58 protein-coding genes, 1 tRNA gene and 1 pseudogene (1 of these 60 running past the window's edge) are annotated in these 57,671 nt (G+C 30.5%); 26 read left to right on the forward strand and 34 right to left on the reverse strand.

Going from position 1 to position 57,671, the window contains the following annotated elements; genetic code table 11:
• Positions 1-930: 930 nt before the first annotated feature.
• From RSC72_RS09175 to RSC72_RS09195, 5 genes are all read right to left on the reverse strand, one after another.
• Entirely contained in the window at positions 931-1,746 is an 816-nt protein-coding gene (locus RSC72_RS09175; RefSeq protein ID WP_332566438.1) for a hypothetical protein, read from the reverse strand.
• 139 nt (positions 1,747-1,885) lie between these two features.
• Positions 1,886-5,059, reverse strand: a complete 3,174-nt coding sequence (locus RSC72_RS09180) for an efflux RND transporter permease subunit (RefSeq protein ID WP_332578480.1) — start codon at positions 5,057-5,059, stop codon at positions 1,886-1,888.
• Between the two features lie 10 nt (positions 5,060-5,069).
• Positions 5,070-6,140, reverse strand: coding sequence for an efflux RND transporter periplasmic adaptor subunit (locus RSC72_RS09185; RefSeq protein WP_332544337.1), 1,071 nt, complete (start codon positions 6,138-6,140; stop codon positions 5,070-5,072).
• Positions 6,141-6,156: 16 nt separating this feature from the next.
• Positions 6,157-7,497 carry a TolC family protein gene (locus RSC72_RS09190; protein WP_332544336.1) on the reverse strand — a complete coding sequence of 447 codons (1,341 nt, stop codon included), beginning with the start codon at positions 7,495-7,497 and terminating at the stop codon, positions 6,157-6,159.
• Positions 7,498-7,508: 11 nt separating this feature from the next.
• The gene (locus RSC72_RS09195; protein ID WP_332544335.1) at positions 7,509-8,090 is read right to left on the reverse strand and encodes a TetR/AcrR family transcriptional regulator; all 582 of its coding nucleotides are present in this window, start codon (positions 8,088-8,090) and stop codon (positions 7,509-7,511) included.
• Positions 8,091-8,234: 144 nt separating this feature from the next.
• Here RSC72_RS09195 and RSC72_RS09200 point away from each other — a divergent pair, with 144 nt between their 5' ends.
• The 4 genes from RSC72_RS09200 to dinB all read left to right on the forward strand — a co-directional run bounded on the left by RSC72_RS09200 (position 8,235) and on the right by dinB (position 13,461).
• A complete protein-coding gene (locus tag RSC72_RS09200) occupies positions 8,235-9,218 on the forward strand; it encodes a YpdA family putative bacillithiol disulfide reductase (protein ID WP_332544334.1) in 984 nt (327 codons plus the stop codon).
• A gap of 9 nt (positions 9,219-9,227) precedes the next feature.
• Positions 9,228-9,932 (forward strand): class I SAM-dependent methyltransferase, encoded by a 705-nt coding sequence (locus RSC72_RS09205; RefSeq protein WP_332544333.1) that lies wholly within the window; start codon positions 9,228-9,230, stop codon positions 9,930-9,932.
• 166 nt (positions 9,933-10,098) lie between these two features.
• Complete coding sequence (locus tag RSC72_RS09210) at positions 10,099-12,366, forward strand: cation:proton antiporter (RefSeq protein ID WP_332544332.1); 2,268 nt, start codon at positions 10,099-10,101, stop codon at positions 12,364-12,366.
• Positions 12,367-12,384: 18 nt separating this feature from the next.
• Positions 12,385-13,461, forward strand: a complete 1,077-nt coding sequence (gene dinB / locus RSC72_RS09215) for a DNA polymerase IV (protein ID WP_332544331.1) — start codon at positions 12,385-12,387, stop codon at positions 13,459-13,461.
• 350 nt (positions 13,462-13,811) lie between these two features.
• On the opposite strand, the gene RSC72_RS09220 is transcribed toward dinB, so the two are convergent.
• From RSC72_RS09220 to RSC72_RS09240, 5 genes are all read right to left on the reverse strand, one after another.
• The gene (locus RSC72_RS09220) at positions 13,812-14,651 is read right to left on the reverse strand and encodes a hypothetical protein (protein WP_332544330.1); all 840 of its coding nucleotides are present in this window, start codon (positions 14,649-14,651) and stop codon (positions 13,812-13,814) included.
• Positions 14,652-14,719: 68 nt separating this feature from the next.
• Entirely contained in the window at positions 14,720-15,784 is a 1,065-nt protein-coding gene (locus RSC72_RS09225; protein WP_332544329.1) for an agmatine deiminase family protein, read from the reverse strand.
• 2 nt (positions 15,785-15,786) lie between these two features.
• On the reverse strand, positions 15,787-16,494 hold the full coding sequence (gene blaEBR / locus RSC72_RS09230) for an EBR family subclass B1 metallo-beta-lactamase (RefSeq protein ID WP_332544328.1): 708 nt from the start codon (positions 16,492-16,494) through the stop codon (positions 15,787-15,789).
• A complete protein-coding gene (locus tag RSC72_RS09235; protein WP_332544327.1) occupies positions 16,494-17,369 on the reverse strand; it encodes a carbon-nitrogen hydrolase in 876 nt (291 codons plus the stop codon). Before RSC72_RS09235 ends, blaEBR begins: the two co-directional genes overlap by 1 nt.
• A 112-nt stretch (positions 17,370-17,481) precedes the next feature.
• Entirely contained in the window at positions 17,482-18,594 is a 1,113-nt protein-coding gene (locus RSC72_RS09240; RefSeq protein ID WP_332544326.1) for a hypothetical protein, read from the reverse strand.
• A gap of 295 nt (positions 18,595-18,889) precedes the next feature.
• On the opposite strand from RSC72_RS09240, the gene RSC72_RS09245 reads away from it, so the two are divergent.
• The 3 genes from RSC72_RS09245 to RSC72_RS09255 are packed head-to-tail and all read left to right on the forward strand — an operon-like array spanning position 18,890 to position 20,559.
• Positions 18,890-19,534: a DUF5715 family protein gene (locus RSC72_RS09245; RefSeq protein WP_332544325.1), complete on the forward strand. Its 645-nt coding sequence runs from the start codon at positions 18,890-18,892 to the stop codon at positions 19,532-19,534.
• A 43-nt stretch (positions 19,535-19,577) separates the two neighbouring features.
• Positions 19,578-20,159: a DUF5715 family protein gene (locus RSC72_RS09250; RefSeq protein ID WP_332544324.1), complete on the forward strand. Its 582-nt coding sequence runs from the start codon at positions 19,578-19,580 to the stop codon at positions 20,157-20,159.
• Between the two features lie 49 nt (positions 20,160-20,208).
• Entirely contained in the window at positions 20,209-20,559 is a 351-nt protein-coding gene (locus RSC72_RS09255) for an MmcQ/YjbR family DNA-binding protein (RefSeq protein ID WP_332544323.1), read from the forward strand.
• A 107-nt stretch (positions 20,560-20,666) separates the two neighbouring features.
• Here RSC72_RS09255 and RSC72_RS09260 read toward each other — a convergent pair whose 3' ends face one another.
• The 8 genes from RSC72_RS09260 to RSC72_RS09295 form a co-directional block, all read right to left on the reverse strand.
• A complete protein-coding gene (locus RSC72_RS09260) occupies positions 20,667-23,762 on the reverse strand; it encodes an efflux RND transporter permease subunit (RefSeq protein WP_332544322.1) in 3,096 nt (1,031 codons plus the stop codon).
• Positions 23,763-23,766: 4 nt separating this feature from the next.
• Positions 23,767-24,864: an efflux RND transporter periplasmic adaptor subunit gene (locus tag RSC72_RS09265; protein WP_332544321.1), complete on the reverse strand. Its 1,098-nt coding sequence runs from the start codon at positions 24,862-24,864 to the stop codon at positions 23,767-23,769.
• Positions 24,865-24,867: 3 nt separating this feature from the next.
• Positions 24,868-26,118 carry a TolC family protein gene (locus RSC72_RS09270; RefSeq protein ID WP_332544320.1) on the reverse strand — a complete coding sequence of 417 codons (1,251 nt, stop codon included), beginning with the start codon at positions 26,116-26,118 and terminating at the stop codon, positions 24,868-24,870.
• Between the two features lie 111 nt (positions 26,119-26,229).
• Entirely contained in the window at positions 26,230-27,570 is a 1,341-nt protein-coding gene (locus RSC72_RS09275; RefSeq protein ID WP_332544319.1) for a sensor histidine kinase, read from the reverse strand.
• 3 nt (positions 27,571-27,573) lie between these two features.
• Positions 27,574-28,251 (reverse strand): response regulator transcription factor, encoded by a 678-nt coding sequence (locus RSC72_RS09280; protein WP_332544318.1) that lies wholly within the window; start codon positions 28,249-28,251, stop codon positions 27,574-27,576.
• A gap of 112 nt (positions 28,252-28,363) precedes the next feature.
• Positions 28,364-29,002, reverse strand: a complete 639-nt coding sequence (locus RSC72_RS09285) for a 2OG-Fe(II) oxygenase (protein ID WP_332544317.1) — start codon at positions 29,000-29,002, stop codon at positions 28,364-28,366.
• Between the two features lie 125 nt (positions 29,003-29,127).
• A complete protein-coding gene (locus RSC72_RS09290; RefSeq protein WP_332544316.1) occupies positions 29,128-29,658 on the reverse strand; it encodes a GNAT family N-acetyltransferase in 531 nt (176 codons plus the stop codon).
• An 11-nt stretch (positions 29,659-29,669) separates the two neighbouring features.
• Positions 29,670-30,626 carry a hypothetical protein gene (locus RSC72_RS09295; RefSeq protein WP_332544315.1) on the reverse strand — a complete coding sequence of 319 codons (957 nt, stop codon included), beginning with the start codon at positions 30,624-30,626 and terminating at the stop codon, positions 29,670-29,672.
• Between the two features lie 85 nt (positions 30,627-30,711).
• On the opposite strand from RSC72_RS09295, the gene RSC72_RS09300 reads away from it, so the two are divergent.
• From RSC72_RS09300 to RSC72_RS09340, 9 genes are all read left to right on the forward strand, one after another.
• Entirely contained in the window at positions 30,712-31,167 is a 456-nt protein-coding gene (locus RSC72_RS09300; protein ID WP_332544314.1) for a hypothetical protein, read from the forward strand.
• A 187-nt stretch (positions 31,168-31,354) separates the two neighbouring features.
• Positions 31,355-31,945, forward strand: a complete 591-nt coding sequence (gene pnuC / locus RSC72_RS09305; protein ID WP_332544313.1) for a nicotinamide riboside transporter PnuC — start codon at positions 31,355-31,357, stop codon at positions 31,943-31,945.
• Positions 31,938-32,936 carry a hypothetical protein gene (locus RSC72_RS09310; protein WP_332544312.1) on the forward strand — a complete coding sequence of 333 codons (999 nt, stop codon included), beginning with the start codon at positions 31,938-31,940 and terminating at the stop codon, positions 32,934-32,936. Before pnuC ends, RSC72_RS09310 begins: the two co-directional genes overlap by 8 nt.
• 50 nt (positions 32,937-32,986) lie before the next feature.
• A tRNA-Arg gene (locus tag RSC72_RS09315) sits at positions 32,987-33,058 on the forward strand.
• Between the two features lie 344 nt (positions 33,059-33,402).
• Positions 33,403-34,719, forward strand: a complete 1,317-nt coding sequence (locus RSC72_RS09320) for a T9SS type A sorting domain-containing protein (RefSeq protein WP_332544311.1) — start codon at positions 33,403-33,405, stop codon at positions 34,717-34,719.
• A gap of 84 nt (positions 34,720-34,803) precedes the next feature.
• A complete protein-coding gene (locus tag RSC72_RS09325) occupies positions 34,804-35,571 on the forward strand; it encodes a sulfite exporter TauE/SafE family protein (protein WP_332544310.1) in 768 nt (255 codons plus the stop codon).
• The gene (locus RSC72_RS09330; protein WP_332578481.1) at positions 35,572-36,354 is read left to right on the forward strand and encodes a hypothetical protein; all 783 of its coding nucleotides are present in this window, start codon (positions 35,572-35,574) and stop codon (positions 36,352-36,354) included. It abuts the gene before it with no gap.
• A 215-nt stretch (positions 36,355-36,569) separates the two neighbouring features.
• Positions 36,570-37,184, forward strand: coding sequence for a deoxynucleoside kinase (locus RSC72_RS09335; protein WP_332544308.1), 615 nt, complete (start codon positions 36,570-36,572; stop codon positions 37,182-37,184).
• 69 nt (positions 37,185-37,253) lie between these two features.
• Entirely contained in the window at positions 37,254-38,210 is a 957-nt protein-coding gene (locus RSC72_RS09340) for a DMT family transporter (protein WP_332566351.1), read from the forward strand.
• A 46-nt stretch (positions 38,211-38,256) separates the two neighbouring features.
• Here RSC72_RS09340 and RSC72_RS09345 read toward each other — a convergent pair.
• The 5 genes and pseudogenes from RSC72_RS09345 to dnaA form a co-directional block, all read right to left on the reverse strand.
• Positions 38,257-38,448, reverse strand: a pseudogene (locus RSC72_RS09345) (IS3 family transposase).
• A gap of 187 nt (positions 38,449-38,635) precedes the next feature.
• Positions 38,636-38,851: a helix-turn-helix domain-containing protein gene (locus RSC72_RS15845; RefSeq protein ID WP_442878326.1), complete on the reverse strand. Its 216-nt coding sequence runs from the start codon at positions 38,849-38,851 to the stop codon at positions 38,636-38,638.
• 227 nt (positions 38,852-39,078) lie between these two features.
• Complete coding sequence (locus RSC72_RS09350) at positions 39,079-39,825, reverse strand: SAM-dependent methyltransferase (RefSeq protein WP_332546564.1); 747 nt, start codon at positions 39,823-39,825, stop codon at positions 39,079-39,081.
• On the reverse strand, positions 39,797-40,243 hold the full coding sequence (locus RSC72_RS09355) for a low molecular weight protein-tyrosine-phosphatase (protein WP_332546565.1): 447 nt from the start codon (positions 40,241-40,243) through the stop codon (positions 39,797-39,799). Before RSC72_RS09355 ends, RSC72_RS09350 begins: the two co-directional genes overlap by 29 nt.
• A gap of 17 nt (positions 40,244-40,260) precedes the next feature.
• Complete coding sequence (gene dnaA / locus RSC72_RS09360) at positions 40,261-41,688, reverse strand: chromosomal replication initiator protein DnaA (protein ID WP_332546581.1); 1,428 nt, start codon at positions 41,686-41,688, stop codon at positions 40,261-40,263.
• A 256-nt stretch (positions 41,689-41,944) separates the two neighbouring features.
• On the opposite strand from dnaA, the gene RSC72_RS09365 reads away from it, so the two are divergent.
• The 3 genes from RSC72_RS09365 to RSC72_RS09375 all read left to right on the forward strand — a co-directional run bounded on the left by RSC72_RS09365 (position 41,945) and on the right by RSC72_RS09375 (position 43,350).
• Complete coding sequence (locus RSC72_RS09365) at positions 41,945-42,205, forward strand: hypothetical protein (protein ID WP_332546567.1); 261 nt, start codon at positions 41,945-41,947, stop codon at positions 42,203-42,205.
• A gap of 90 nt (positions 42,206-42,295) precedes the next feature.
• Complete coding sequence (locus tag RSC72_RS09370) at positions 42,296-42,724, forward strand: acyl-CoA thioesterase (protein ID WP_332546569.1); 429 nt, start codon at positions 42,296-42,298, stop codon at positions 42,722-42,724.
• Between the two features lie 95 nt (positions 42,725-42,819).
• Positions 42,820-43,350 carry an adenine phosphoribosyltransferase gene (locus tag RSC72_RS09375; RefSeq protein ID WP_332546571.1) on the forward strand — a complete coding sequence of 177 codons (531 nt, stop codon included), beginning with the start codon at positions 42,820-42,822 and terminating at the stop codon, positions 43,348-43,350.
• A 41-nt stretch (positions 43,351-43,391) separates the two neighbouring features.
• Here the strand turns inward: RSC72_RS09375 and RSC72_RS09380 are convergent, their stop codons facing one another.
• A complete protein-coding gene (locus RSC72_RS09380) occupies positions 43,392-44,042 on the reverse strand; it encodes a SanA/YdcF family protein (protein ID WP_332546573.1) in 651 nt (216 codons plus the stop codon).
• A gap of 106 nt (positions 44,043-44,148) precedes the next feature.
• Here RSC72_RS09380 and RSC72_RS09385 point away from each other — a divergent pair, with 106 nt between their 5' ends.
• From RSC72_RS09385 to RSC72_RS09400, 4 genes are all read left to right on the forward strand, one after another.
• The gene (locus tag RSC72_RS09385; RefSeq protein WP_332546574.1) at positions 44,149-44,940 is read left to right on the forward strand and encodes a HipA family kinase; all 792 of its coding nucleotides are present in this window, start codon (positions 44,149-44,151) and stop codon (positions 44,938-44,940) included.
• Positions 44,918-45,301, forward strand: coding sequence for a DUF3037 domain-containing protein (locus RSC72_RS09390; protein ID WP_332546576.1), 384 nt, complete (start codon positions 44,918-44,920; stop codon positions 45,299-45,301). The genes RSC72_RS09385 and RSC72_RS09390 overlap by 23 nt, the downstream gene beginning before the upstream one ends.
• A gap of 78 nt (positions 45,302-45,379) precedes the next feature.
• Entirely contained in the window at positions 45,380-45,706 is a 327-nt protein-coding gene (locus RSC72_RS09395) for a single-stranded DNA-binding protein (RefSeq protein WP_332546578.1), read from the forward strand.
• Positions 45,707-45,780: 74 nt separating this feature from the next.
• Positions 45,781-46,509, forward strand: coding sequence for a GLPGLI family protein (locus tag RSC72_RS09400; protein WP_332546580.1), 729 nt, complete (start codon positions 45,781-45,783; stop codon positions 46,507-46,509).
• A 37-nt stretch (positions 46,510-46,546) separates the two neighbouring features.
• Here RSC72_RS09400 and RSC72_RS09405 read toward each other — a convergent pair whose 3' ends face one another.
• The 9 genes from RSC72_RS09405 to RSC72_RS09445 form a co-directional block, all read right to left on the reverse strand.
• Complete coding sequence (locus RSC72_RS09405; protein WP_332546787.1) at positions 46,547-47,770, reverse strand: aminotransferase class V-fold PLP-dependent enzyme; 1,224 nt, start codon at positions 47,768-47,770, stop codon at positions 46,547-46,549.
• A 102-nt stretch (positions 47,771-47,872) separates the two neighbouring features.
• Positions 47,873-49,192 (reverse strand): Fe-S cluster assembly protein SufD, encoded by a 1,320-nt coding sequence (gene sufD, locus RSC72_RS09410; protein ID WP_332546786.1) that lies wholly within the window; start codon positions 49,190-49,192, stop codon positions 47,873-47,875.
• Positions 49,193-49,313: 121 nt separating this feature from the next.
• The gene (gene sufC, locus RSC72_RS09415) at positions 49,314-50,069 is read right to left on the reverse strand and encodes a Fe-S cluster assembly ATPase SufC (RefSeq protein WP_332546785.1); all 756 of its coding nucleotides are present in this window, start codon (positions 50,067-50,069) and stop codon (positions 49,314-49,316) included.
• Positions 50,070-50,108: 39 nt separating this feature from the next.
• Positions 50,109-50,453, reverse strand: coding sequence for a four helix bundle protein (locus RSC72_RS09420; protein ID WP_332546783.1), 345 nt, complete (start codon positions 50,451-50,453; stop codon positions 50,109-50,111).
• Positions 50,454-50,487: 34 nt separating this feature from the next.
• Positions 50,488-51,945 (reverse strand): Fe-S cluster assembly protein SufB, encoded by a 1,458-nt coding sequence (gene sufB / locus RSC72_RS09425; RefSeq protein ID WP_332546782.1) that lies wholly within the window; start codon positions 51,943-51,945, stop codon positions 50,488-50,490.
• A 4-nt stretch (positions 51,946-51,949) separates the two neighbouring features.
• Positions 51,950-52,804 carry a hypothetical protein gene (locus tag RSC72_RS09430; protein ID WP_332566139.1) on the reverse strand — a complete coding sequence of 285 codons (855 nt, stop codon included), beginning with the start codon at positions 52,802-52,804 and terminating at the stop codon, positions 51,950-51,952.
• Positions 52,805-52,808: 4 nt separating this feature from the next.
• Positions 52,809-53,138, reverse strand: a complete 330-nt coding sequence (locus RSC72_RS09435; protein WP_332566140.1) for a HesB/IscA family protein — start codon at positions 53,136-53,138, stop codon at positions 52,809-52,811.
• 106 nt (positions 53,139-53,244) lie between these two features.
• A complete protein-coding gene (gene trpS / locus RSC72_RS09440; RefSeq protein ID WP_332566141.1) occupies positions 53,245-54,216 on the reverse strand; it encodes a tryptophan--tRNA ligase in 972 nt (323 codons plus the stop codon).
• 111 nt (positions 54,217-54,327) lie between these two features.
• Positions 54,328-54,984, reverse strand: coding sequence for a hypothetical protein (locus tag RSC72_RS09445; protein ID WP_332566142.1), 657 nt, complete (start codon positions 54,982-54,984; stop codon positions 54,328-54,330).
• 120 nt (positions 54,985-55,104) lie between these two features.
• Between RSC72_RS09445 and RSC72_RS09450 the strand changes: the two genes are divergently transcribed.
• The 3 genes from RSC72_RS09450 to RSC72_RS09460 all read left to right on the forward strand — a co-directional run bounded on the left by RSC72_RS09450 (position 55,105) and on the right by RSC72_RS09460 (position 57,391).
• On the forward strand, positions 55,105-56,055 hold the full coding sequence (locus tag RSC72_RS09450; RefSeq protein WP_332546531.1) for an energy transducer TonB: 951 nt from the start codon (positions 55,105-55,107) through the stop codon (positions 56,053-56,055).
• A gap of 207 nt (positions 56,056-56,262) precedes the next feature.
• Positions 56,263-56,457, forward strand: coding sequence for a C4-dicarboxylate ABC transporter (locus tag RSC72_RS09455; RefSeq protein WP_332546529.1), 195 nt, complete (start codon positions 56,263-56,265; stop codon positions 56,455-56,457).
• Positions 56,441-57,391 carry a PstS family phosphate ABC transporter substrate-binding protein gene (locus RSC72_RS09460; protein WP_332546527.1) on the forward strand — a complete coding sequence of 317 codons (951 nt, stop codon included), beginning with the start codon at positions 56,441-56,443 and terminating at the stop codon, positions 57,389-57,391. Before RSC72_RS09455 ends, RSC72_RS09460 begins: the two co-directional genes overlap by 17 nt.
• 58 nt (positions 57,392-57,449) lie before the next feature.
• On the opposite strand, the gene RSC72_RS09465 is transcribed toward RSC72_RS09460, so the two are convergent.
• A protein-coding gene (locus tag RSC72_RS09465; RefSeq protein ID WP_332546525.1) for a hypothetical protein crosses the window boundary here: on the reverse strand, positions 57,450-57,671 show its 3' portion. It continues 201 nt past the right edge of the window; 222 of the gene's 423 nt are visible here — the last part of the coding sequence; the start codon falls outside the window, past its right edge — the gene reads right to left on this strand; its stop codon occupies positions 57,450-57,452.

Raw genomic sequence — 57,671 nt, forward strand, 5'->3', positions numbered from 1 at the left:
ATACAACCCATTATTCCGCTTTTCCAAACAGATTTTACATTTATTTTACAATTAACACTTAACTAGCTGGTATGACGTGAAATATTTTTTAAAACTTTTTCTCGTAGGGAGGGTTTTGAAGGGAAAAAGTAGGAAACTAAGGAAATTTCGAGAGATTTTATCGTGAATAGAGGCGCTAAATTAAATGAAAATCGTTAGATACATTAAGAAAGACAAGAAAACAAAAAGAAAAGGTTTATCAAGATAGTGGAATTTGGTTTGAATAGTTCTTTTCATTTTGCCTTGATGCAAAACGAAACAAAAAATCAAGACCTCTATAAATAGACTAAAACAGCATACATTTTCGCTAAAAGATTTAAAAGCTAATCGCTAAATCTTTTTTAACGCTACAATTTATGTCGTTTTTTAACGTCAATTATTGAAAGGTCTGTTTAAAATCCGATAATTAAAAGGAAATCGTTCTTTATATATAATAAAAAGAGAAGGATTCTTCGACGAGCTCAGAATGACAAAACAAAATTCTTCTTTATATATTAAGGATATAGAATACTAAAAAGAATACACCCCTACAATCCCTCAAGGGAAGAAATTCGTGTGGTAATATTCTACGTTTAAAGATTCTTCGACAAGCGATGAATGACAGAAAGGATATCCTTTTTACTACAATCAATGTTTAGACAGGGATGATTTACGATTTTAAGCAAATTCAGAGCTGGATACTTTGGCGCAAGGAATCGGGAAAAGTTACAGCGTAAGCTGGAAATGTATTCAGAAGGACGTGTTTTATACATTATAATAGATAAGAAGATTCTTCGACGGGCTTAGAATGACAAAATGGATGTACAATATATATAGACAAAAAAGCTCGAAAATGGTTTTCGAGCTTGGAGTATATAATATGTATTGTGGTTATTGTTTGCGACAAGAGAGTTATTCCTCTTCTATTTCTTCAGAAAGGTTATTCTCTAATTCACTTAATGCGATATTTAAAGATAGTTCTGCACAATAAGGAGAACCCAAATCTAAGCCTTTTTGTAAGCTTTGTTCGGCTTTTTCTTTATTTCCTGTAAAATAGTAATACGTATAAAATAGTCCGTAACCGTCTGGATTACCTAGATCAATTACTTTTTGAGCTAATTTTTCTAACTCTTTGTTTGGTTTTATTTTGATATTATCTGCATTTGTTAATGTTTCGAAAAAACCGCCAGATTGCTCAGCAAATTTATACGCAAAAACAATTTTACATGATTCGTCAAAACCTTCGTTGCAAAGTTTTTCGTTTGCTATTTCGTTTTGTTTGATTTTTTGATTCAATGAATTTTCATCTAAATCGAACAGAAAAGTTGCGTTATTCTTAAAATTAAGGTCATAATGTTGTGCTAAAAATTTTGCTCGTTGCGCTAATTTAGCATCTGATTGTTGTGTATTTGAGAAAGATTTAATATCAGATTTATAAACCTTTTTATCTACCCAATCTGAAATTCCTTTTAATTGATTCTTTTCTTTTTTGAAAATAAAAACCGTTTTCTCTACAAATATTACAACCGAATCATTGCGTTCGGTAAATTCGTAACCAACCTCATCAAATTCACCAATTGTTACTCTTCCTTTTCCATCAAATGTAAACGGATTGTACAATTCGTCCTTCACTTTGGTCTTGAAAGCTCCTGAAAGTGTATTGGTAATTTGTTGGGAAAACAGTGAATTTGAAATAAAAATTATGGTTAAAAAAAGTAGTTTCTTCATTTTAATATCTTTTTTGAAATCTTTATCAAAAATAATGATTTTGATTATTTAAAAACTCACTAATAATGGCTAAAATAAAAAAGTCGTTTAGCTAAAAAACTAAACGACTTTTAAAAATTAAATATCTAAATAAAATGGATTATTCTTCCCATTCTTCTTTTATTTGACGTGCTTTATAATCGGCAATCATTTCTGCCTCATAATCTACTTTTTCTCCTTTGGATAAACGTCTCATTATACTATCAAACAGTGAGTAAACCACTGGTACAATAATTAATGTTAGGAATAATGACGACACTAAACCTCCAATAATTACCCAAGCCAAACCGTTGTTCATCTCTGCTCCTGCTCCTTTTGCAATTGCAATCGGAATCATACCAAATACCATGGCGATTGTTGTCATCAAAATTGGACGAAGACGCGCATGATTGGCTTGTATTAATGCGTTATGTGTTGTTTCGCCTGCTTCTTTTCGGTGATTTGTAAAATCGACCAATAAAATGGCATTTTTACAAACTAAACCAATTAACATAATCATTCCGAGAATTGTAAATACATTGATCGAATTATTTGTTAATGCTAAGACTACGAATACTCCTATCAACGATAATGGAATTGAAAATAATACGACAAATGGATAAACAAACGAGTCGTACAATGCAACCATTACCAAATAAACTAAGATAATTGCTGCTATTAATGCATAACCTAATGTACCAAAACCTTCGGCTTGATTTTCTTCATCTCCACCCCAAACATAAGATACTCCTGTTGGTTTTTTATTTTCTATTTTCGCTAAACGTTCTTTAAATTCTGTTACCACATCTCCCGAAGTTCTACCTACGGCTTGTGCCTGAACGGTAACCGATGGTGTTTTGTCGCGACGTTCTAAGAAACTTGGACCAGAACTTTGTGTTACTGAAGCAAACTGATCTAAGCGAATTTGTTGTCCTTGTGGATTTACAAAAATTAAACTACGTACATCGTCAATATTAGATCGATTAAAATCATTGTACTGAATATTAATATCATATTCGTATTCGCCTGCGCGAAATTTACCATCTGTATTTCCAGAAAAAGCCGTTTGCATAGTTAAACCAACCGTTTGAAGATTTAAGCCTAAAGCAGCCATTTTATCACGATCTACTTGTACATTAATTTCAGGATTACCAGCTTCTGTTGTTAATTTAACTTCCGAAGAACCTTTAATTTGCTCTAATTCGCTTTTCGCAATTTCGGCAAATTTCATCGCACTTTCTAAATTTGAACCAGTTACAACTAATGCAATTGGCGCTTCTTCTGCTCCGATTAAACCAACTGGAACAGTTTTTACTTTTACACCAACTAATTCTTGCTCTAATTCGCGTTTGATTTTTGCTGCATAAATAAACGAATTGTCTTCACGTTTTTCTTTGTCAACCAAAATAACATCAATTTCAGATTTATAAGCTGTTGCTTGTGCTGCTCCAAAACCTTGCGAACTTTGACCAACAGTCGTAATCATGGTTACAACTTCTTTTTTATTGCGTAAAAACTTTTCTGCTTTTTGTGTTACAAAGTTAGATTCTTCTATTGTTGCATCTTTTGGCAATTCCATCTGAACTAAAAATTCTCCTTTATCTGTTTTTGGAAAAAATTCTCCTCCAATGTATTTTCCGACAACTAAGATTCCTATCGTTCCGAATAAAAAGATAAATAATCCGAAGAAAACTCCTATTCGTCTTGGTGTTGTTTTTAAACACCATTCTAACATTCCTGTTACGAAATGAGTAAATTTTGTTAATTGTTTTTCAAACCAAAGAATAAATTTTCCAAAAATATTATCTCCTGTAATATGTTCTAATTTACCAAAACGAGAAGATAACCAAGGTACTATTGTAAACGATGATAATAAGGATAATAAAGTTGCTATAACAACTACAACACAGAATTGAGATATAATATTTGCAACCAAACCAGAACTCATGGCAATTGGTAAAAACACAACTACAATAACCAAAGTAATAGCTGTTACTGTAAATCCAATTTCTTTTGCTCCGTCGTACGATGCTCTAATTCTTGATTTACCCATTTCCATGTGACGGTAAATGTTTTCTAAAACTACAATTGCATCATCCACCAAAATACCTACAACTAATGACAAACCAAGTAAAGACATCAAGTTTAGCGTGTAGCCCATTAAATACATTCCGATAAAAGTAGCAATTAACGATGCTGGAATCGAAACCATTACAATAACTGCATTACGTAAACTGTGTAAAAACAATAACATCACGACAGCTACTAAAATAACCGCTAAAACTAAATCAAAAATAACGTGATCTGCCGCAGCCAAAGTAAAGTCTGAAGAATCATTAACAACTTGAATTTTCAGATTCTGTTTTTTATAATCTTCTTGTACTTTCTTTATTGTTGCATGCATTAATTCTGAAACCTCAACAGCATTTGCATCAGATTGTTTTACAACCTGCACAATAATAGCTGAACTTTGATTAACACGTGCTATTTTTTCTACTTCTTTCTGAGAATCTTGTACAAAAGCTACTTCTGACAAACGAACTTGAATTCCGTTGTTTGATGAAATAACCAAATTATTCAATTCTTCTACATTTTTATATTTTCCAGATAATCGAATAATCGTCGAATTTTCGCGTGTTTTTACACTTCCCGTTGGAAAATCTAAATTAGACGTTAAGATTGCTTGTTGAACTTGAGGAACAGACAAGCCGTAACCTTTTAGTTTTATAGGATCAAGGCTAACTTGTATCTCACGCTCTTGTCCACCAATCAAATTAATTTGTGCAACTCCAGTTACACGTGACAAAACGGGTTCTATTTTTTTATCTAATAAATCATACAATTCTTTTTCAGATAAATTAGATGTTACACCAGCCGTTATAATAGGCAAATCACTTAACGAGAATTTTGTTAACGATGGCGGATCTACATCATCTGGCAAATCTTTTTCGATTGCATTAATCTTACGTTGTGCATCATTAAGTGCTAAATCTGCATTTGCATCAGAATTTAGCGTCACCATAACAACCGATAAACTTTCGTACGATTTAGATTCTACTTTTTTTACATTTTCTAATGCTGCAACAGCATCTTCTATCTTTTTTGTTACCGAGTTTTCTACTTCATTTGGCGAAGCACCTGGATAAACAGTAGAAATTGTGACAACATTTGTTTCAAATTTTGGGATCAATTCGTATCCCATTTGCGAATAACTAAACAATCCACCCAAAAGAAGTATCGTGAATAACACGATAATCATCGATGGTCGTTTAATTGATATTTCGGCTATTTTCATAGAAATAATCTTACTTTACAACTTTAACTTTAGTTCCGTTTGTCAAATTAATTTGACCCGTCGTTACCACTTCTGTTCCTTCTTTTATTCCACTAATCACCTCTATATTTGTACCGACAGTTTTACCTACAACAACTTTAGTTAGTTTTGCTGTATTATTTTCGACTACAAAAACTTGATTAGAACTGATTCCGTTTACAAAGGCATTTGCTGGAATAACCAACATATTTTTCCCTGCATCTACATCATCCGAAGTCGAAAAAATTGCCGATCCGTACATTCCTGCTTTAAGACCTGCATTATTAGAAACTTCTATTTCTACAGGAAAATTGAGCGAAGCATCTGCTTTTGGAGCGATAAAAGAAATACGTCCTACAAATTCTTTATCTGGAAAAACACTTGCTGTAACTTTTACATTTTGACCAACTCTCAAATTCACAATTTCATTTTCTGTAACCGTAACTTGTAATTTTAATTTAGATACATTTACAATATCAAACAAAGGCGTTCCTGGCGCAACCACCGAACCTGGCTCTATATGACGTTTGTTTATTACTCCAGAAATTGTCGCTTTCACATTGGTGTCATTTACGCGTAAACCTTGCGCATCAACAGCAGCGCGTGCATTTTTCAGTTGCAAACGAGAATTATCTAATTGTTGTTTTGTAACTCCTCCAGTTTTGAATGCATTTTCGTAACGCTGATTATCAATAATAGCGTTCTGAAGATTATTTTTTGCTTGAGTCAAATCTACCTCAATTGCATCTTTTTTGATAGTTGCAACAGTCTGTCCAACACGAACATAATCTCCTTCATCAACCAAAACACGAACAATTCTACCCGAAATTTCGGACGGAAAACTTAATTCTTGCGAAGGTGCAAAAGTTCCGTTTGAAATATAATCCGAATTTAAAATTGTATATTTTGCTAACGTCGTATTTACAACAACTTCGTTATTTGCTTGATTAACAATTGCGACTTCCTCTTCTTGTTTCGCTTTATTGTTTTTGATGATATAAACTGCACCACCAATTAGACCAGCTGCAATTAATATATAAAGTAAAGTTTTTACTGATTTCATTTTAAAATCGGTTATATTATTGAATTAATGTTTTTAAATCTCCTTTTGCTTTGATTAAAGCAACTTCTGCAATTTTATACTCTAATAATGCATTCGAATAATTATTGCGTGCGTCTGTTAATGCATTCTCCGAATCAATAATTTCTGTCAAAGTTGCTAAACCATGTTGATAATTACTTTGTGTATTAGATAATACTTTTTCTGCTAACGAAACATTTTCTCGTTGTATATCAACACTTTTTAAGGTGTTTTCTATTTGAGATTTCGCATTCTGATATTCTAAATCTAAACCAAGTTTTGTATCATTCATTTGCTCCTCAATATCCAACAAATCAATTTCTGCTTGGTTGATTTTTGCTTTTGTCGATCCTCCTGTAAAAATTGGAACTTTTACGCTTAATCCTATTGATGCTAAGTCTGACCACATATAGTTTTTTGACGTGATAAATTGCTCTCCAAAACCTTGTAAACCATAATTTCCAGATAAACCAACAGTTGGGTATAAATTTGCTTTTTCAGCTTCTTTTGCGAAACCTAATAATTCTTTTTGTTTTTCTAGAACTTTAAATTCAGTTCGCGTCGACGTATTTATTTCATCTTCTAAAATCAATAAATTTGGTTCTATTGTTACCTCTTCCAAATTAATTTCTTGTTTGATTGGATAACCCATGTAAAATTTCAGTGCGTTTTTACTTATTTCTACTGCATTTACCAATTGTTGTCTACTAGACGAAATATTATTTAACTGTACAATAACACGATCTAAATCAATCGGCTTCGCCAATCCATTATCCACCAAACTTTTGATTACATTTTTAACTTTCGTTGTATTCTCTAAACTTTTATCAATTGTTTTTAACTTTTCTTCTTGTACAAAAACCTGGTAATACGCAGTAGCAACACGTTCTATAATTTGTTCGTCTGTTAAATCTGCATTGATTTGATAAAATTCACGTGTTGATTTTGCAGCTTTAAGACCTGTAAAAACACGTTGATCAAAAATAGTTTGGTACACATTTATTCCAACATTAGTGTTCCATGGTTGTCCCATTTTGATAATCGAAGTTTGTTTAACTGGTTCGCCATTTTCATTTTTACCATTTGTTGTCAATGCCATTTCTTGGATAATAGGATTATATTGTAATCCTGCATTTGCACTAACTTGTGGTAAAGCACCTGCTTTTGCTTCGTCAATTTTATATTCGGCTTTTTTTATTGCCAAATCTGCACGTTTTGCATCTGCTTTATTTTCTAATGCAAAAACAACCGCATCTTTAATTGATACAATATTTTGCGCTTTCGAAATGTAGAAAATTCCTACAAAAAAAACAGAAAGCAATAGTTTAAATCTGTTCATAGATTTATTCATTATTTAAAAAGTGTATTTAGAATAATTTCTTTTCTTTCGGAAAGAATTCGTTTATAATCTTTGTCGTTAATATCTAAATTTTGTTGAATAAGTGGACGAACTGTTAATGGAAAATTAATTAATGATATCATGTTTAATAAAAACTGAATTGGCTCCATTTTATTAATTCTACCATTTTCCATTTCTTCTTCCAAACGACTCAAAAAAGCTTTCGTTACTTCTTTCATATCATTACGTTCAAAAACGCAAGCGTCTTGTTTATTCATTTGCGTAACAATATACGTTTCCAAATAGGGATATTGAATTGCGGTGTTTAAAGAATCATCTATAAATTCTGCAATCAGATCTTTGATGTCTTTATCACGATCAAAAATTGCACGTGATTTTTCATGACTAACCATTTTTGCTTCATCAAAAATGATATTAATTAAGTTATTTCTCGATCTAAAATAATAATTAATCAAAGTTCTATTCACCTTTGCTTCATCTGCAATTTCTTGTGTTGTCGCGTGAAATTTACCTTCGGTAAAAAACATTTTTTTGGCTGTTTCTTTGATTAATTCTTCTGTTTGATCTTTCATTTTTGTATCGAATTCTATATTTAACAAATTTGTTAAACAAAAGTATTAATATTTTTTGTTAATACAAATACTTATTTAACTTTTTTGTCAAAATTTGAAGTCAAATATAATTTCCTCTGAAAATTTTCTTCTTAAATTTGTTGCATGAAAGAACAATATGATTTGATTATTGTAGGCGCCGGACCAATTGGGCTAGCTTGTGCAATAGAAGCGAAAAGAAATAATCTTTCTTATTTAATAATAGAAAAAGGTGCATTAACCAATAGTTTGTATAACTATCCGCTTTATATGACTTTTTTTTCGACTGCTGAACGTTTAGAAATCGGAGAAATTCCATTTAGTTGTATTTCTCCAAAACCAGGACGTCAAGAAGCATTAGAATATTACCGAAATATTCATAAATATTTCAATTTTAACTTACATCTATACGAAGAAGTACTTGATATTAATAAAAATGAATCTCATCATTTTGATGTTAAAACCTCTAAAAACAGCTATTCGTCAAAAAATATAGTTATTGCAACTGGCTTTTATGATATTCCGAATTTAATGAATATTGAAGGAGAAGATTTACCAAAAGTCCATCATTATTATAAAGAAGCACATCCGTATTCTTTTCAGAATATAGTTGTTGTTGGTGCTAATAATTCGTCTGTTGATGCAGCATTAGAATGTTACCGAAAAGGCGCAAATGTAACAATGGTAATTAGAGGAAGTGAGTTTACACATCGGTTAAAATATTGGGTTCGTCCTGATATAGAAAATAGAATTAGTGAAGGAAGTATAAAAGCTTATTTCAATTCTAATGTTAAACAAATCGACGAAAATTCAGTTACAATAGAAACACCTAACGAAACAATTTCTATAGAAAATGATACTGTTTTAGCCTTAATTGGTTATCATCCAAATTTTGATTTTTTAGAAAAAGTTGGAATAAAAATAAATGATGACGAGTTAAAAACACCAACATATAATTCCGAAACAATGGAAACAAATGTAGATGGTTTATATTTGGCGGGCGTTGTTTGTGGTGGAATGTCAACCAATCTTTGGTTCATAGAAAATTCACGTGTGCATGCAACACAAATTGTGATAGCTATTTTAGCGAAGCAAAAAAATTCTAATTAAAAAGATTTTATGAAAGATTTATTCGGAAAAGCAATATTAGATTATCAAACTGATAATTCTCCCGAAGATTTATACACAGAAACATCAATTTCCGAATTGGATGTAATGCCTATTGATTATTTGTTTCGTGACTATGACGAAATGCCAATTTTAGAACAAAAAGCGTTAGACTTAACGAAAGAAAAAACGCTTGACGTTGGTTGTGGAGCTGGTTCTCATTCGCTTTTTTTACAAGAAAAAGGACTTCATACAAAAGCAATAGATATTTCTCCAAATGCAGTTGAAGCTTGCAAACTAAGAGGTGTAAAAAATGTAGAAGTTCAGAATTTTCTTGAATTAAATGAAGACGAAAAATATGATACCATTTTGTTTTTAATGAATGGAACTGGAATTTTTCAAAATTTAGTTTTAATCAATGTTTTTATAGATAAAATAAAGAAATTACTTACTCCAACTGGTCAAGTTTTGATCGACGGAACAGACATTATTTATATGTTTGACGAAGATGAAGATGGCGGAAAATGGATACCAAGTACTGGTAAATATTACGGTGAATTAACTTTTACAGTTCATTACAAAGGTGAAATAGAGAATACTATTGAATGGTTATATTTGGACTTTGAAACATTAAAAAATGTTTGTGATTATCATCAATTAACTTGTAAAAAAATTAAAACAGATGGTGATTCTTATCTTGCAAAAATAAGTTTGTAATCTACTTTATATTCACTATTTAGATAAGGCAATATATTGCTTTATCTAAATAATGAAACAATTCTTTTTCATCTATATAAACAGTTATAATTATATAAAATTATTCGATCACTTAACTAATGTTCTTCCTCTAAAATCACTAAATTAGTAGAGATTAAAATAATTTATGGAAGATCATTTACCCAAGCTTATTACTGATTTAGGACTTATTCTCTGTGTAGGAGCTGTGACTACGCTTATCTTCAAACGAATTAATCAACCTCTTGTCTTAGGTTATATCATCGCAGGATTTTTGGTTGGGCCGCATTTCGATTATATTCCATCGGTTGCAGAAGAACACAATGTAGAGATTTGGGCAAAAATTGGTGTTATTTTCCTTCTTTTTAGTCTTGGATTAGAATTTAGCTTCAAAAAATTACTCAATGTTGGTGGTTCCGCCTCCATTACCGCAATTGTAGAAATTATCTGCATAGTTGTTGTTGGATATTTTGTTGGACGATGGATGAACTGGTCTACAATGGACAGTATTTTTCTTGGCGGATTATTAGCAAGTTCCTCTACAACAATTATTATCAGAGCATTTGACGAATTAGGACTAAAACGAAAAAAGTTTGCAAACGTTGTTTTCGGAATTCTAATTGTAGAAGATATTGTGGTCATTTTATTAATGGTTATGCTCTCTACGATGGCGGTTAGCCAGCAATTTAATGGAACAGAAATGTTCAGTTCCTTACTAAAACTTGGTTTCTTTTTAGCCATTTGGTTTATTGGTGGAATTTTTATTATTCCAACATTTTTACGTTCTATCAAAAAATATTTGGACGACGAAACTCTTCTTATTATTTCTATCGGATTATGTTTGGCAATGGTTTATGTCGCTGACAGCGTAGGATTTTCTATAGAATTGGGTGCGTTTGTTATGGGATCTATATTAGCAGAAACCGTTTATGCCGAAAAAATCGAACATAATTTTCAATCCGTAAAAAATCTCTTTGCCACAATTTTCTTTATTTCTATTGGAATGATGATTGATCCAGTTTCTATGTACGAACATAAATGGGCAATATTAATCGTTACTTTTCTTACTATTTTCGGAAAATTAATTTTCACAACTTTAGGTGCAATTATTTCGGGACAACCATTAAAACAATCTATACAAGTCGGAATGAGCATGGCTCAAATTGGCGAATTTGCTTTTATTGTTGCTGGTTTGGGACTTACACTTGGTGTTACAAGCGACTTTCTGTTTCCTGTAGCAGTTGGCGTTTCTGCAATAACTACTTTTACAACACCTTATTTAATCAAATCTTCTGAGCCTGTTTATAATTTTTTAATCAAAATATTACCAACAAAATTTATTGATGGTATAAACAAATATTCATCAGATACACAACATATACAAGATGAAAATAAGTGGAATTCTATTATAAGACAAACCATCACAACCATATTCATTAATGGAATAATTATCATTGCAATAACCATTATTATTCGCAGTTATGTTTTATTTCTATTAACTGATTGGTTTTCTTATTTTGGAGCAAGTTTAGCAAGTTTAATTTTAACGTTTATATTATGTATTCCTTTTATTTGGGCGATAATAGGAAATCGTCCAAAAAGAGATATTATCCGGGAATTTTGGGACGAATCTAACTACAATCGTGCACCAATTATAGCAATTATTACGATTCGTCTTGCTTTAGCTATAGTGGCGGTGGTTTTTATTTATAATCAATTTTTTTCAAGTAAAATCGCTTCTATTATTTTAGCAATTATACTTTTGGCAACAATGTATTTTCTATCAAAATATTTCAATAAATTTTACAATTATATTCAAACAAAATTTATTTATAATTTGAATGAACGCGAAATAATGCGCAAAAAAATAGAAGATAGAAAACGATTAGAACGCTTTCAGTATTCTTGGGACAATACGCATATTTCTGACATGATAATTCCACAAAATGCAAATTTTATTGGCGTTCCATTAGGAGATTTAGATTGGCGAACAAAATTTCAAATCAATATTGCGTATATAAAACGTGGCGATCGTATTTTACAAATGCCAAATTCAGAATCTACCCTCTATCCTTTTGACAAAATTGGAATTATCGGAACTGATGAGCAAATACAACGTTTCGAAAAATATTTGCAAATTATTGGCGAAACTCCTCCAGAAAATAATGAATTGAAAAACACCGATAATATTACGTTGGATAAAGTCGTAATTCCGAAAAATCATTCTCCCTTAAACCAAAAAACAATTGGTTGGGTAAAGGATACATCGAAAGGAATTGTGGTTTCGATAGAGCGTGATGGACAAATTATCAATAATCCTGACCGAAATGTTGCAATAGAATTGGGTGATTATTTAACTATTGTTGCGGATAAGAAAAATTTAAAAACATTTATTCAAGAATATAATCTAAAATAATCGGAGTAATTTTGTACAATGCTTCGTAAAATTATTCACATCGATATGGATGCATTTTTTGCTGCCGTAGAACAGCGCGATTTCCCAGAATTAAGAGGAAAATGCATAGCTGTAGGTGGAAATGAACAACGAGGCGTCATAGCAACTGCAAGTTACGAAGCCAGAAAATATGGTGTTGGCTCGGCAATGTCTTCTGTAATTGCTAAGCGAAGATGTCCACAATTAATTTTTGTAAAACCTCGTTTTGATGTTTACAAAGAAGTTTCTACACAAATCAGAGAAATTTTTCTTGAATATACAGATTTGGTAGAACCTTTGTCTTTGGATGAAGCATTTTTAGATGTAACTGTGAATCACAAAAACATTGAAATTGCAACGGATATTGCCAACGAAATCAAACAAAAAATTAAAGAAAGAACAAATTTAACTGCTTCTGCGGGCGTATCTTTCAATAAGTTTTTAGCGAAAATTGCTTCTGATTACAATAAACCTAATGGACTTTATGTGATTACACCAAAAATGTCCGAAAATTTTATAGAGCAATTGCCTATCAAAAAATTTCATGGAATAGGAAAAGTGACTGCCGAACGTATGCAAATGATGGGTATACATACAGGTGCTGAATTAAAAATGATAGAACTGGAAAAGCTTCGTCGAGAATTCGGAAAATCTGGACAATATTATTACAACATTGCGCGTGGTTTAGATTTTAGAGAAGTTAATCCGACAAGAATTAGAAAATCTTCTGGTTCCGAAAATACTTTTATTGAAGATTTAGAAACAATAACAGAAATGGAATCTGCATTAAATCAATTGATGGAAGACGTTTGGAATTGGTCATTAAAAACCAATATTTACGGACGAACAATTACTGTAAAAATAAAATACAACGACTTCACTGTTTCTACTAAAAGTAAATCGGCATCTTTTGTAATAAAGGATAAAAAAATGTACAATGAAATCTGTTATGATTTATTGAATGACGGATATTCTACTTTAAAACCTGTTCGATTATTAGGTGTTTCAATTTCTAATCTTGACAATGAACAAATCTTCGGAAAACAATTAGAAATTCCATTCAAAGATTTATATTAATTTTTCATTTTTTTTTGAAGGAAAATAAAATTCCTTTTTTACAAAACATAAACACCTGCAAATCAAAAGACAACAATTATTTAAAATAAAAATACATACTCATAATATTGGTTAATTAATTTGAAATTGTAGACACTTAGAGTACTAAAAAATTTCTTATTATGGTAAATAAACAAGATGTTTGTAAAAGTAAATAATCAAATAAAAAGATTGAATAACTTATTTATGAGATTTCAATATTTATTATAGAAATCCATTCGATTAGATTACTAACCAACTACTAAATGACAAAAATTAAAAAAGGATAACTTAAATGTTATCCTTTTTTGCTTCTGTAGGGATTTATTTAATTATTTTGGAATATTAACCTTCACAGATTTTAAATACGTTTCCATATTTTTCAATAAAAGTCGATCGTATTCAAGAATATTATCTGTTTTAATTTGCTCACTATTTACTTGCTTGAAAGCGTGCAACAAATAAGTATAAGCCAATTGTTGATCGTCGAAATCATAAAAATAATTTGTCCACTTTTGCATAGGATCATATTCTTCTAAAACGATTCCGTTCCTATAAAATTGAAATGGCAATTCAACACCAATCGTTTTAACTTTATTATGCAACTTAGACTCTTTCTCGAAATAAATACGTGCATATTCTACTTGTTGAGTTAATCGATCAATAATCGTTTGAGGCTCCTCTTTATCTGTCGGTATTTTACGCCATTTATTATATTGAGGTTGAGTATAATCTAATTCAGTTGTATTATACAAGTCATCAGATACAAAAGTTAAAATAATATCATTCAGAGGATTATCATCTTGATTAAATTCTAACATTAATGGTTTTAGTTTTACACTATTTTTTCGATAATCGATGATTTCATAAACCTTTTTATTGTTTATTTTTAAATATTTATCATCGGCTGTAAACTTTCCTGAAGAATAATTTAATCCTGACAAATTATTTGCATTTCCATCTTCCACCATTAAATAATCTACACCAATCAATGGCATCAGATATTGATCTATTTCACCACTTTTTGATATATTGTAATAACTGTACAATTGACTAATATCTTCTACTTTATACGAATCAAAATTCCATTTTCCTCGCCATTTATCTTCTGGATTTGAAGTACATGAAAATAATATGCTCGAAATAAAAGTTAAAATATAAATTTTCTTCATCTCTCAATAATACAAAAAAAGATTGTTTTGACATAAAAAAACCGACTCAATAGAATCGGTTCATTATTTTAATTAATCTTTGGCTCTTGCTGACTCAAACAATGAAATGAACCTAATCCCCAAATAATATCGGTAGAATCTATACCAACTATTTCACGATCTGGAAAGCATTTCTGAATAATATCTAACGCAATCGCATCTTTTGCACAATTATAAGTTGGTACAATTACCGATTTATTCGCAATATAAAAATTTGCATAAGAAGCCGGTAAACGCTCGCCTTCGCAATAAACTCCATCTGGCATTGGTAACTCTATAATATTAAGAGGACGACCATCTGGCAAACGCATTTCCTGCAATTGACGAAGGTTTACTTGCAGTAATTCATAATTATCGTCGGTTTCATCAACCTCAACAACCGTTAAAACTGTATCTTCATTCACAAAACGAATTGTATCATCAATATGTCCATCTGTATCATCGCCCACAATTCCGTCTTCTACCCAAAGAATTTGCGACACACCGTAATAATTTCTAAGAAATTCTTCGATTTGCTCTTGCGAATATTCAGGATTACGATTCTCATTTAACAAACAAGATTTCGAGGTTAATAACGTGTCTTTTCCGTTAAATTCTACAGAACCACCTTCCATAATAATACCTGGATGAAATACGGGAATATCAAATGCTTCTCCAATTTTTGTAGGAATTACATCATCATTTTCAAAAGGTGGATATTTTCCTCCCCATGCATTAAATCCCCAATCTACAATCACTTTTTGATTGTCAGGATTATTTTTATTCAACAAAAAAGCAGGACCATGATCGCGACACCATGCATCATTTGTTTCGAAAAAATAGAATTCAACTTGTGATAAATCTGCTTCAGTTTTCTCGATATGTGAAAGTGCAAAAGCCTTCATTGCTTCATCTTTTACATTAATTCTTACCTTTTCACCTTTTGTCAATTCAGCAATAAATTGTGCATAAGCTGGATAAATTAATTGTATACGATCTGGCCAAGATTCCTCTTTATGTGGCCAAGAAAGCCAAGTTGCTTCATGCTCTTCCCATTCTGCTGGAAATCTGTATCCTAAATCTTTAGGAAATTTAGTTGTATTTATTGTATTCAATTTTATTTCTTTTCTAAAAGTTTAAACGTATTTTCGATATGTCCTGGAACTTTCCAATCATCATGTCCTGGAATAACTTGCTTGATTTTTGGATGTTTTGTGACTAATTTCTGTATCGTTTTTGGCCATTCAGTAACATTTGCTTCACCAATATAACCTAAATTTACAGCGTCAGCTCCTTTTATTAAACAACCACCATTCAAAACTTTATATTTCGGAAACCAAACCACAACATTATCAGAAGTATGTCCTTCTCCAAAATATTCAACAACAAATTTCTCTTTACCGAATTTGTACGTTTTTCCTAATTCTATCTCAAATTTTGAAGTTGCTTTTCCTTCTTTTTTCAATTTAGAATTTGTTAAAGCAGATGCATACGTTGGAATATTCAAGTCATTATAAAAACTCAAATCTCCTGCTCTATCATCATGCGAATGTGTTACAAACACAGCAATAACTGGTAAATTATACTTTTCTTGTAACAGATCATTTAATTCTTGATACTGCGATTTTTGCCAAGGAACATCAAACAAAATAATTCCTTTATCAGTAACCAAATACATTGAGTTTGCATTATACTCAACACCACTAAACGAATTGAATGTTTGATAAACAAATAAATTATTATTAATCGGATCTATTTGAATTGGTTTTATTTGACCAAATGCAAAACTTCCAAATAATACAATAAGTGAAAATAATTTCTTCATTAATCCTCGTCAATAAAACGTTTTGTAATTGGCTGATACGAATCTATTCTACGATCGCGCATAAAAGGCCAATGTTTACGGAAAAAATCTGTTTCGTTAAGTTCTAATTCTACAACTTCAGTTTCTTCGTTCTCATGCGAAGCTAAATACAACAATTTCCCTTGTGCATTTGTAGCGAAAGATCCTCCCCAGAATTTCATTGCACCATCTTGCTCAAAACCAACACGATTTACAGAAATTACGGGCAATCCGTTTGCTACTGCATGCGAACGCTGTATAGTTTGCCACGCATTGTACTGATCTGCATTCGTCTCTTCATCTTGATCTGTTGCCCAACCAATAGCTGTAGGATAAAATAACATATCGGCACCCATTAAAGCTGTAATACGAGAGGCTTCTGGATACCATTGATCCCAACAGATTAATACACCAATTTTACCAAATTTAGTTTCAAAAACTTTGTAACCTAAATCGCCTGGCGTAAAGTAAAATTTCTCATAAAATCCTGGATCATCAGGAATATGCATTTTGCGATATTTACCTAAATATTGTCCATCAGCATCTAAAATTGCTGTTGTATTGTGATATAATCCTTGTGCACGTTTCTCAAATAATGATGCGATTATAACAACTCCTAATTCTTTTGCAACAGCAGATAATGTGTCTGTTGATGGTCCAGGAATTGCTTCTGCTAAATCAAAATTATCATAATCTTCTACATCACAAAAATATAATGAAGTAAATAATTCTTGTAAACATACGATTTGAGCTCCTTTTGCAGCTGCAATTTTTACTTGCTCTATCGCTTTATTTAAATTTTCTTGTTTGTTATTAGTACAAGTCATTTGTACCATTCCAACTTTAACTTTTGCCATTCTATAAATAGTCTAAAAAATAAAAATGAATAATTAATGCAAAAATAAGGAAATTAGAATGATAAAAAATTTATGTTTTGGTTTTTAAGATTAAATTATATGTGAAATATTGTTAATTATTCAGTTTCACCCAACCTGTAGATTTACAACCATGGAAATGATCCTCAACAAATATTATTTTCCCAAGATTGTCTGAATTACAGATATTGGTTGCTAAAGTTATATTTTCAGCAGCAACTTTAACTCCTCCATTTATTTGAACTTTGGCGTCACTCTTAGTCGTTTCAAAATTATCAATTCCTACAGCTAGTTTACCATTTCTTAATAAAGTTAAAGCATCTGAGTTTATTGGTAAACTTCCTACTCCTTTTCCGTTACCTACAGTAAGAATTCTATCTGTATTTATAGGAATTGTCATATCATTAACTAAATTATTTGTTACATTATCTTGTGGAATATAAACTGTATTGTTAAAACCTAAAACTGTCTCCAAAGCTCCACTTGCTATTGTGTTATAACCTAAAGCGGTAGATAAATGTCCATTTGCTTTTGTTCTCCATCCCCAAGCTGTAGAAGCATTACCTGAAGCCGTATTACTTGTTAAACTTGTTTGAGAACCATTCCATGACATTGAATTTGATCCACTCGATGTATTAAATGCTCCCATAACAACAGAAAATTTACCAGAAGCTATATTTTGTGTTCCGATTGCAAAACTATTTTCTCCAGAAGCTCCATAAGAGCTAGCAGTTCCAGTATAAGCATAACTAAAATCTACTGCTTTATTTCCTAATCGCGCATAATAAGAAGCATAAATTGGTGATTTCACATGCTTTGCTAATCTAATACCTGTTTCAAATTCATCATTAGATGATAAAAAATTGTTTGTGGTAGAAAGTAAAGGAGAAGAAAGCAATTCCCATGTACTATTATTCCAATAATAAAATCCTGTATAATATACATTCCTCATTTTTTGAGTTCTTTTTAATGCTATCGACCCAACTACATCTTTGATATAAATAATCATAGTATTTTGATCATTCGTCAAAACCATATCATTCGCCTGTACAAAAGTTAAATTTGGTATAATTATACCTTTTATAGGATTCGAATCATTCTCTGATACATGTAAGGTTGCTTTTGGCGTGTCAATACCAATACCTACTTGCGCATTTGTTGATAAAATAAACATTAAAAAGACTAAAAAAGACAACTTTTTTCTCATATTATTTTTAGGTGTTATTATAAAGTTCAAAAATAAATATATTATTTAATAATGTACTTAAAAAGTAAATATACTATACCCGTAGCGCATTTTGATTTAAAATTCATCAATTTGAGAATTTTTTAGAAACAGAGCCAATAAAAATTATTAATATAAAATAATCAAACACTTTATTTTATACTAATAATTTAGAATTTTAAGAAAACTTTAAACAATATTTACCTAAATATTATAATTATTGAAAAGTCTTTATTAAATTGTTACTTCTAATTTTGCAGCGTAATAATATTGAAAAATGAAAAAATTAATTGCACTTTCTTGTCTTTTCGGCGGAATATTTGGTTCAGCACAAAGTCAAGAAAGTTACACTTTAGCAGAAAACACTGCGAAATCTTCTTTTTCTATCGTAACAAAAAAAGTAACATACGATGATCATTTAATGGCAGCACAATCATTTAATATGTCAGCTATAGAAAGCTTTAATGATATTGATGGTTATGTTATTTTAAAAAAATTAGTCGCAATTCCTGAAGAAGGAAGTGGCTACACGATAGAAAAACTTACTCATAGTAAAGCCTTTTTAAATCCAAGAGCAAAAACCATTTTAGAAAAAATTGCAAATAAATTTCTCGAAGAAAATAGTGCGACGATTACAGTAACTTCGTTAACACGATCAGAAGAAAGTCAAGCAAGTTTACGTCGTGTAAATAGCAATGCAGCCAAAGGCGAAAGTTCGCATAATTATGGTGCTTCTTTCGATTTGTCTTACACAAAATTTAACAACAAATATTCGTATAGTAAAACGCATCGTGATAATTTGGAAGAAATTCTGAAGCAACTGCAAGAAGATGGTAAAATTTATTATATAAAAGAGTATAAACAACATTGTTTTCACGTAACTGTTCGTAATCCAGAACAATTTAAGTCAACAACGATGTAAATTCGGAACTTCTTTTCTATTTTTGCTGAGAAGAAATTCAAACATGAGAAATTTACTAATCATATTGTTATTTTGTAATTCTTTACATGGTTTTGCTCAGAAAAGAGTGATTATAGAACCATCTAAAGAATATATTCAGCATTTGAATTCTGCAAAATCGCATAATCTCGAATTGATTAAAAATGATAAGCATTTAAATAAATACATCAATCAAGGTAGTTTAGTAAAAATAAAACAGCGTGGTTATGGTTGGCGAATTGGCGATTTATCGCACAGTCATTCCTATTTAGTTCCAAAAGGACGTGATATTTTAAGGAGCATTGCAAATGATTTTGTAAAGGAAACTGGGCAGAATTTTTTTGTTGTAACCTCATTAACGCGAACATTAAGCGATCAGAATAGATTGCGAGGAGTTAACAGTAATGCGTCTTCTAATGATAGTTCGCATAATTATGGCGCCGCATTTGATATTTCTTATGTTAGATTTAATCAAAAAATTAGACCAGATTCTAAATTAGAAAATAAGTTAGAAACTATCTTAAAATCTTATGTACAATCGGGCAAGATTTATTTTGTAAAAGAAGCTAAAATAAAATGTTTTCATATTATAGTTCGGAATTATTGATTCCGAACTTTTTTTATTTCTATATTTAATCAAATAAAAATAATAAAGAATGCATATCGAAGAATTACGCGATTATTGTCTATCATTGCCTTTGGTGGAAGAAAAATTTCCTTTTGATGAAGTTACTTTGGTTTTTTATATTGCTGGTAAAATGTTTTGTTTGACAAATATCAATCAATTTAATTCTGTAAATGTAAAATGTGATCCTGATAATGCGCTCGAATTACGTGCAACTTACAATGCCGTAAATGCAGGTTATCACATGAACAAAAAGCATTGGAACACAGTTACAGTAAACGATGATGCAAAAGATGACTTGATTAAAACTTGGATAAAAGATTCGTATAATCTCGTTATTTTGACTTTACCAAAATCTAAACGTCCTGAGTTATTGGAATAACTATTTTGTGATGAATAAAAAAGTCGGAAGATTTCTCTTCCGACCATAGATATCTACTTGTTTATTTATTATTTCAGGAATAAAATAAAACGAGTTAGATAAAAATTTTACCTTTCATATTCTTTTTTATGAACCAAGTAAAAAACAATAGGTAAAATTGTAAATGATAAGATTAAACAAATAATCAATCCACCAACAATCATAATAGCTAATGGTTTTTGAATTTCAGAACCCATTCCGGTAGATAATGCTGCGGGCAATAATCCCATAGATCCCATTAATGCAATCATTACAACTGGACGAATTCTACTACGTATTCCGCTTTCGATTGCTTTTTTCAAATTCATTTTATATTTTAAATTGTCACGTATCACACCAATTAATACAATACCGTCAATAGTTGCCACGCCAAACAAAATAATGAAACCAATTCCTGCCGAAATACCAAAAATAGTACCTGTAACCCATAGCGAAATAAAACCACCAACAAAAGCGAAAGCTAGTGTTAATGCACCAATTGCTGTATCTTTCATGTTTCCAAAATTAAAATACAACAACAACAAAATTAGAACTAAAGAAATAGGAACAACCATTGCTAATTGTTGCGCTGCACGTTCTTTACTTTCAAATTCGCCTGCCCATTCCATGTAATTATCTTTTGGTAATTTTATTTCTTTTTCCACTACTTTTTTTGCCTCAGCAATGGTACTTCCCAAATCCCGACCTTCTATACTAAAACCAACACCAATATAACGGCTGTTTCCTTCGCGGTAAATAAACGCTGGACCTGTTTGATAACCTATAGTCGTAATTTCTTGTAATGGAATATTTTGTCCGTTACTGGTCGGAATTAATATATTTCCAATTTTTTCTGGTGTATCACGATAAGCTTCTTGAAAACGAAGAATAACATCAAATTGACGATCGTTTTCGTAAAATTTTGTCGCTGTTTGTCCACCAATTGTCATTTCTATAACTGCTTGTACATCGGCTGTATTAATACCATATTTTGCCATTTTATTGTCATGTAACTGAATTTTCAGCTCTGGTAAACCAATATTTTTATACACATTAACATCTGTAATTCCATTTACTTTATTGATAGATTGGGCTATTTTGTTGGCGTATTTTTCTAAATCGTATAAATCATCTCCAAAAATTTTTATCACTAACGAACTTTTTACACCCGCCACATATTCTTCTACATTATCTTGAATTGGTTGACTAAATCCGAAGTTAATTCCAGGATAATGGTTTAATTTTGTTCTCATTTCTTGAATAATTTCTTCTTTTGAGACCTTTCTATTCCATTCTTTTTCATCTTTTAATTGAATATTAAATTCTATATTAAAAAATCCTGTAGGATCAGTTCCATCATTTGGACGACCTGTTTGTGTTAAAATAAAATCAATTTCGTCACAATCTTTCTGCAACATTTCTTTCATTTCCTTGGTCAACCGTGTCGATTCTTTCAAATTCACACTATTAGGTAAAGTTGCGCGTACATAAATTGCACCTTCGTTTAATTTTGGCAAGAATTCTGATCCATAATTCATAAATTTAAAAAAACACAAAGACAAGATTCCTAAAAATAAAGCAATCGAAAGTTTTTTGTAACGAAAAGCGACTGCATACATTCCGTAAATTGTTTTCTGAAAAAAGCGTGTTATGAAATTTTCTTTTTCTTCGATATTTTTAGTAAACAACAATTTACACATTGCTGGCACATAGGTTAAACTCAAAATTAATGAACCTAACAAGGCGTAACCCAACGTAAATGCTAAGGGTGTGAACATTTTACCTTCTACTTTTTGAAAAGAAAAAATAGGTAATAATGCCACAATCAAAATAATTAAAGCAAAGAAAATATAGGATGCTACACTACCTGCACTTTTTTTGATGACACCCATTTTACTCATTTTTGCAAAACGCTCTGCTCCTACTCGATGTTGCATTGTTGCTAAAGCCACAAAAACAGTTTCAACGATAACCAAAGTTCCTTCGAGCAACAGACCAAAATCCAAAGATCCCATCGAAATTAGATTTGCGGGTAAACCTTGAATTTTAAGTACAATAATTGCAAATAAAAACGCAAGCGGAATAACCGATGCCACAATAAATGTGGATTTCCAATTGTATAAAAACACAAAAACGATTAACGAAACCAATAAAATTCCTTCTATAATATTCTTAGAAACCGTATGTACAGTATTATCTACCAATTTTGTACGATCTACAACTGTTTCTATTTTTACATTATCGGGAAGTGTTCTTTTATTTAACTCCTCTATTTTTAGTTTTAAATTTCCAATTACTTCAGATGGATTTTCACCACGTAACATAATCACAATTCCTTCAACTAAATCATCTTGATTATTATAACCAACTTGTCCCAAACGAGGTTTATTTGAAACCACAACATCTGCAACATTTTTGATTAATATAGGTGTAGAACCATTTAGTTTCACGGTAATATTCCCTATATCTTCAATCTTATCCAACAAACCAACTCCACGCACAACATACGCCTGATCGCCTTGCTCTATAACATCTCCACCTACATTTATATTCGATTTTGAAACTGCTTCATAAACATCTAAAGGTGATAAATCGTAATTTTTAAGTTCAGTTGGATTGATTTTTATTTCATACGTTTTTTCTTCTCCACCAAAACTTACCACATCTGCTACTCCAGGTACAGAAAGCAATTCTCGCTCTATTACCCAATCTTGTATCGCAGTAACTTCTTTAATTGGTAAATCACTTTTTATCACATAACGATAAATTTCGCCTGTAGCTCCCGAAGGCGGCTCTATATCCGCATCGGCACCATCAGGTAAATCAACACCATTCAACTTATTTGATACATATTGTTGCGCATAGAAATCGTCTACACCATCTTCAAACTGCACGTTTACAACCGACAAACCAAACAAGGATATTGATCGAATATTTGCTTTGTGAGGTATACTATTCATTACTTTAGAAACAGGTAAAGTGACTAATTTTTCCATTTCTTCTGCACTACGTCCGGGCCATTGTGTAATAATTCGTGCTCGTGTATTCGTTACATCTGGAAAAGCCTCTATTGGTGTATGTTTTAACGCATATATTCCACCAAAAAGTAATGCAAATGTGGCAAAAAGTATAAAGGTTGTATTGCGCAACGAAAAAGTTACGATTGCTTGTACTAACTTTTTCATGTTGTTATTTGTTTAATTCTTCATAAATAACCAAAGCATTTTTGGTAATAATTTGTTCATTATTCATGAATTTCTCGCTCACAAATGTATATTCCTCATTACTCGCAATAGGTGTTATTTTTCGAGTTTCCATCTTACAATCTGAAGTATAAACCACCACATATTCTTTATTATTCTCGAAAATTTTGGCATTATTTGGAAGAGCAAATGCTTTACCTACCGACGTATTTTTATCAATAATAATATCGGCACTTAAACCTGGCATTAAATTTAAATCTTGATTTTCTAACACCACACGTGCTTTCAAAACATGTTCATTATCGTCAAAAACATTATATATTTTATCTATTTTTCCTGAATAAATACGGTCTGGATAAGCAACTGTTCGCACTTTTACAAAATCGCCTTTTTTGACATATTGCAAATTACTCGCATAAATATTCACCATAACCCAAACCTGTTTTAGATTAGAAATGGAAAATAATGCGTCTTCATTTTCAGAAGTGATGGACTGACCTACACTCATATTTTTTTGAACGATATAACCGTTTTTTGGCGCCAAAATTTGAAACTGACCGTTACCAACTGCTCGATACATTTGTAAGGTAGAATTAATTTTATCTCGTTCTATTTTTGCAGCTTGCAATTCATGCTCAACTTCAGAAAGTTCTGTAGACGAAACCATTCCGTCATTCAATAATTCTTTTTTTGTTTTGATTTGTTTACTAAATAAATCAATCTGATTTTGATAATATCGTTTTTGTTGCATTAAATCTTGCACTTCTGTCGACTTTACAACACCCAAAACTTGACCTTGTTTCACAAAATCGCCCAACTCAAAATTTACACGATCTACAACACCTTGCAATAAACTTTTGAAGGCAACCAAATCATTTTCATTGTATTCTATTTTTCCTGATAAGGTTAATTGCTCATGTATTGGCTGCTCAGAAATAGGAACAATTTCAGTTGATTTTTTCAACTGTTCATTCAAGCAAAACGTTTTTTCGGTTTGCTTATCATCTGTATTTTCTTCTATATTTTTCTGACAACTTGTAAAAAACAAGCTATAAATTGCCAAAAAATAAATACTTTTTTTCATGTCTTAAAAATCTTTTCCTACGATATATTGTAACTCCTCATACGTGTGTTTGTATGTTTCTTGTAATTCTAAATAAGCTTGTTGTGCTTCGCGGTAAGCTTGTGTAAAATCTATAAACTCCATTAAAGTGATGTGTTTATTTTGTAAATGTTTTTTATAATTATCAATCATTAAATTCTGTTCTTGCTCTTTTTCTAAAGACCAAAAATTCAATGTTTCTTCTAATTTTTTTAATTGATTTTGCAAACGATCTATCGATTGATCGAGCTCTAATTGATACGCATTTTGATTTGCTAATTGTTGTTCAATAGAAATTTTTGCAGCTTTTATGTTTCCTTTATTCGTATTAAAAATGGGTAAATCTACACTTACACCTACTCCAACAAAATCACGCATAATATTTCCTCCACGATCATAATTTAACTGAAAAGTTAAATCTGGTGTACGTTGTGCTTTTTCCAAAATCAATTGATTTTTAGCTAAATTCAACTCATTTTCTTGTTTTTTCAGTCCAATATTTTGATTTTTAGCACTATTTTTCAAATCAAAAGGAAGTTGATTTTGTGATTTTATTGAAGTCTCAAATTGAAGTTGATCTATATTTAACTCCGAATTTTGAGTTAATAATCGTAATTTATTTAATCCATCTATTTTTTCATTTTCGAGTAAAACAGATTCTTTTTGCAAGCCTAGTAACTCAGTCTGAATTCGATAAAAATCTGCTTTCGAAACATTCTGTAATTTAGATTGTCTTTCATATTGATTGCTCATTTGCGTAAACAAATTCAACATATTTTGAAGTTGATTTTCTTCTTGATTGATACGTGATAAAGTATAAAACGATTGACGTAATTCTTTTTTCAGTTCACGTAACAATTCTTCATAATCAAACAACGCGTTATTTTTTTCTAGTTGTTTGATTGCTACTCGTTTTTTTCGTTTACCAGCCGTTTCTATCAATTGCTCCAATTCTACAGAAACCTGTTGATTTTTACCATATTTTCCGAATAGATAAGGTTGTTCCTCAATCTGGTAGGTTTTCCAAAGATTTACTTCAGAAATGCTAAGCGTAGGATTATTCCATAGTTTTTCTTGAACAATTTCCGCATCAGCTTTATCAATATTGAGTTTATTTGCAATCAATAAATAATTTTTCTGAAGAAACTGAGCTTCTAAATCTTGTATTGTGTACGATTGCGCTTGTAAAGTTGATACCATACAAACAGTAATCGCCGATAAATAGAATGTTTTCACTTCGTTACTTTTTTGAATTTCAAAATTAGTAACTGAAGATTAAGGTGAATTTTGAAGTAGATTAAAAGTAGATTAGAGTTTTTTGATGATCGTTTATTTTAAGACAAAACATTATTTAAAACTCAATTTTACAATGGTTCCTTTTGGTTTATTTTTTTCGATTTGTAAATCTATTTCATGCAAAGTAAAAATAATATTTGCCATAGAAAGTCCGATTCCTTTTCCTTGATAAAATTGTGTGTTTTGACCTCGAAAAAAATTCTGTTTTATTTTTGCTAAATCAGTTTCTAAAATACCAATTCCTTTATCAATTATATGAAGTTTAAGTTGTTGATTCACTTCCAAAAACTGAATCATAATCTCTTGATTATCGGAATATTTTATTGCATTTCCTATTAAATTATTCAAAGCAACTTCTACTAATTTTTCGTTTCCTTGAATACTTAATAACTTATTATTTTCAACTTTTATATCTACATTTATTTTTGCATTATGATATAAAACTGCATTTTCTATTACTTGCCAAACAATTTCATCAATTCGAATTGTTTTAAATTCAAAACTTGTTTTCGCTCCCGAAAGCAGCATCATTTGATCTAGAGTTTCTTGTAAATCATTGGTATATTGTTTTAATTGTACAATGACTAATTCATATTCTTCCGACGTTCTTTTTTTATGATTTGTAACCTCTAAAGTTCCCAAAAGAGCAGTAATTGGTGTTCGTAATTCGTGCGAAACATAATCTATAAAATTTTTTTGAACATTAAATGTTTGTGCAATCCGATCTATAAAATGATTATATGTTTTGACCAAATCTTCAATCTCGGCGTACGATTTTTTTAAAACCAAAGGTTCATTAAAGTTTTTAGTATCACGTTCTTTTATTTGTTCAATAATTTTGGTAATCGGCTCGTAAGCAATGTAACCTAAATATTGTGAAAACAAATAGATAAACAATAAGCCAATAACTGAAACAATAATTAAAATATGTAACAACGATTGCATTTGATCATTAAATTCATCTTTTGATTGACGCGTAATAACTACAAAATCACCTTGATTGTCACGATAAAATATCCCATTGTAAAAGAAATGTTCTGAAGTAAAAAAATCATTATTATTAAGGCGAACATTGTTTATAAATTTTGATGAAATATTATCATCAACATCCATATTTCCATTAAATTTTTGATTTAAAGTATCATAAATCACTATATTTTTTCGAGAAATCGTCTTCAACATCTGAGTTTTTATATTCTCATGTTCTAATGTTGGTAATTCATCTTGTTCTAGATAATAAATTGCAGCCAAGAGCGATTTACTTTCTAAAGATTGAATCTCTTTTTTCTCCATTTGTGTGTAAAACGAGAAATAAATAACCGTAGAAACAATTAAAATAACTACACTAAAAATAATAATTGAATAGAGTGAAAGACGATGTTTTAACTTCATAATTTAAGCTTTGAACATATAACCTACACCTTTTACCGTGTAAATATATTTGCAATTATTCTTCTCTATTTTATTTCGTAAATACGAAATATAAACATCCACAACATTGGTATGATTGTCAAAAGTGATGCCCCAAACAGCATTTAAAATTTGAATACGTGTTACCGTTTTTTCTATATTTTCGATCAAATAATTGAGTAATTTGAACTCACGTGGCGACAAATCAACTTCTTCTTGATTAACGGAAACCTTGTATTGATTGAGATCGATTTCTAATGTACCAAAAGTCAAAATATTAGATATTGTTTCGTTTTGACGAAACTGATTACGACGTGTTAAGGCTTTAATTCTAGATAATAATTCATCAAAATGAAAAGGTTTTGTAATGTAATCGTCTGCGCCATAATCCAAAGCAGAAACTTTGTCTTGTACAGAATTTAGAGCGCTTAACATTAGAATTGGTGCAAATATTTTTTTGAAACGAAGTGTTTGTACTAACTGAATTCCGTCCATTCCAGGTAACATAATATCGCAGATGATTAGATCAAATTGAATATTCAAATAATTTTCTAATACCAATTCTGCATTTTTACATAAAGTAACCAAATGATTGTTTTCTTCTAATCCTTTGATTAAGAAATCACTAATTCGCTTATCATCTTCAATAACAAGTATCTGCATCTAAAAAATATTTTTACAAAATTAGACATTAAACTTCATCAAACTATTGATTGTGAATTTTCTAATCTAATTTTAATATACAAAAAAAGCCTTTATAATAAAAGCTTTTGAATCATATAACACCAGTTCTTGATCTTGTTTTCAACCAGCCCGTAATACTATAACGTGGGCGGTTTACTTTTTTTACTTCGTGTGGAATAGTTTTACTATCAAAAATCGCAATACGACCAGCCAAAGGCAAAACATTCAACTCCTTTTCAGTATTATTTTCGTCTGGTAAATAAAGAGTCAATTGTCCTCCATATTCATCTTTCCACTCTTCATCATTCAAATATAATACGATAGAAAGCGTGCGTCTATCATCGTTTTTGAAGGCGTCAACATGACGTTGATAAAAAGTTCCTTCGGGATAAATAGCGTAATGAAACTCACTTTCTTCAATTCCCATATAACACGTCATATTAAGATAAAGAATAAAATCATTTATTTTTTCAAAGAAAATTTCTTCCGTTTTTGATTTTTGACTTTCATCAATCCAACGAATTTTATCGCCACGAACAGATTTCACAATTTGTTCATTTTGAGAATTTCCGATTGCAGCTTGATGAAAATCTTTATCTTGTTGTATGATTGATTCGCGAAGTTGTTTTGTTTCTTCTGGAGAGAAGAAAAAGTCTGAAATAGAATATTTTTGATTCGATAAATCATCAATTATCTTTTCGTAAATTGGGTTTAATGTAATGTTACTCATTAATCGTTATGAAAACTTCAGTAAAAGTAGTTTTTATTAAGAAAAACATAATCATATATTTCAATTTATTTCACAAAAAAAGACAGAAAAAAATCTGCCTTTCAAGTAAATATTATAATTTTCAATTACTTAAACCAATCATTTTTATGAATACCATAAACAAAATTTAATTTAGGATTTTCGCCGAAATAAGCCACCTCTTCTTCTTTTATTTTTTTACATCCCAAACGTTCTACAGCTATCTGCGAGCGAACATTTTCTGCACCAACATGCAAATAAATTTTGTCTACAAACTGAAAAATATAATCAAACATTAATTTCTTAACCGACGGATTAATTCCTTTTCCCCAAGAACTTGTTGCGTAAAATGTATATCCAACCAAAATAGAAGAATCTTTGTCATCAAAATCATAAAAACGCGAACTTCCAATAACTTGATTCGTTTGTTTATCGATAATTTTGAAAGCGCCTTTACTCTGAATTGCTCCATCAAAAAAATTCTGAAAAACTTCTCTTTGCCAACGATTTTTATTCGGATGTTGTTCCCACACTTTTGGATCTGAAGCAGCTGAATATAACTCTTCAAAATCATTTTCGGATAGAAGTTTTAGAATAACTAAGTCATTCTCTAATATTGGTTGAAGATTAAAATTCATTTTATAATTATTTAATACACGACTAATTTATCTAAATCTAACAACAAATAATTAATACTTTGATTAATAGTTCGGGTTGCAGATTGCATTTGATTGAGCATTGATGTCCGATTGTATAAGTCGTCTGCAAGATATTCTCCTCCATTCTGAAAATTTACAGATTGATTTGCTTCATCTATATTATTATCAAAATTAAACTGTAACCAACGCTTCTTTATATTTTCTATAATTGACAATCCTCCTGTGTTATTCGAAAACTTTGTTTCCGTGTACATATACCAAATAAAAGGCGGAAAATTCTCTGACTCTAATTTTTGTGTCCAAATATCGCGAAGCAAATTACGTTCATGAATAAAAATTATTTTTTTACCCTTTGGGTTTAATGTTGCAAACCCCAAACCTGCTCCTAAAATTCCTCCACCTATATCCACAGCACTTCCCCAACCATCGCTTTTTATAATTCCGCCAGCTATAGAAGCTGCTGCACCAACTGCAATAGAATATATTATCAACTTATTATTTTTATTGTCATTCAGGTTATTTACATAGTTTGCCATTTGTCCAACTCGTTCACCTTCGCAATCAAATTCCGCAGCAACAGCGTCTAACTCTGTCATCGCAATTGTAATTTTACTATTGATAGAATTTTTAAGTTCCAATACTTTTACACGCGACTCTAAAGACGGATTTTTCTTAAGTTCTACAATTTTTTCTACTTCATCTATCGTTCCAAGTGCGTTCATAATCAAAATGCTTTGATCAGAAAAATTGTTTTTCAAACTCTTGTTTGCATCAATAATAGAGTCTGCATTATAAGAAGGCACTTTTTTATCATAATTATAATGAAATGGTGCTTTGCAATAACTATTTTTAAGAGAAAGTATATTTTCTTGAATAATCTTATTGTGCTGAGAAACACAAGAGGTTAATAAAATAGTCACAAATAATAGGCTGAAAAATTTCATCATTTGAAGAGTATTTAGAATTGATTATTCACAAATTTAACTGAAAACATAATTAAAATAACTAAATTGAAACCAAAATAATAAGAAAATGTTTGTAGACTTTAATAATAAACAAAATTTGATTGATAGATTGAATACTTTAACTGTAGATCAGCAGTCAGAATGGGGAATTATGACACCGCAACACATGGTAGAACATTTGATTGTAGCAACAAAAATGTCGAACGGAGGTTTACATATTCCTTGTAGAATTCCCAAAGAAATGATTCCGAAATACAAAGCTTTTTTGTTAGAATCTGACGGAGAAATGGAACGTGGAATAAAAGCTGGCGGAATGGAAGGTTTGTTGGATTTGAGATATTCTTCTCTAGAAGAAGCAATCAATAAATTAGAAAGTGAAATTGATACTTTTCATGCTTATTTTGAGGCAAATCCTGATGCAAAAATAGAAAATCCTGTTCTTGCAGAAATTGGTTATGAAGATTGGAAAACCTTTCATAAAAAACACTTTACACATCATTTCAAACAATTTGGATTAATTTAGAAAAAAGAACTTTTTATAAGTTCTTTTTTTATTGAAATAATCTTTTCATCTTTGAAGACAAATGGGGTGCTAATTTTTGGCTGAGAATATACCCAAGAACAATTTTGTTCTACACCTGATCCAGGTAATGCTGGCGGAGGGATTGATGTTAATTATAACTTCTATCTCCTCATCAAAAAAAATAAGAATGATGAAGGAAATTATTTTACAAACAACTTGGCAAGAATGGCTGGGTGTCGTTTTTTCAATTTTTCAAGTGGTTTTAGCGCGATACAATAATCCAAAAAATTATCTGTTCGGAATTGCGGGAATTTTACTTACGTTAGTTGTCATGTTCAACTCAAAACTTTATGCAGAATTCACATTAAATATTTATTATTTAATTATGAGTTTTTATGGTTTATTGTATTGGAAATTTGGTCAACAAAAACATGAAATAGAAATTTCTAAAACAACGACAAAAGAATGGAAAATTGCAATTGGAATTATCTTTTTTAGTTTTACAATATTCTACTTTGCTTTGACACATTTCACAGATTCGGATGTTCCTATATGGGATTCTCTCGTTAGTGCATTTGCATGGGCAGGAATGTGGTTGATGGCAAAAAGGAAATTAGAAAACTGGATTTTACTTAACATTAGTAACCTTATTTCTATTCCATTAATGATTCATAAAGATCTTTATTTATATGCAATTCTATCAATCATTTTATTTTCTGTTGCAGTTTCTGGCTATTTAAATTGGAGAAAAATTTTAAATAATTCTGAAAATGCTTAACGTACAATCCATTCGAGAAAATTTATTAAACGTTACATATTTCAATTCAGAAATTATCGAATTAATAGCAACTAATAATTGGTTGAATATCTGGGTTCCGAAGCAATACAATGGTTTAGGATTAACGACTTCCGAAGGTCTCAAAATTTTACAAACAGTATCTAAAATAGACGGAAGTTTAGGCTGGTTTGTTACCTTATGTAGTGGTGCAAATTATTTTTCTAGAAATTTATCTCCTTCTGTGGCATTCGAAATATTTTCGAATCAAAAAGCTTGCTTTGGAGGAAGCGGAATGATTGGCGGAACTGCCGAAAAAGTAAAAGATCATTACATTATTAATGGTTTATGGCATTACGCTACAGGTGCGCCATATTTAACTCATTTTACACTTAATGCTCAAATTTTAGAAAATGGACAACCATTAGTTGACGAAAATAATCAACCTAAAATTTTATCTTTTATTCTAGATAAAGCACAAGTAAAACTAATCCCAAGCTGGAAATCCATGGGAATGGTTGCTACATCTTCTCATAGTTTTGAAGTTGTTAATCAAACCGTACATAAAGATTATAGTTTTATTTATAATACTTTTTTCAGTGATGATTTGGTTGAAAAAATTCCATTTCATGTTTTTGCTGATTTAACTTTATTGGTAAATTATATTGGAATGGCTGAACATTTTTTAGAAAAAAGTTTAGAAATAATTACTTTTTCTGTTCAACAACAACTTGATGTTTTTTTAAAACGAACGACTCTAGAACTTTTAAATTATGCACAACAAATGGAAGAGTTATTAATTAATAATCTTACTATCGAAGATATATTGTCAGAGGAAATTCATCAATTCGGAACAAATACGGTTTCTACACTAACAACCTACATTATACAAATTTATCCACAACTTGGGATAAAAGCCTCGAGATCTAATGAAGAAATTAATCAAATTTTCAGAGATTTTTTTACAGCAACTCAACACCGAAATTTTAGATAAATATTTTATTTAAAATTTCTCTATTTGTCTATTTTTACTAAAGTTTTTAAGGCTACGTAATTTAATGGATAAAATATCAGATTCCGGTTCTGACAATATGGGTTCGAATCCCATCGTGGTTACAAACTATTAATAATGAAATAGTGCATTTGTACCCGAATATATACCCAAGAACTCAAAATTCTCGAAAATTAGTACTGCTTAATCTTAATTAAATAATCTTTTTTACATAGAAATATAAATTCTCTAAGCCTTTTTAAAAATATTTTACAAAATTAAAAATATCAAAAGCATCATTTCACAATACCGTAAAACAGAGTGTTAATGCGCTTTTTATGTTCTTTTAACATATTAAGAATAGTTTATCTAGGAGTTCTGTAGAGTACTAAATATAAGCTTTTTATTAAGCTTTTTATTTTTTTTTTCTTAATTTAGCCTAACACTAATTATTAATTAATACATTATTATGAGAAAAAAATTACTATCTCTTTTATCGATAGCTGCAGTAGCTGTATCTTTTGGTCAAACTTATACAACACAAAATAGTGGTATTCCTTCACAATCTTTTGGAGCAAGAGAATATTCTATTGTTGACCCTAATACTGCGTGGATTACTTACTTTGATGGTTCTGGAGGACAAACATATCCTAAATATATAGGTGTTACTACAAATGGTGGAACAAGTTGGAAAGCAAATTTAGTATCTAATTTACCTTCGAATGCATTAATTTCTGACGTTGGAGCAATCAATGGTACAACAGCATTCATTGTAACAGCACCTGCATCTGGTTCTGCAGCTGCTAATGGTTTATGGAAAACAACAAATAGCGGAACATCATGGAGTAAAGTTTCTGGTGTATTTGGAAATAGTTCATTTGGAAATATTGTTCGTTTTTTTGATGCAAACAATGGTTTAGTTATTGGAGATCCTATCAATGGAAAATATGAAATGTATAAAACTGCAGATGGTGGAAATACATGGACTACTTTAGCTACTGCACCTTCTCCTTTAAGTAGTGAAGAATATGGATATGTAGCTGGTAAAGTTAGTTTAGGAGAAGACTTATGGTTAACATCAAATACTGGTAGAATTTTACATACAAACGACAGAGGAGCTACTTGGAATTCATATTTCTCTCCTGTTGATGATTTTTCAGGTGAAACTTCAAGCGCAAGTATGTCTTTTTCTTCATCAAAATATGGATTATTAATAGATAATACAGCTGTGCTTTGGGTTACTAAAGATAGTGGAGCTAATTGGGAACCTTTAGAATCTAGTAATTATTTCGATGGTGATATTTCATATATCCCAGGATCAGAGGGTATTTTTCTGTCTACAGGTTTTAACCAAGATTCAGAGCTAGGAGTTGGATCAGCTTACACTAAAGACAATGGTGATACTTGGACAAAAATAGATGATGGTCAACAAAGATTATTTATTGGAGCTCACGATTGTAAATCTGTTTGGGTTGGTCATTATACTACGGACACTAAAGGGACAGGAGGAGTTTTAAAATTAAATGATATTCCTGGATGTACATTAGCAACTAACGAACAAACTGCAACTAAAGTTGAGTTAAAAGCTGTTGTTAATGCTGGTACACTTAATGTTGTTTCTAATAAAGAAATTAAAAGTGTATTAGTTGGTGATTTAACTGGAAGAAAATTATCAGAAGTAAAATCAAAAGATGTTAATATTTCTGCTTTAAAAGCTGGTGTATATTTTGCTCGTGTAGCATATGCAGATGGTTCTTATGGTACAGTAAAATTTATAATTAAATAATTTTAAACAAAATTATAGTTATAAAAAGGACAAAGCAATGCTTTGTCCTTTTCTATTTTCTACCTTTGCCAAAATTTATTTTTTTTGGAAACTGAACTTTTATTTTATCTATGCTCTGCAGCATTTTGTGCAGGCTTTATAGACTCAATAGTTGGTGGTGGTGGACTTATACAAACACCATTAGCACTTGCATTTTTACCACAACTACCAGTTTCTACTGTGATAGGAACATTAAAAATTCCTGCATTTAGCGGAACAGCCTTAGCAACAATACAATATCTAAAAAAAGTAAAAATAGATTGGAAACTTTTTGGTATAATGGCTACATTATCTTTTGTTTCTGCATTTTTAGGTTCTCATTTATTAACTATTATTAGTAATGATTTTATGAAACCAGTTTTACTATTCATTCTAATTGCTTTAGCTATTTATACTATTTTCAAAAAAGATTTTGGACAAGCAAAAGAAAGAGAAATTCCGTACAACATTGCCTTAATCAATGGATGTATAGTAAGTATTGTAGTAGGCTTTTACGACGGTTTTATAGGTCCCGCAACTGGAACTTTTTTTATTTTAGGATTTGTTACACTTCTAGGAATGGACTTTTTAAAAGCCAATACAAATGCTAAATTAATCAACTTAGCTACCAATTTCGGTTCTATTTGTTTATTTCTTTTAAAAGGAAAAATAATTTGGTCTATTGCACTACCTATGGCTTTTTTTAATGCACTTGGCGGTTACATTGGTGCTAAAGTTGCTATAAATAAAGGAAATAAATTTATTCGTTATATATTTATTTTGGTAATCCTTTTATCAATTTGTAGATTTGGTTACGAAGTAATTTTCAAATAAATGAAATCATTTTTTTATCTTTTTATTTGCCTGTTTTTTAGTCAATTTTCTTATGCACAAAAATTTGTCTTGGAAGATTCAATTTCTATTAAAAATAAAACAATCAAAAAAATTGAAACAGATCTTAATCAATCATTTTATTTAATCTCTGAAACAAAAATTGAGAAGATATTTTCCAATAAAAGCACGAAAACATATCATTCAAAAAATATTATTTCTTCTATAGATTCTAGTAATCCTTTGCGTTTATACATTTATTCTAATTTTAATCGTTTAGACATTATAGATGAACACCTTAATCCTATTCAAGATCCTATTACAATTTCGTCAACAGATTTTATGCCGACTGCATTAAAAGTGACAGATAATCAATTTTGTTGGTTTTATGATATTATCGGGAATAAAATCATTTATTACAATTACCAACTTCAAAAACCGATTTTAAACTCAAAATCGATCTATTTAAAGAATAATGATCAATCCATAGAAAATATTCACGTTTACAAAAATTTAGTCTTTCTAAAAGCTCAAAAAACAATCTATGTATACGATGATTATGGGAATTTCAAAACTAATTTTATGTTAGACATAGAAAACTCTCCTTTTTATTTTTACAAGAATGTACTTTTTTACATAAAAAACAATAAACTATATTCTATAAATTTAGAAAATCAAGAAACTATTCCTTTTTTAGATTTGGTTGATGTAAAAAGTATTGCGTTTAATGAAGCTAGATTAATTACCTTAACTAACGATTATATTTATATTTACGGGATTAAATAATTAGTTTTTTCTGAAAATATAAAACTTAAATAATTAATTATTATGAATATATCTAAAAATAAACATTTAAAAAATCATTCTAAATAATTTATTTATACAGATTTGAATTCAAATAATTTTTATTCTAAAAAAGATTTCTCTATGAAGATTCATATCAAATTTTGTTTTGAAATTTTAGGTTGTGTATATTTGCAGACGTTAAAATAATTGGAAAAATGCATATCGCCATCGCCGGAAATATTGGAGCAGGTAAAACTACTCTAACAAATCTTTTAGCAAAACAATATAACTGGACTGCTCAGTTTGAAGATGTTGAAACTAACCCTTATCTAGATGATTTTTATAATGATATGGAGAAATGGGCCTTTAATCTTCAGATTTATTTCTTAGGAAGCCGTTTCAATCAGGTTAAAGAAATCAGAGAAAGTGGTAAAAATATTATTCAGGATCGTACTATTTACGAGGATGCGCATATTTTTGCGAGCAATCTAAATGATATGGGACTTTTGTCTACACGAGACTACAACAACTATTTACGTGTTTTTAACTTGATGACAAGTTTTGTAGAAGCTCCAGATTTATTAATCTACTTAAAAGCTTCTATTCCTACTTTAGTAGCCCAAATTCAGAAACGTGGTCGTGATTACGAAAACTCTATCAGTATTGATTATTTAAGCCGATTAAATGATAAATATGACAAATGGATTTCTAATTACAAAGAAGGTAAAGTATTAGTAATTGATGTTGACAATTTAGATTTTGTTGAAAACAAAGAAGATTTAGGTACTATTTTTAATAAAATAGAAGCTGAAATAAATGGTCTTTTTTAGTTTCTAAAAAATAGATTAACTTGCAAGGCTTGATTAAACATTATCAAGCCTTTTTTTATGGAAAATAATATGGAAAATAAAAATATGTTGAAGGGAGTTTTGTTTGTTGCATTGGGTGCAAGTTTCTACGGAATGCTTGCTACTTTTGTTAAAGTTGCTTACGATCAAGGCTACACAACTGCTGAAGTAACAGCTTCGCAGTTTGTTTTAGGAATTTTGGCTTTATTGGCCATTAATTTTGTTATGCATCAAAAAAATAAAAACTTACCTGATGTGAAGCCACAAGACAAGAAAAAATTGATTCTTGCTGGAACTTCTTTAGGTTTTACAAGTTTGTTTTATTATTTGGCGGTACAATATATCAATGTTTCTATTGCAATTGTCCTTTTGATGCAAACAGTTTGGATTAGTATTTTGGTTGAAAGTGTTTTAGCTAAAAAATTTCCATCATTTCAGAAATTAATCGCAACATTATTGGTTTTAGGAGGTACAGTTTTGGCAACAAATCTTATTAATCAAGAAGTTGAACTTAATCCAAAAGGATTATTTTGGGGATTCTTAGCTGCTTGTTCTTTTACTACAACTATGTTTACATCAAACAGTATGGCAAATTATTTACCAGCTTACAAAAAGAGTTTGTGGATGTTATATGGTGGTGGAATTGTCGTTGCACTATTTGTATTTCTTAGTCAAATTGGACCTTATTATTTTGATGGATTATTAAGTTTATACAAAAACTTTTCTGACGATGTTTCAGGAATTCATCCAATTAATTGGAGTATATTTTATACATGGGGATTAATGCTTTCTTTATTCGGAACAGTGTTACCTCCTATCTTATTAAACAAAGGTTTTCCACACACAGGATTAGGTTTAGGAAGCATCGTATCGTCATTAGAATTACCAGTTTCTGTAACTCTTGCGTGGATTGTTATACCAGAAACTGTATTACCTATACAATGGACAGGAATTGCAATCATTATTTTTGCAATCATTATTTCGAATATAAATTTTAAGAAGGCTTAAAAAATTCCTTTTTACACTGCACCCCAAAACTTGGACAGATTAAAAATTAATGATTATAAAAATGAGTTCGATATTGTATCGGGCTCATTTTGTTTAAATTCGATTTTATTCTTCCGTTATTGTAATACTAAATGTACTCTTTAATTTTACGTTTTAACTCGTCAATCGAATTAAATTTTTGCAAATAAAATAGTTCTGATTTTAATGTTCCAACTTTCCGTAATTCTTCGATATCCATAACGTCCTTTATGATTATGATAAATAGATTTAATTTTAATAGCTTGATATTTATCTGTTTTAGATTGAAAAAACGTAATAATAAAAGCTACTTCTTGCCATATTTGAGCAATCTAAAAGTAAATTTCGGCCTTAATTCTTCTATGGCTTACGCTGTTTTTTGAGCTTTTTAGTACGTTTTGGAGCATTCATAATTTTAGGACGACTTTTGGTTTAGCTTGTAATCCGTCCAACCCAAAGTTAGCAAAATCTTTTTGCCATTTGATAATAATTGAATCACTCGGAATATTAAATTTTAACCTAGCTTCACGTAAACTAAGATGATTTTTCTCGATTTCATCAATAATTTTAAGCTTAAATTCAATTGAATAAACTTGATTATTTTTCGGCTCTAATCCAAAAATTTAATAATTTTCGTAGCCCAAAATCCATTTACGCAATAAACTTTCACAAATATTTTTTGCGACTACTAACATAACTAATCGATTGATTAGTTTTTTGTACTTCTTCTACGCATTTTAACTTAAATACTACATCATATTTTACTTTTCTTGCCATAAAAACGCCCCCAAATAGTGTCTAACTTTTTGGGGGCAGTGTAAAAATAGTTATCTTTTTTTCAATAAAAATTTTAGGCTTGTAGAACAAAAATTGCTGGACGTTTGTGGAAATCATATTTCTCATTTTTCCACTCTTTGATAGCTAATGTACGAATATCTTCGTCCTCTAATGTTATGTGACACGCGACACAAATCTTGGTTTCGGCACGAAGAATTTTCGTTAAATCATCTACCATTTGATTGTTACGATACGGTGTTTCCATAAAAATTTGAGCAACTCCTGTATTTGCACTTTCTGACTCTAAATGCATCAATTTCTTTTTGCGTTCGGTTTTGTCGATTGGTAAATAACCGTGAAATGAAAAGTTTTGACCATTCATTCCAGACGCCATCAATGCCAATAAAATAGACGATGGACCAACCAAAGGAACAACCTGAATACGCTTTTGTTGCGCTACTTTTACCAACTGCGCACCAGGATCGGCAATAGCGGGTAAACCAGCTTCGGAAATAATTCCCAACGAGATCCCTTTGTCTAATAATTTAATTAAATCGAGCATTTCTTCTGGCTCGGTATCTTTGTTTAGAATATAAATATCTAAATCTGCTTGTACTTTTTCTGGACAAACTTGTTTGATAAATTTACGTGCAGATTTCTCATTCTCAACTACAAAAGTATTTAAAGAACGAATAATATCAAGATTGTATAAAGGCAATACTCTACTGTGTTCACTTTCGCCTAAAAGCGAAGGAATTAGATAAACTTTAGCCGTATTCATTGTAATAAAATTAAAGATTGTATTTGGTGATGATGCCATTTGTTGCATCATCTAATAATTGATAAACATGCTCAAAAGCTTCATCTCCATCGTAGTAAGGGTCTGGAACGTTATGTGCGACTCCTGAACCATCTTTCAAGATTAGTTTAACTTTGTTTCGTTCCTCTTCGTTACGCGCTAATTTTTGTAAATCAATAGAATTTTGTTTATCCATTGCAAAAATAAGGTCAAATTCCTCAAAAAATATTGGATTGAAATGCATTGCACGTTGATCTGAAATATCTACACCATGCTTTTTTGCAACCGCAACCGAGCGTCTATCAGGCTGCTCACCAACATGCCAATCTCCTGTACCAGCAGAATCTATCAAATGATTGTCTCCAACTTTTGATTGTAAAATTCCTTCTGCCAAAGGCGAACGACAAATATTACCTAAGCAAACCATCAAGATTTTCATTGTATGAACGTTTATGATTAATCAGCAATTTTACGCGAAATATCTTCTATATATCCACGAAATTGCTTATCAGTTTCTTGTAAATTTTTCACGGTTTTACACGCGTGTAAAACTGTTGCGTGATCACGCTTACCAATCTGTTTACCAATACTTGCCAAAGATGCTTTGGTATATTGTTTTGCAAAATACATGGCCAATTGACGTGCTTGCACAACATCTCTTTTACGTGTTTTTGATTGAATATCTTCCATTTTCACTTTGAAGTATTCACAAACTGTTTTTTGGATATAATCTATCGAAATTTCTTTGCGAGCAGTTTGCACTAATTTAGACAACGTACGCGCTGTTAAATCTAACGTAATTTCACGTTTATTAAGTGTTGCTTGCGCAATTATTGAGTTTAAAGAACCTTCTAATTCGCGAACATTTGTATCAATATTTTGTGCGATATAGTCCATTACTTCATCAGGAAATTCAATTCCATCGTTTTCTAATTTTTGTTTCAAAATAGAAAGACGTGTATTGTAATCTGGATTTTGTAAATCTGCTGATAATCCCCATTTGAAACGAGAAATCAAGCGATCTTCCATATCTTGAATATCTGCAGGAGATTTATCCGAAGTCAAAATAATTTGATTTCCTCTTTGATGTAAATGATTAAATATATGAAAGAAAACCTCTTGCGTTTTTGCTTTTCCTGATAAAAACTGAATATCATCCATTATCAAAACATCAATCATTTGATAAAAGTGAATGAAATCATTTTGATTATTATTTTTTACAGCTTCTATAAATTGTTGTGTAAACTTTTCTGTAGAAACATATAAAACTGTTTTTTCTGGATGAATTTCTTTTACTTCTAAACCAATCGCATGCACCAAATGCGTTTTTCCTAATCCTACTCCACCATAGATGAATAAAGGATTGAAAGAAGTTCCTCCCGGACGTTTTGCAATTGCACGACCTGCAGCACGAGCCAGACGATTTGACTCTCCTTCTACATAATTATTGAATGTATAATTATGATTTAATTGTGAATCAATTTTAAGCTTTTGTAATCCTGGAATAATAAATGGATTCATCATTTTACCAGCTTGTAAATTAACTGGCGCTTCTACTTCTTGCGGTTTTGGTTTTTCTTTATTTGAACTCGGAATACGAACTGTAAAAGGTTCGCGTCCTTCCGACTTTTGATCCATTAAAATACTATAAACCAGTTTTGCATCAGAACCAAGTTCTTTTTGCAATGCACTTTTTAAAATTTTGATATAATGCTCCTCTAACCATTCGTAAAAAAATTTACTTGGTACCTGAATCGTCAAAACATTATTATTTAGTTTGCCCGGTCGTATAGGCACAAACCATGTATTATATGCATCTTCGGCAATGTTGTCCTTGATAAAAGACAAGCATTTATCCCACACAGAATTTGCAGTTATCGTCATTATATTCTCCAAAAGTGCTTAAGTTTTAGTGTAAAAAATTGATAATCAAGGAGGTAATTTATCCAATCCTTCTTTACAAAATTGTGAATAAATTTTTAATAAAAAAAACGAAAAGGGTATTGATAAATTAAAAAATACGTTGTATAATTCAGAAAATCAATAAGTAGTTTGAGATAAAAATAAAAGTATTACAAAGGTAATCTTTTCGGTCAAATTTTGTCTTATCAAAATTAATATTTAGTATTTTTGTATCATTATGGAAATAACACAAGAAAAAATTGACGTTGCAACAAACAGAATTGAGAATCATTTAAGAGATTTAGGTATTAAAAATAATTTTAATCTTTTAAAAATTGAATTAAATGATGATGCAAATGTAAGGATATTTTATTTTGAGATTGCAAATCCTACATTTAAAACAATCATTCAAATTCCTTATGATTTTTTAAAGGAAGAACAAAAAGATTCTTCGCAAGCATCATTTAGTTGGATGGATTATAAAAAAATTACTGAATAGACTTTATCATTTTATTTTAATAAAATTGATAAAGTCTTTTTTTTGTTCTCTATTTTTGAAACGATATAATGAAGGTTTAGAAAAATAATCATGGAAAAGATAAATCAAGAAGAACAATTAAACGTTTTTCGTACCAAAACGCGTATTTTATATAAACATACCGATCAAATGAAGGTTGTTTATTATGGTAATTATCCCGAGTTTTATGAAATAGGTCGTGTGGAATTGATGCGAGAGCGAGGTTTTCCTTATGCCGAATTAGAAGCAATGGGAATACAGATGCCGATTATAGAAATGCATACCAAGTATATTGGTAGTGCGTTGTATGATGAAATGATAGAAATTGAAGCTATTGTAAAGGAACGTGACAAAGGAGTTCGCATTCGTTTTGATTATACGATATATAATGAAGCTGGAAAAAAAATAAATGAAGGTTATACTATACTTTGTTGTGTGGATTCTGAAACAAAGCGTCCTGTTCGTATTCCCGAACGTATTTGGACAAGTTTGGGTTTGTAACATTTTAGAGAGAATGCTTAATAATTCGTTAAAAGAAATTCTAAAAACGAATTTCTAGTTAACTTTGCATCTTAACAAAACAGTTTAAAAAAGAAATGTCAACACTTCAACAAAAAATCAATCAAACTATAGTAGATGTAAATGATTTTCCAAAAGAAGGAATTGTTTATAAAGATATTACACCTTTGTTCTTAAATCCTGAACTTTCTGGAGAAATTGTAGATGCTTTTGTAGCAAAAGCCAAAGGAAAAGTAGATATTGTTTGCGGAATTGAAAGTAGAGGATTTTTATACGGAATACAAATTGCACAAAAGCTAAACGTACCTTTCGTTCTAATTCGTAAAGCAGGTAAATTACCTCCTCCTACAATTAGCGAATCTTATGATTTGGAATATGGGCAAGCTACAATCGAAGTAAATTCGAATTACATAAAAGATGGCGCTCGTGTTTTAATACATGATGATGTCTTAGCAACTGGTGGTACAGCAGAAGCTTGTGCAAAATTAGTAGAGAAATGTGGAGGAAAAACTACACAGTTTTCTTTTATTGTTGATTTAACTTTCTTAAATGGAAAAGATAAATTAACACCTTTTACAACTGATATTGTCACTTTGATAGAATATTAAAAAACAAGAAAGCCGCTCAAAAATTAAGCGGCTTCCTATTTTTAATCCTTTTTAGGTTCTATTATTATTTCTGGAGTCCGATCATTACTAATATCCAACAAAGCTTTTATGTTAGCTAAAACTTCTCTGAAACTTTGTCTTTTCTCTGTTTTATAAGGTCCGCTATCTGCACTATAACCTATACAATCTAATCCGAAAAATTTTCCTAAAAAAACTGCTCTTTTCAAGTGAAATGATTGCGATATTAAAATCACTTTCTTAAACTGATATATATTTTTTGTTCTATAAATTGTGCTGTACGTATCCAAACCTGCGCCATCCAAGTAAGTATCTTCTATTTTTACACCACGATCAAGCAAATACTTTTCCATGACATCAATTTCGTTAAAACCTTCGTTCAGTTTTTCTCCAGACAATAAAATCGCATCAATTTGATCATCATTATACAATCTAATTACGGCATCTAATCTATCTTTCAAAAATCTTGTCGGATTTCTATCTGCTTGTACTTTAGCGCCAAAAACAACTGCAACACGATAATCTGACGGAATATTACCTTGATAATTGTAAATATAATACGACGTAAAAACCTGAATAACGAGTGCTACTAAAATTGTAAAGGCAGCTATTAATCCTATAATCAATACACTTTTACGAATTACAAATCGTCCTATTTTTACAATTTTACTCATTTATCAGCAACAAAAAATAATTATTTAACAAAATTCTATAAGTTTGACGACACTAAAAAATTATAAATGTGAAAGTTTAATTAATTTTTCATTGTAATTTTATACGATGAATAAGCCAGAATTGAGAACAGTTACCGTAGAGCGTTACTTGCAACCCTTGCGAGAAGGCGGATCTTTACCTGCTTTGGCAGATGCAGATGACGGTTTTAAATATGTATTAAAATTTAAAGGTGCTGGACATGGACCACGCATGTTAATTTCCGAATTATTAGGAGGAGAAATTGCCCGTGTTTTAGGATTTAAAGTACCCGAATTAGTTTTTGCTTTATTGGACGAATATTTTGGACAATCGGAAGCTGATGAAGAAATTCAAGATTTGCTAAAGTTTAGCGAAGGAACAAATTTGGCACTGCATTTTTTATCTGGTGCTATTAATTATGATCCTGCTGTGATGAAAGTTGATGATAAATTATCATCTCAAATTGTTTGGCTAGACGCTTTTCTTACCAATGTTGACCGTACTTTTCGTAACACAAATATGTTGATGTGGCACAAAGAATTGTGGTTAATAGATCACGGTGCATCTTATTATTTTCATCATTCTTGGGACAATTGGGAAAAAGCTGCCTTAACAACTTTTTCGCAAGTAAAAGACCATGTTTTACTTAAAAATGCAACAAAATTAGAAGAAGTTGATGCAGAATTCAAACCATTGTTGAATGATAAAATCATTGATGATATTGTAGATTTAATTCCTGACGAATGGTTAGAAACGGAAGCATATCATTCTACATTTGAGGAAATGAGAACGGTTTACAAAACCTTTATCAAAACACGATTACAACATACAGAACTTTTTATAAACGAAGCCAACAATGCCAGAAAAAATCTTATATGAGTATGCTATTCTTCGCTTAGTTCCGAAAGTTGAACGTGAAGAATTTATTAATATTGGAGTAATTTTATTCTCTAAAAAAGAGAATTATCTTAAAGTAAAATATTTTATTAATAGTGAACGAGTAAATGCATTTTGTCACGAATTGGATTTAGATTTTATTGATAGTAATCTAAATGCGCTTTCTAAAATTGCAGAAGGAATTCATCCCGAATCTGCCATTTCCGAATTTGATGTTGCCGAACGTTTTCGTTGGCTAACAGCGGTTCGTAGCTCATCTATCCAAAGTTCTCGTCCGCATCCAGGTAAAACAAATAATCTTAGTAAAACATTAGATAAATTGTTTAAAGATCACGTGATTTAAATTTAAGTATTTAAATACCATGTAATTACATTTCCTTTATTAATTTTATAGATATATTAATTCAAATTATTTATCGCCATGAGTACATTAAGAAACAGTGTAAGATTAATAGGAAATGTTGGAAACAATCCTGAAATTAAGACATTAGAGAATGACAAGAAGTTTGCAAAGTTTAGTTTAGCTACAAATGAAGGTTATACAAACAGTAAAGGTGAAAAGATTCAGCAAACAATATGGCACAATATTGTGGCGTATGGATCAATCGTAAATGTGATAGAACAACACATTGAAAAAGGTAAACAACTCGCAGTTGAGGGTAAATTAACTTATCGAGAATATCTAGATAAGGATAAGCAACAAAAAACAATAACAGAAATTGTAGTAGATGAAATTGTGCTTCTTTAGCGTTTAAAATAAAAGGAAAACGACACCAATCGTTTCCCTTTTATTATTTTTATTATATTTGATAAAACACTGATATGAAATCATTTTATTTAATAATTCTATTCAATTTCTCATTCACCTTTGGTCAAATCCAAGTTAAATATAAACAACAAACAATTGAAAATTTATCTGATGTAAAAGATATCGAATTAAAGCAAGAGTTCGAGCTAATTAATAATCATATAACATTTTATGATTTAACCATAAAAGATAAAGAGTCTATTTATCAATTAAAACCAACTATAAATAATAAACAAGGAGCATCAAATTTCACAATTACTTCATCCGAGGAAGAAAATGTCTATTATACAAATATTACACAAGGTAATTATATTTTTTACACGACATATAATGACAAAAAGATATTAATAAAAGATCAATTAGAACCTTTGCAATGGATTTTAACGAAAGAAGAAAGTTCTATTTTAGGTTTTACTGCTCGTAAAGCTACATTAAAAAATGGTACTACATTGATTGACGCTTGGTATACTCCTGAATTAAATTATAAAAATGGACCACAAAATTTTTGGGGATTACCAGGTTTAATTTTAAAAGTTGAAGCAAATGCTTTTGATTCTAATGGCAATTTGTCTAACACAATGTTTATAGAAGCTGTAGAAATTAATCTAAAAGATAAAACAAAATGGAAAATTCCAACGAAAGGAGAAGTAATGACAAAAGCTGAATACAAAGATTTTCAAGATAAACAGTATCAAATTTATTTAGAGAATAATAAAAATACAATAGATCTAAAGATAGATTAATAAAAAAAAGGATTTCAAAAATGAAATCCTTTTAGTATTATCCTAACATTCTAATCGCGGTTTTTAAACCATCTATAAATGTATCTATTTCTTCTTTTGTGTTATAAACTGCAAACGAGGCACGAACTGTTCCTGGAATATCAAAATGTTGCATAATTGGTTGCGCACAATGATGTCCTGTACGTACTGCAATTCCTTTTTTATCCAATATCATTCCGACATCTGAAGAATGTACACCATCTAATTTTAAGTTGAACGAAACTGCTCCAGAATGCTCTGCATCTTTTGCGTAAATTACAACTTCATCAAATTCTGAAAGACGTTGAATCGTATAATCTACCAATTCTTTTTCATAATCATGAATGTTTTGAATTCCGATAGAATTAATAAAATCTACAGCAGCTCCAAGACCAATAATTCCCGAAATATCAGGTGTTCCTGCTTCAAATTTGAAAGGTAAACATGCGTACGTCGATTTCTCCATCGTTACATCTTTTATCATTTCTCCTCCTCCATGAAAAGGTGGTAAAGCATTCAAAATATCTTCTTTTCCGTACAAAACACCGATTCCTGTTGGTCCGTACATTTTATGTCCAGAAAAAACTAAGAAATCACAATCCATTTCCTGCACATCAATTGCTGTGTGTGGTGCAGATTGCGCTGCATCAATCAAAACCCAAGCTCCTTTTGCATGTGCTTTATCAATAATAGTTTTGATCGGATTTACAACTCCTAATGCATTAGAAACTTGATTAACACAAACTAACTTCGTTTTATCAGTCAATAAATCATCCAACTTATCAATATCTAAAATACCTTCTGTCGTTAATGGAATGTATTTTAGTTTAGCACCTGTTCTTTCGCAAAGCAATTGCCAAGGAACAATGTTAGAATGATGCTCAATTTCTGTAATAATAATTTCGTCATCAGCAGTTAAAACATCACGCAAAACATTTGATACAAGATTGATACCTTCTGTCGTTCCACGCGTGAAAATGATTTCGTACTCATGTTTCGCATTGATAAATTTCTGAATTTTACGACGAGATTCTTCCATCAAATCTGTTGCTTCTTGACTTAATGTATGAATACCACGATGTACATTTGCATTATACTTTTCGTAATATTGATCTAAACAATCTAAAACAACTTGCGGTTTTTGAGAAGTTGCTCCGTTATCTAAATAAACCAAAGGTTGACCATTAACTTCTCTTGAAAGAATTGGAAATTGACTTCTTATTTGTTGAATATCTATTGACATTTTTTGTTGTATTATGTAGTTTGTAAAATGTATTAGGTTAAAAAAAAGTTGTAAGTAAACTTACAACTTTATACTTATGACTTAATACTTTTGTACATTCAATTATAATTCAAAATCTAAGCTAACACCTAATTTTTTTGCTATTATGGCGTTTACTTGATTTGATATTTGTGGAATTTTTACATGACGTAAGGCATCCGAAGCAAAAGCATACAATAACATTGCACGAGCTTCTTTTTGTGGAATACCACGTTGTTGCATATAGAACAAAGAATCTTCTCCTAATTGACCAACAGTACAACCATGAGAACATTTTACATCGTCTGCAAAAATTTCTAATTGAGGTTTTGTGTCAATTGATGCTCCGTCTGATAATAAAACATTATTATTTTGTTGGAAGGCGTTCAATTTCTGTGCCTCTTTGTGTACATAAATTTTACCATTAAAAACACCATGTGCTTTGTCATCGTAAATACCTTTGTACAATTCGTGCGATTCACAATTTGGGAAAATATGTTCTACAAATGTGTGATGATCTACATGTTGTTTACCATCAATCACTGTAATACCATCCATTACCGAATTACAATTTTCTCCGTTTTGAAAGAAATTTAAATTGTTACGAACAATTTTTCCTCCAAAAGAAAATGTAAATACATTGGCACGAGAATCTCTTTCTTGATTAATATATGTATTATCAATTAACGAAACTTCATTAGAGTCATTTTGGAATTTATACCAGTGTATTTCGGCATTTTTACCAACATTAACTTCTGAAACAACATTTGTTAAATTTGCTTTTTCATCTAAAGTTTGATGTCTTTCGATAATTTGAACTTGTGCATTATCACCTACTACAACCAAATTACGTGGTTGATACATAACTTCTTGAGATGCGCCAGTCGAAAAATATACAATCTGAATTGGTCTAGAAAGAATAACATTATTTGGAATATAAATAAACGCTCCGTCTTTTGCAAAAGCAGTGTTTAAAGAAACCAAACTATCATCGTTCTTCGCAATTTTACCGTAATAATTTTCGATTACAGCTTGATGAACTGTCTTGTGCATTGCACTAGAAAGTATGCAAATATCAGCTTCATCATGTGTTGTGTTTGACAAAAAAGAAGAATATTTTCCGTTTACGAATACAATTAAATAAGAATCGATATCGTGAACCAAATATTTTTTGATGTCTTTATATTCTACTGCAACTTCGTCTTCTGGGAACAATTTATAGTCCACTTTAAGCAAAGGTGCAAGATTTGTATATTTCCATTCTTCGTCTTTACGTGTCGGAAAACCTTTTTGATTAAAAATTTCGATGGCTTCTTGACGTAAACCTTCTACACCTTTATTCACTTTGTTTTTTTCGTTGAACACTAAATGACGAGAAACTAAATTTTCTTTTAAATCAATCATCTATATAAGATTTTAGACTTCAGATTTTAGATTTTAGACTTCAGATTTTAGATTATGGATTCAAAAATATTTTTACACCAATTTCTAACTTCTAATTTCTACTATCTAACTTCTAAAATAATTAAATTCCTGCTTCTTCTTTTACCCAATCGTAACCTTTCGCTTCTAACTCTAAAGCCAATTCTTTACCACCAGATTTGATGATTTTTCCGTCAGCTAAAACGTGTACAAAATCAGGAACAATATAATCTAACAAACGTTGGTAATGCGTAATTAACAATACACCATTATTTTCGTTTTTAAATTCATTAACACCGTCTGCAACAATACGTAAAGCGTCAATATCTAAACCAGAATCAGTTTCATCTAAGATGGCTAATTTTGGATTTAACATTAACATCTGAAAAATTTCGTTACGCTTTTTCTCTCCTCCAGAAAAACCTTCGTTAAGAGAACGAGATAAGAAATCTTTTTTGATTCCTAATAACTCTGCTTTCGCGCGAATTTCTTTCAACATTTCCGAAGCTCCCATTTCTGGTAAACCTTGTGCTTTACGCGTTTCGTTGATAGAAGTTTTGATAAAGTTTGTTACAGAAACTCCAGGAATTTCAATAGGGTATTGAAATGACATGAAAATTCCTTTTTGTGCTCTTTCTTCTGGTGCTAATTCTAAGATTGATTCATCTAAAAATTCGATATCACCATCTGTTACTTCGTATTCATCTTTACCTGTAATTACATTAGATAAAGTTGATTTTCCCGCACCATTAGGTCCCATAATTGCATGAACCTCACCTGGATTGATTTGTAAATTTAATCCTTTTAAAATTTCGCGCTCTTCAATACGAGCGTGTAAGTCTTTTATATTTAATAACATAATCTAATTTGATAATTAGTAAATGTGATAATTAGATAATTATCTTGATTTTGATGTACTTATAATTTTGTTCACAATTTTTAAAATATTAACCAATTTCTCAGTTAAATATTCTGTATTTGGATATTTTTTTGATAATTGACACAATTCTAACCAATACATAGTTTCGTCAATTTCTTTTGCTGCAATTTTAAATTTGTGAACAAAATCATTCAAACTTTCAGCATTTTGAGCTTCTCTTATATTTGCTCCAATAGAAGTTCCTGATTTTAATAATTGATTTGCGATTACAAACCTTTTATTTTCTTCAAGAATTTCACAGTATTCAATGATTAATAATGAAAATTCTAAAGTTAATTTTAAAATGATATTTTCTTTTTCCATCATTAACTCATTTTCGAATTTTCAAATTAAATCATTATCCTACAGAACCTTCTAATGAGATTTCTAATAATTTTTTTGCTTCAACTGCAAATTCCATTGGTAATTTATCTAATACTTCGCGGCTAAAACCGTTTACAATTAATGCAATTGCTTTTTCTGTATCGATACCACGTTGATTACAATAGAACAATTGGTCTTCACCAATTTTAGAAGTTGTTGCTTCGTGTTCTAATTGTGCAGATTTATTCTCTATCTCGATGTATGGAAAAGTATGCGCACCACATTCGTTACCCATTAATAATGAATCACATTGAGAGAAGTTACGCGCTCCGTCTGCATTTTTCATTACTTTAACTAATCCACGATAAGAGTTTTGAGATTTACCAGCAGAAATTCCTTTCGAAATAATAGTCGATTTAGAATTTTTACCAATATGAATCATTTTTGTTCCTGTATCCGCTTGTTGATGATTATTTGTAACTGCAATAGAATAAAATTCTCCTATAGAATTATCTCCTTTTAAGATACAAGATGGATATTTCCACGTAACAGCAGAACCTGTCTCAACTTGTGTCCACGATACTTTTGCATTTTTCTCGCAAACTGCACGTTTCGTAACAAAATTAAAAACACCTCCTACTCCTTCTTCATTTCCTGGATACCAGTTCTGAACGGTAGAATATTTAATCTCTGCATCGTCCATAATAATTAACTCAACAACCGCTGCGTGTAATTGATTTTCATCACGCATTGGAGCCGTACAACCTTCTAAATACGAAACATAAGAACCTTCGTCTGCAACTAATAAAGTACGCTCGAATTGTCCTGTTCCTGCAGAGTTGATACGGAAATATGTTGATAATTCCATTGGACAACGAACGCCTTTTGGAATATAACAGAAAGATCCGTCCGAGAAAACTGCAGAGTTTAATGCTGCATAAAAGTTATCTGTTGGTGGAACTACTTTACCAATATATTTTTTTACTAATTCTGGATGTTCTTTGATAGCCTCAGAAATTGACATAAAAATAATTCCTTTCTCTAACAAAGTTTCACGGAACGTTGTTTTTACTGAAACCGAATCAAAAACGACATCAATAGCAACTCCAGACAAACGTTTTTGTTCGTCTAATGAAATTCCTAATTTCTCGAAAGTTTTTAATAATTCTGGATCAACCTCATCTAAACTCGCTAACTCTTTCTTAACCTTTGGAGCGGCATAATAAGTAATCGCGTTAAAATCTGGTTTTTCGTATTTTACATTAGCCCATTCTGGTTCTTCCATTTTAAGCCATGCACGATACGCTTCCAAACGCCATTCTGTCATCCATTCTGGCTCTTCTTTTTTGGCTGAAATAGCACGTACGATATCTTCATTCAATCCAACTGGGAATTCTTCATACTCCATTTCAGTCGTCCAACCAAACTCATATTGCTTTTGGCTAGCAAGATCTTCACGTAGATCGTCTTCTGTATATTTTGTGTTACTCATCTTATTATTTATAAAATGTATAGGTAAAATTATAATTAAGTGGTTGTTGTTTATCCCCTTTATTACCTAAAAATTTGAATTCTTTGATACGTTGATTTTGGTCTAAAATAACTTCAAATTGAGGTTGATTTCTCATCGTAATCACGTATTTATTTTGAGAAACTAATTTAATTTCGGACCAAGATCCTTCTACTAAATTAATTTTTTCTGTTCGTGGCTCAACATCTGGTGTATATTCTTTAATTTTGAATGGTACACTAAAAGTTGAACTACTGAAACATATTTTATTAATGTCTTTTCCTAAAGATTTTGTAATTCTACAATCATGCATTAAACGATCTTCGAAACCTACTTTTTGATCTAAATAGGTTTTCTTTAGCATTACATCACCTTCTAACCAAACCATATCAAAAAGCTTATTTGCATTTTTGACATACATGATATCTTGGTTATAAAAAAACTGATTTACTTTTGATTCACTTCCTTTTCTTTCTATTTTTTCTATTTCTATAACACCATCTTTGTACGTATAATTTACATTGAAAGGCGTTCCTACTTCGTCTGTAATTTCAAAATAAAGGATATGATCATTTGCATCATAATTTGCTTTGTAAGCAACTTTTTTATTTGATGCATTTGTAATTGTAATTGTTTTTACTTTTGATTCGTTTAAGTCTAATGCTTTTATCAAAGATTTGACTCCAAACAAACCAAAAAACATATTTTCTGAATACGCTTTATTAATTTTTATAGAATTTGATGTTGGTTGAAAAACCATCAATTCTTTTTCTACAATTGTGTTTTGTCCAAAAGCTACAAATCCACAAAAAAAGGCGATTAATAAAGTTATTTTACTCATCAAATTACATTGAAAAACTTTCACCACAACCACATGTTCTTGTTGCGTTTGGGTTATTAAAAACGAATCCTTTTCCGTTTAATCCTCCCGAATATTCAAGTGTCATACCAACTAAGTATAAAAATGATTTTTTATCAACGATTACTTTTACACCGTTGTCTTCAAACATTTTATCTTCTGGTTTTTGTTCTTTATCAAACTCTAAATTATAATTTAAGCCAGAACATCCTCCACTTGTAACTCCTACTCTAACATAAGATTCTTCGATTGATGAACCGTCTTCTTGCATTAGTGAGTTTATTTTTATTTTTGCTGTTTCTGAAATTTTAATCATTTGAATTAAATTTTATTAGTACAAAGGTACCTATTTAAAACGAGATTAAATAAAGCTCCATATAAATATTAATAATAGCTCAACTATTTATATTTATAATATTTTATTATTTCAAGCCTAATTTAGTTCGTGTACGTTTCAAAACTTTTTGTGCAACAACACGCGCTTTTAAAGCTCCATTTTCTAAAAATGCTTCTAAAGTTGCTTTATCATTCATCAACTCATCAAAACGAATACGTGCATCGGCATATTTTTCTAAAATAACTTCGTACAACGCTTGTTTTGCATGTCCGTAACCGTAACCACCATTCAAATAATTTTGACGCATTTCTTCTACTTGTTCTGGTGTAGCTAGTAATTTATATAATGCAAAAACATTGTCTGTATCTGGATTTTTAGGATCTTCTAACGGTGTAGAATCTGTTTCGATAGACATTACTTGCTTACGCAATTGTTTCTCTGGCAAGAAAATATTGATGAAATTGTTTCTTGATTTTGACATTTTTTGACCATCTGTTCCTGGAACAATCATTACTTCTTCACTAATATTGGCATTAGGTAATACAAAATTTTCGCCCATTTGGTGATTGAAACGAGAAGCCACATCACGTGTAATCTCTAAATGTTGCAATTGATCTTTTCCTACAGGAACAACATCTGCGTCGTACAATAATATATCCGCCGCCATCAAAATTGGATAAGTAAATAACCCCGCATTTACATCTGCCAAATAATCTGCTTTATCCTTGAAAGAATGTGCTAATGTAAGACGCTGAAAAGGAAAAAAGTTTAACAAATACCACATTAATTCTGTCGTTTCAGTAACATCAGATTGACGATAAAAAACCACTTTTGATGGATCTAAACCTAATGCAAGCCATGTTGCAGCTGTTTCGTACGTATTTTGTTTTAAAACCTCAGCATCTTTAATTTGAGTTAAAGAATGTAAATCCGCAATAAAAATAAATGAGTCATTTCCTTCAATTTCAGTTAAATCAATAGCTGGTGAAATTGCTCCTAAAATATTTCCTAAGTGCGGAGTTCCAGTTGCTTGAACTCCTGTAAGTATTCTTGGCATTTTGTTTAAAATTTAAGTGTACAAAGATAAACTTTAAACACGAAATGCACTAAATGTAAAGTGAAGTTTGTTGAATTAAATCTAAGAAGCAAATAAAAATCATATTTAGAGTTAAAACATCTTTCCTATTTGTTTGAATGGCCAAGCAATTGTTCTTCCTATATTTCCTGTAATTCTATTTCGTTTATAATGTTTAGTAATAACTTCACCTAAAAGAACATCACCTGTTTCAGTTTTTATATTCTGACATACAGAAGGATTTGTGAAAGTAAACTCTTTAACTCCATAGTTATCATATTCTAAAGTATAAGAATCTTGATTAATCGGGACCTTTATTTTAAACTCACCATTTTCATTTGTATATACAATATTTTTCGAGTTTTTAAGATTTACTGGAATATCATGTTCAGGAAAACCATTATCATCATTAATAATTCCTTGTACAACTATCGAATCATTTTCGGTTTGTGCTTTTGCAATTGTCGCAAAGCTTAAAAATCCAGCTAATGAAGAAAGTTTTACCCATTTTTTGGATTGATTTACTACAGAATGTGACGTTTCATAAGAATTAAATTGCTCTAAATTTCTTGTTTTAATTTTCACACAAACCGTAGGATTCTTGTTCAAGAATGTTTTTAATTCTTTGAATGAATAATTATCCAAATCGTGCACACATTTTGAACACAGCTCACAAAACTTTTGTTGAGTTGCTACATCCTGCATTTCTGCCCAATTCTGTTTGCATTTTTCTTCAATTTTAAGTTGCATAAAAACTGATATTTCAATAAAGTTAAACTTTTTTTGAAAAATTTTCAAACCTCAACCAACCTTTTTGCAAAATCAAACATCTATAAAGAAAAAGAGTATTAACCTTAAATATAAATTGACATGAAAAACAAAGCATTTTTAGACATTCTTTTCGAAAATCGAAACAAAGAATACGGCGCATATCAGTTAAGACAAATTGCTGATTACGATTTGATGAAATCTCTTTTTGTAGGAATTGGTATTGTTGCATTAATTACCGGTGGAACTATCTATGCAAATAATAGAACAATAAATGCAGAAACAATTACTGGAGAACACAAAGTAATAGTTGACGTTATTGATGTAACTCCTCCTGTAGAAAAGAAAAAAGAAATTGTTGTTCCTCCAAAAGAAGAACCCCCGATGGAGAAAAAAGTGATACAATTAGATACTGATCAAGCAAAGCATATTATTCCGACACCAACTGTGGATCCTAAAAAAGAGGAAACTGTAAAAAACGTGAAAGAACTTGAGAAAGTTGATTTAGGAACTTTTGAAAGAGATGGAGATCCTTCTAATGGTCAAACTGGTGGTGGTGAAGTAAGCGATACTGGAGAAAAAACTGGTGGACAAAACACAAAAGCTCCAGAAGGACCTAAAGAATTTGTAAAACCTGTTGTTAATCCTAATGCAACAATCAATGCGAAACAAGCATCTGTAATGGCAATTTATCCTGGCTGTGAAAGCGAAAGCAAAAAAGGAAATAGTGCTTTAACAAAATGTATGAGTGACAAAATATCGAAAGAATTAGGTTACGAATTGAATGATTTTGCGGAAACTGCTTCTCGAAATAACATTAATTCTGCGACTGCAAAAATGCAATTCGTGATTAGTAAAAATGGAGAAATTTCACAAGTAAAACCATTGAATGGAAGTAATCAAGATTTAGGAAAAGAAGCAAAATCTGCTTTAGAACGAATCAATAAACAAATCTTGAGAAAAGGTAAAAAAATTACACCTGCAAAAGCACAAGATGGCTCTGATGCTAATTTGCTTTTCTCGATACCGGTAAAATTTCAGACAGCTGAATAAATAAATCACTTTTCTTTCTGAAACCATTGCATTCAAAAATTCTTTGTGTGCGATGGTTTCTTTGTGAAAAAAAAATAATTATTGGAGAAATCATTTTTCAAATCATCAAAAAATGAAGAATTCTTACCATAAAAAATCAAAAACAACACATAAATTTTAATTTTTAGCATCGCTTCAATCAATAAAATTGTAACTTCGTCGCGAATTATGAATAAGAGTATTGCATACGGATTGATTGGTTTCGGTTATTTTTTAATCGGAATTTTTACCTGGATATTTAAGTTTTTTATCATCAAATTAGACGATACAAAAGCTATGTTATTGGGAATTTTATTTATTGTTTACGGCGCATTTCGTGTTTTTCGTGCTATAAAAGCTTATAAAAATGATCAAAAAAATTAGTTTAATTGCTTTTGCAAGTTTAATTGCTTTTTCGTCTGTAAATTGTAAAGACAAAGAAGCAAAAACAGAATTGGAAAAACAAGCTGACAAAACAGCTGTGAAACGTGCTTTGCACGAATATGGAAAATTAACAATAACGGTTGATCCAAGTTTCAAGAATTTGGCACAAGCGTTTGCAGACATGTATATGGTTGATTATCCTGACGTGAAAATTACGGTAAACGAAGAAATAGAAGAAAAAGCAATAAAGGATTTTTATGAAGGTAAAATTCCACTATTGATGGTAAGTAAACCTCTTACAAAGGCACAACAACAACATTTATTTGAAAAAACAACAACTAAATATATTTCGTCTGTAATTGCGTTAGACGCGACGGTTTTCATTACTTCTATAGATAATCCGGCGACTTCTGTAAGCATAAAAGATATAAAAGCGAATTTGTATCAACCAAATCCGAAGATAAATTTTGTGTACGATCATCCCAATTCTGCAAATTACAATACGGTAAATGAACGACTGAAATTAACTGTTGCAAAAGATCAAAAAGTAACTGCAATGGGAGATGCTGAAAAGGTTATCGACTATGTGCAAAAAGATAAAAACGCAATCGGAATTATTGGATTGAATGTTTTGAGTGATAAAGGAAATCCAAAAATTGAGGAATATCTGAAACATGTCAAAATTTTGAATGTTGTAGATGATAAAGGAAAAGAGACTGCGCCTACTATTCCGAATATGAGAAATGGTATTTATCCTTTTTACCGCTTAATTTATATTTTGAAAAATGAAGTAGGTTTCGGAATTGGAGCTGGTTTTTCGAGATTTGCAGGTTCGCAGCGAGGACAAAAAATTGTAACGCGCGAAAGTCTACAACCTTATTTTATTTTTAAAAGAGATGTACAAATTAATAATTTACAACAACCCATACAATAACAACAAAACCTTCCAAATTGGAAGGTTTTATTGTTTAATCTATATAAAATAATATTTTTTATAATAAAATTTGATTTATATGATGTTTTAAATGTTTTACATAATCAACGATTAAAAATTCTAAACTTACATTATTACAATTTCTATCTATTACTTTTTTATCAACAACTTGTTGAAATAAAAACAAAATTTGTGTATTTAAAGAAACCCATAGATTAATCAGTTGAACTATATCTGAATTATTATAATTTGCATATTTAACATAGTTATTTTGATTATA

Source organism: Algoriella sp. (assembly GCF_036647415.1).
GTDB lineage: Bacteria > Bacteroidota > Bacteroidia > Flavobacteriales > Weeksellaceae > Empedobacter.

Excerpts from the sequence above, each read along its gene's own strand:
- RSC72_RS09435 (WP_332566140.1), bottom strand. The coding sequence starts at position 53,138 with ATGATTAAAATTTCAGAAACAGCAAAAATAAAAATAAACTCACTAATG.
- RSC72_RS09350 (WP_332546564.1), bottom strand. The coding sequence starts at position 39,825 with ATGGCATCATCACCAAATACAATCTTTAATTTTATTACAATGAATACG.
- sufC (WP_332546785.1), bottom strand. The coding sequence starts at position 50,069 with ATGTTATTAAATATAAAAGACTTACACGCTCGTATTGAAGAGCGCGAA.
- RSC72_RS09190 (WP_332544336.1), bottom strand. The coding sequence starts at position 7,497 with ATGAACAGATTTAAACTATTGCTTTCTGTTTTTTTTGTAGGAATTTTC.
- RSC72_RS09340 (WP_332566351.1), top strand. The coding sequence starts at position 37,254 with ATGGAAAATAAAAATATGTTGAAGGGAGTTTTGTTTGTTGCATTGGGT.
- blaEBR (WP_332544328.1), bottom strand. The coding sequence starts at position 16,494 with ATGAAGAAATTATTTTCACTTATTGTATTATTTGGAAGTTTTGCATTT.
- RSC72_RS09235 (WP_332544327.1), bottom strand. The coding sequence starts at position 17,369 with ATGGCAAAAGTTAAAGTTGGAATGGTACAAATGACTTGTACTAATAAC.
- trpS (WP_332566141.1), bottom strand. The coding sequence starts at position 54,216 with ATGCCAAGAATACTTACAGGAGTTCAAGCAACTGGAACTCCGCACTTA.
- RSC72_RS09220 (WP_332544330.1), bottom strand. The coding sequence starts at position 14,651 with ATGAAGAAAATTTATATTTTAACTTTTATTTCGAGCATATTATTTTCA.
- RSC72_RS09370 (WP_332546569.1), top strand. The coding sequence starts at position 42,296 with ATGGAAAAGATAAATCAAGAAGAACAATTAAACGTTTTTCGTACCAAA.
- RSC72_RS09375 (WP_332546571.1), top strand. The coding sequence starts at position 42,820 with ATGTCAACACTTCAACAAAAAATCAATCAAACTATAGTAGATGTAAAT.
- RSC72_RS09430 (WP_332566139.1), bottom strand. The coding sequence starts at position 52,804 with ATGAGTAAAATAACTTTATTAATCGCCTTTTTTTGTGGATTTGTAGCT.
- RSC72_RS09320 (WP_332544311.1), top strand. The coding sequence starts at position 33,403 with ATGAGAAAAAAATTACTATCTCTTTTATCGATAGCTGCAGTAGCTGTA.
- RSC72_RS09380 (WP_332546573.1), bottom strand. The coding sequence starts at position 44,042 with ATGAGTAAAATTGTAAAAATAGGACGATTTGTAATTCGTAAAAGTGTA.
- RSC72_RS09330 (WP_332578481.1), top strand. The coding sequence starts at position 35,572 with ATGAAATCATTTTTTTATCTTTTTATTTGCCTGTTTTTTAGTCAATTT.
- RSC72_RS09420 (WP_332546783.1), bottom strand. The coding sequence starts at position 50,453 with ATGGAAAAAGAAAATATCATTTTAAAATTAACTTTAGAATTTTCATTA.
- RSC72_RS09300 (WP_332544314.1), top strand. The coding sequence starts at position 30,712 with ATGTTTGTAGACTTTAATAATAAACAAAATTTGATTGATAGATTGAAT.
- RSC72_RS09275 (WP_332544319.1), bottom strand. The coding sequence starts at position 27,570 with ATGAAGTTAAAACATCGTCTTTCACTCTATTCAATTATTATTTTTAGT.
- RSC72_RS09265 (WP_332544321.1), bottom strand. The coding sequence starts at position 24,864 with ATGAAAAAAAGTATTTATTTTTTGGCAATTTATAGCTTGTTTTTTACA.
- sufD (WP_332546786.1), bottom strand. The coding sequence starts at position 49,192 with ATGATTGATTTAAAAGAAAATTTAGTTTCTCGTCATTTAGTGTTCAAC.
- RSC72_RS09450 (WP_332546531.1), top strand. The coding sequence starts at position 55,105 with ATGAAAAACAAAGCATTTTTAGACATTCTTTTCGAAAATCGAAACAAA.
- RSC72_RS09395 (WP_332546578.1), top strand. The coding sequence starts at position 45,380 with ATGAGTACATTAAGAAACAGTGTAAGATTAATAGGAAATGTTGGAAAC.
- RSC72_RS09250 (WP_332544324.1), top strand. The coding sequence starts at position 19,578 with ATGAGAAATTTACTAATCATATTGTTATTTTGTAATTCTTTACATGGT.
- RSC72_RS09400 (WP_332546580.1), top strand. The coding sequence starts at position 45,781 with ATGAAATCATTTTATTTAATAATTCTATTCAATTTCTCATTCACCTTT.
- RSC72_RS09240 (WP_332544326.1), bottom strand. The coding sequence starts at position 18,594 with ATGAGAAAAAAGTTGTCTTTTTTAGTCTTTTTAATGTTTATTTTATCA.
- RSC72_RS09205 (WP_332544333.1), top strand. The coding sequence starts at position 9,228 with ATGAAAGATTTATTCGGAAAAGCAATATTAGATTATCAAACTGATAAT.
- RSC72_RS09335 (WP_332544308.1), top strand. The coding sequence starts at position 36,570 with ATGCATATCGCCATCGCCGGAAATATTGGAGCAGGTAAAACTACTCTA.
- RSC72_RS09255 (WP_332544323.1), top strand. The coding sequence starts at position 20,209 with ATGCATATCGAAGAATTACGCGATTATTGTCTATCATTGCCTTTGGTG.
- RSC72_RS09310 (WP_332544312.1), top strand. The coding sequence starts at position 31,938 with ATGCTTAACGTACAATCCATTCGAGAAAATTTATTAAACGTTACATAT.
- RSC72_RS09365 (WP_332546567.1), top strand. The coding sequence starts at position 41,945 with ATGGAAATAACACAAGAAAAAATTGACGTTGCAACAAACAGAATTGAG.
- RSC72_RS09210 (WP_332544332.1), top strand. The coding sequence starts at position 10,099 with ATGGAAGATCATTTACCCAAGCTTATTACTGATTTAGGACTTATTCTC.
- dinB (WP_332544331.1), top strand. The coding sequence starts at position 12,385 with ATGCTTCGTAAAATTATTCACATCGATATGGATGCATTTTTTGCTGCC.
- RSC72_RS09295 (WP_332544315.1), bottom strand. The coding sequence starts at position 30,626 with ATGATGAAATTTTTCAGCCTATTATTTGTGACTATTTTATTAACCTCT.
- RSC72_RS09180 (WP_332578480.1), bottom strand. The coding sequence starts at position 5,059 with ATGAAAATAGCCGAAATATCAATTAAACGACCATCGATGATTATCGTG.
- RSC72_RS09175 (WP_332566438.1), bottom strand. The coding sequence starts at position 1,746 with ATGAAGAAACTACTTTTTTTAACCATAATTTTTATTTCAAATTCACTG.
- RSC72_RS09385 (WP_332546574.1), top strand. The coding sequence starts at position 44,149 with ATGAATAAGCCAGAATTGAGAACAGTTACCGTAGAGCGTTACTTGCAA.
- dnaA (WP_332546581.1), bottom strand. The coding sequence starts at position 41,688 with ATGACGATAACTGCAAATTCTGTGTGGGATAAATGCTTGTCTTTTATC.
- RSC72_RS09445 (WP_332566142.1), bottom strand. The coding sequence starts at position 54,984 with ATGCAACTTAAAATTGAAGAAAAATGCAAACAGAATTGGGCAGAAATG.
- RSC72_RS09185 (WP_332544337.1), bottom strand. The coding sequence starts at position 6,140 with ATGAAATCAGTAAAAACTTTACTTTATATATTAATTGCAGCTGGTCTA.
- sufB (WP_332546782.1), bottom strand. The coding sequence starts at position 51,945 with ATGAGTAACACAAAATATACAGAAGACGATCTACGTGAAGATCTTGCT.
- RSC72_RS09405 (WP_332546787.1), bottom strand. The coding sequence starts at position 47,770 with ATGTCAATAGATATTCAACAAATAAGAAGTCAATTTCCAATTCTTTCA.
- RSC72_RS09285 (WP_332544317.1), bottom strand. The coding sequence starts at position 29,002 with ATGAGTAACATTACATTAAACCCAATTTACGAAAAGATAATTGATGAT.
- RSC72_RS09460 (WP_332546527.1), top strand. The coding sequence starts at position 56,441 with ATGATCAAAAAAATTAGTTTAATTGCTTTTGCAAGTTTAATTGCTTTT.
- pnuC (WP_332544313.1), top strand. The coding sequence starts at position 31,355 with ATGATGAAGGAAATTATTTTACAAACAACTTGGCAAGAATGGCTGGGT.
- RSC72_RS09390 (WP_332546576.1), top strand. The coding sequence starts at position 44,918 with ATGCCAGAAAAAATCTTATATGAGTATGCTATTCTTCGCTTAGTTCCG.
- RSC72_RS09455 (WP_332546529.1), top strand. The coding sequence starts at position 56,263 with ATGAATAAGAGTATTGCATACGGATTGATTGGTTTCGGTTATTTTTTA.
- RSC72_RS09195 (WP_332544335.1), bottom strand. The coding sequence starts at position 8,090 with ATGAAAGATCAAACAGAAGAATTAATCAAAGAAACAGCCAAAAAAATG.
- RSC72_RS09200 (WP_332544334.1), top strand. The coding sequence starts at position 8,235 with ATGAAAGAACAATATGATTTGATTATTGTAGGCGCCGGACCAATTGGG.
- RSC72_RS09260 (WP_332544322.1), bottom strand. The coding sequence starts at position 23,762 with ATGAAAAAGTTAGTACAAGCAATCGTAACTTTTTCGTTGCGCAATACA.
- RSC72_RS09290 (WP_332544316.1), bottom strand. The coding sequence starts at position 29,658 with ATGAATTTTAATCTTCAACCAATATTAGAGAATGACTTAGTTATTCTA.
- RSC72_RS09280 (WP_332544318.1), bottom strand. The coding sequence starts at position 28,251 with ATGCAGATACTTGTTATTGAAGATGATAAGCGAATTAGTGATTTCTTA.
- RSC72_RS09245 (WP_332544325.1), top strand. The coding sequence starts at position 18,890 with ATGAAAAAATTAATTGCACTTTCTTGTCTTTTCGGCGGAATATTTGGT.
- RSC72_RS09355 (WP_332546565.1), bottom strand. The coding sequence starts at position 40,243 with ATGAAAATCTTGATGGTTTGCTTAGGTAATATTTGTCGTTCGCCTTTG.